The 57,671-nt window shown below is 41.5% G+C and carries 55 protein-coding genes, 1 tRNA gene and 8 pseudogenes (1 of these 64 running past the window's edge); 42 read left to right on the top strand and 22 right to left on the bottom strand.

The features are described 5' to 3' along the window. The 6 genes from PGRAN_RS12075 to PGRAN_RS12055 all read left to right on the top strand — a co-directional run. Positions 1-555, top strand: partial view of a LytR/AlgR family response regulator transcription factor gene (locus PGRAN_RS12075; protein WP_036067361.1) — the 3' portion only. The gene continues 186 nt to the left of window position 1, outside the view; the window shows 555 of its 741 coding nt (coding positions 187-741); its start codon lies off the left edge, out of view; it ends in the stop codon at positions 553-555. A 233-nt stretch (positions 556-788) separates the two neighbouring features. After that, complete coding sequence (locus PGRAN_RS12070; RefSeq protein ID WP_036067360.1) at positions 789-1,370, top strand: hypothetical protein; 582 nt, start codon at positions 789-791, stop codon at positions 1,368-1,370. Positions 1,371-1,384: 14 nt separating this feature from the next. Continuing rightward, positions 1,385-1,987: an accessory gene regulator B family protein gene (locus PGRAN_RS12065; protein ID WP_051998622.1), complete on the top strand. Its 603-nt coding sequence runs from the start codon at positions 1,385-1,387 to the stop codon at positions 1,985-1,987. Further along, on the top strand, positions 1,974-2,135 hold the full coding sequence (locus PGRAN_RS16385; protein WP_077914679.1) for a cyclic lactone autoinducer peptide: 162 nt from the start codon (positions 1,974-1,976) through the stop codon (positions 2,133-2,135). Before PGRAN_RS12065 ends, PGRAN_RS16385 begins: the two co-directional genes overlap by 14 nt. Positions 2,136-2,636: 501 nt before the next feature. Further along, a complete protein-coding gene (locus tag PGRAN_RS12060; protein WP_159101147.1) occupies positions 2,637-3,515 on the top strand; it encodes a sensor histidine kinase in 879 nt (292 codons plus the stop codon). Positions 3,516-3,530: 15 nt separating this feature from the next. Continuing rightward, positions 3,531-4,280, top strand: a complete 750-nt coding sequence (locus tag PGRAN_RS12055) for a LytR/AlgR family response regulator transcription factor (protein WP_036067357.1) — start codon at positions 3,531-3,533, stop codon at positions 4,278-4,280. A gap of 54 nt (positions 4,281-4,334) precedes the next feature. Here the strand turns inward: PGRAN_RS12055 and clpP are convergent, their stop codons facing one another. Next, the gene (clpP, locus tag PGRAN_RS12050) at positions 4,335-4,928 is read right to left on the bottom strand and encodes an ATP-dependent Clp endopeptidase proteolytic subunit ClpP (protein WP_036062063.1); all 594 of its coding nucleotides are present in this window, start codon (positions 4,926-4,928) and stop codon (positions 4,335-4,337) included. A 202-nt stretch (positions 4,929-5,130) separates the two neighbouring features. Here clpP and PGRAN_RS12045 point away from each other — a divergent pair. From PGRAN_RS12045 to PGRAN_RS11940, 22 genes and pseudogenes are all read left to right on the top strand, one after another. Further along, positions 5,131-5,202 (top strand) — tRNA-Arg (locus tag PGRAN_RS12045). A 174-nt stretch (positions 5,203-5,376) separates the two neighbouring features. After that, a complete protein-coding gene (locus PGRAN_RS12040) occupies positions 5,377-5,988 on the top strand; it encodes a hypothetical protein (RefSeq protein WP_036067356.1) in 612 nt (203 codons plus the stop codon). A gap of 277 nt (positions 5,989-6,265) precedes the next feature. Continuing rightward, positions 6,266-7,135 (top strand): UV DNA damage repair endonuclease UvsE, encoded by an 870-nt coding sequence (uvsE, locus tag PGRAN_RS12035; RefSeq protein ID WP_241433346.1) that lies wholly within the window; start codon positions 6,266-6,268, stop codon positions 7,133-7,135. A gap of 67 nt (positions 7,136-7,202) precedes the next feature. Continuing rightward, on the top strand, positions 7,203-7,805 hold the full coding sequence (locus PGRAN_RS12030; protein ID WP_036067354.1) for a TetR/AcrR family transcriptional regulator: 603 nt from the start codon (positions 7,203-7,205) through the stop codon (positions 7,803-7,805). 91 nt (positions 7,806-7,896) lie between these two features. Further along, positions 7,897-10,109: pseudogene (locus tag PGRAN_RS12025) on the top strand (MMPL family transporter). 182 nt (positions 10,110-10,291) lie between these two features. Further along, the gene (locus PGRAN_RS12020; protein WP_036067353.1) at positions 10,292-11,221 is read left to right on the top strand and encodes a dipeptidase; all 930 of its coding nucleotides are present in this window, start codon (positions 10,292-10,294) and stop codon (positions 11,219-11,221) included. A 112-nt stretch (positions 11,222-11,333) separates the two neighbouring features. Further along, positions 11,334-12,686 (top strand): RNA polymerase factor sigma-54, encoded by a 1,353-nt coding sequence (gene rpoN, locus PGRAN_RS12015; protein WP_036067352.1) that lies wholly within the window; start codon positions 11,334-11,336, stop codon positions 12,684-12,686. A 541-nt stretch (positions 12,687-13,227) separates the two neighbouring features. Continuing rightward, positions 13,228-14,274 (top strand): sugar-binding transcriptional regulator, encoded by a 1,047-nt coding sequence (locus PGRAN_RS12010; RefSeq protein ID WP_036067351.1) that lies wholly within the window; start codon positions 13,228-13,230, stop codon positions 14,272-14,274. A gap of 34 nt (positions 14,275-14,308) precedes the next feature. Continuing rightward, positions 14,309-15,320: pseudogene (gene gap / locus PGRAN_RS12005) on the top strand (type I glyceraldehyde-3-phosphate dehydrogenase). A gap of 93 nt (positions 15,321-15,413) precedes the next feature. Beyond that, positions 15,414-16,604, top strand: coding sequence for a phosphoglycerate kinase (locus PGRAN_RS12000; RefSeq protein ID WP_036067349.1), 1,191 nt, complete (start codon positions 15,414-15,416; stop codon positions 16,602-16,604). A gap of 175 nt (positions 16,605-16,779) precedes the next feature. Next, positions 16,780-17,535, top strand: coding sequence for a triose-phosphate isomerase (gene tpiA / locus PGRAN_RS11995; protein ID WP_036067409.1), 756 nt, complete (start codon positions 16,780-16,782; stop codon positions 17,533-17,535). After that, positions 17,536-19,068 carry a 2,3-bisphosphoglycerate-independent phosphoglycerate mutase gene (gene gpmI / locus PGRAN_RS11990; RefSeq protein ID WP_036067347.1) on the top strand — a complete coding sequence of 511 codons (1,533 nt, stop codon included), beginning with the start codon at positions 17,536-17,538 and terminating at the stop codon, positions 19,066-19,068. It abuts the gene before it with no gap. A 109-nt stretch (positions 19,069-19,177) separates the two neighbouring features. Next, positions 19,178-20,470 carry a phosphopyruvate hydratase gene (gene eno, locus PGRAN_RS11985; protein WP_036067346.1) on the top strand — a complete coding sequence of 431 codons (1,293 nt, stop codon included), beginning with the start codon at positions 19,178-19,180 and terminating at the stop codon, positions 20,468-20,470. Between the two features lie 316 nt (positions 20,471-20,786). Next, the gene (locus PGRAN_RS11980; protein ID WP_036067345.1) at positions 20,787-21,173 is read left to right on the top strand and encodes a hypothetical protein; all 387 of its coding nucleotides are present in this window, start codon (positions 20,787-20,789) and stop codon (positions 21,171-21,173) included. Positions 21,174-21,629: 456 nt separating this feature from the next. Continuing rightward, positions 21,630-21,869, top strand: coding sequence for a hypothetical protein (locus tag PGRAN_RS11975; protein WP_036067344.1), 240 nt, complete (start codon positions 21,630-21,632; stop codon positions 21,867-21,869). 298 nt (positions 21,870-22,167) lie between these two features. Further along, positions 22,168-22,881, top strand: coding sequence for an alpha/beta fold hydrolase (locus PGRAN_RS11970; RefSeq protein WP_036067343.1), 714 nt, complete (start codon positions 22,168-22,170; stop codon positions 22,879-22,881). A 240-nt stretch (positions 22,882-23,121) separates the two neighbouring features. Continuing rightward, complete coding sequence (locus PGRAN_RS11960; protein ID WP_036067341.1) at positions 23,122-23,868, top strand: alpha/beta hydrolase; 747 nt, start codon at positions 23,122-23,124, stop codon at positions 23,866-23,868. A gap of 153 nt (positions 23,869-24,021) precedes the next feature. Beyond that, a pseudogene (locus tag PGRAN_RS11955) lies at positions 24,022-26,261 on the top strand (ATP-binding cassette domain-containing protein). 188 nt (positions 26,262-26,449) lie between these two features. Then, positions 26,450-26,854 (top strand): DUF6157 family protein, encoded by a 405-nt coding sequence (locus PGRAN_RS11950; RefSeq protein WP_036067340.1) that lies wholly within the window; start codon positions 26,450-26,452, stop codon positions 26,852-26,854. A gap of 18 nt (positions 26,855-26,872) precedes the next feature. Beyond that, positions 26,873-27,717, top strand: a pseudogene (locus PGRAN_RS11945) (DUF72 domain-containing protein). A gap of 176 nt (positions 27,718-27,893) precedes the next feature. Next, positions 27,894-28,070, top strand: a complete 177-nt coding sequence (locus PGRAN_RS16850) for a hypothetical protein (RefSeq protein WP_159101146.1) — start codon at positions 27,894-27,896, stop codon at positions 28,068-28,070. Between the two features lie 16 nt (positions 28,071-28,086). Then, positions 28,087-28,425, top strand: a complete 339-nt coding sequence (locus PGRAN_RS11940) for a type II toxin-antitoxin system RelE/ParE family toxin (RefSeq protein WP_036067339.1) — start codon at positions 28,087-28,089, stop codon at positions 28,423-28,425. A gap of 47 nt (positions 28,426-28,472) precedes the next feature. Here the strand turns inward: PGRAN_RS11940 and PGRAN_RS11935 are convergent, their stop codons facing one another. Together PGRAN_RS11935 and PGRAN_RS11930 are read right to left on the bottom strand one after the other, a co-directional pair. Then, complete coding sequence (locus tag PGRAN_RS11935) at positions 28,473-28,847, bottom strand: DUF1634 domain-containing protein (protein ID WP_036067338.1); 375 nt, start codon at positions 28,845-28,847, stop codon at positions 28,473-28,475. After that, positions 28,848-29,687, bottom strand: coding sequence for a sulfite exporter TauE/SafE family protein (locus PGRAN_RS11930; protein ID WP_036067337.1), 840 nt, complete (start codon positions 29,685-29,687; stop codon positions 28,848-28,850). A 151-nt stretch (positions 29,688-29,838) separates the two neighbouring features. Between PGRAN_RS11930 and PGRAN_RS11925 the strand changes: the two genes are divergently transcribed. The 4 genes from PGRAN_RS11925 (at position 29,839) to PGRAN_RS11910 (ending at position 33,644) form a co-directional block, all read left to right on the top strand. Beyond that, positions 29,839-31,206, top strand: coding sequence for a bifunctional metallophosphatase/5'-nucleotidase (locus PGRAN_RS11925; RefSeq protein ID WP_036067408.1), 1,368 nt, complete (start codon positions 29,839-29,841; stop codon positions 31,204-31,206). 7 nt (positions 31,207-31,213) lie between these two features. Further along, entirely contained in the window at positions 31,214-31,489 is a 276-nt protein-coding gene (locus PGRAN_RS11920) for a YutD family protein (protein ID WP_036067336.1), read from the top strand. Positions 31,490-31,516: 27 nt separating this feature from the next. Beyond that, positions 31,517-32,281, top strand: coding sequence for a TIGR01457 family HAD-type hydrolase (locus PGRAN_RS11915; RefSeq protein ID WP_036067335.1), 765 nt, complete (start codon positions 31,517-31,519; stop codon positions 32,279-32,281). Positions 32,282-32,345: 64 nt separating this feature from the next. Further along, on the top strand, positions 32,346-33,644 hold the full coding sequence (locus PGRAN_RS11910; protein ID WP_036067334.1) for a hemolysin family protein: 1,299 nt from the start codon (positions 32,346-32,348) through the stop codon (positions 33,642-33,644). Between the two features lie 23 nt (positions 33,645-33,667). Here PGRAN_RS11910 and PGRAN_RS11905 read toward each other — a convergent pair whose 3' ends face one another. Further along, complete coding sequence (locus PGRAN_RS11905) at positions 33,668-34,168, bottom strand: phosphatidylglycerophosphatase A family protein (RefSeq protein WP_036067333.1); 501 nt, start codon at positions 34,166-34,168, stop codon at positions 33,668-33,670. Positions 34,169-34,218: 50 nt separating this feature from the next. Further along, positions 34,219-34,454, bottom strand: a pseudogene (locus tag PGRAN_RS11900) (NifU family protein). Between the two features lie 433 nt (positions 34,455-34,887). Here PGRAN_RS11900 and PGRAN_RS11895 point away from each other — a divergent pair. Next, positions 34,888-35,211: a YuzD family protein gene (locus PGRAN_RS11895; protein ID WP_036067332.1), complete on the top strand. Its 324-nt coding sequence runs from the start codon at positions 34,888-34,890 to the stop codon at positions 35,209-35,211. Between the two features lie 18 nt (positions 35,212-35,229). Beyond that, complete coding sequence (locus PGRAN_RS11890; RefSeq protein ID WP_036067331.1) at positions 35,230-35,463, top strand: YuzB family protein; 234 nt, start codon at positions 35,230-35,232, stop codon at positions 35,461-35,463. 57 nt (positions 35,464-35,520) lie between these two features. Here PGRAN_RS11890 and PGRAN_RS11885 read toward each other — a convergent pair whose 3' ends face one another. After that, positions 35,521-36,147 carry an SDR family oxidoreductase gene (locus PGRAN_RS11885; RefSeq protein ID WP_036067330.1) on the bottom strand — a complete coding sequence of 209 codons (627 nt, stop codon included), beginning with the start codon at positions 36,145-36,147 and terminating at the stop codon, positions 35,521-35,523. Between the two features lie 229 nt (positions 36,148-36,376). Then, positions 36,377-37,372: an NAD(P)/FAD-dependent oxidoreductase gene (locus tag PGRAN_RS11880; protein ID WP_036067329.1), complete on the bottom strand. Its 996-nt coding sequence runs from the start codon at positions 37,370-37,372 to the stop codon at positions 36,377-36,379. 284 nt (positions 37,373-37,656) lie between these two features. On the opposite strand from PGRAN_RS11880, the gene PGRAN_RS11875 reads away from it, so the two are divergent. Further along, positions 37,657-38,871 carry an NAD(P)/FAD-dependent oxidoreductase gene (locus tag PGRAN_RS11875; protein WP_036067328.1) on the top strand — a complete coding sequence of 405 codons (1,215 nt, stop codon included), beginning with the start codon at positions 37,657-37,659 and terminating at the stop codon, positions 38,869-38,871. 63 nt (positions 38,872-38,934) lie between these two features. On the opposite strand, the gene PGRAN_RS17515 is transcribed toward PGRAN_RS11875, so the two are convergent. The 4 genes and pseudogenes from PGRAN_RS17515 to PGRAN_RS11865 all read right to left on the bottom strand — a co-directional run bounded on the left by PGRAN_RS17515 (position 38,935) and on the right by PGRAN_RS11865 (position 41,210). Further along, a complete protein-coding gene (locus PGRAN_RS17515; protein ID WP_277619718.1) occupies positions 38,935-39,132 on the bottom strand; it encodes an LPXTG cell wall anchor domain-containing protein in 198 nt (65 codons plus the stop codon). A 12-nt stretch (positions 39,133-39,144) separates the two neighbouring features. Beyond that, a pseudogene (locus PGRAN_RS16380) lies at positions 39,145-39,933 on the bottom strand (MSCRAMM family protein); the annotation flags it as partial. After that, positions 39,918-40,619 carry a hypothetical protein gene (locus PGRAN_RS16375; protein ID WP_051998619.1) on the bottom strand — a complete coding sequence of 234 codons (702 nt, stop codon included), beginning with the start codon at positions 40,617-40,619 and terminating at the stop codon, positions 39,918-39,920. The gene PGRAN_RS16375 and the pseudogene PGRAN_RS16380, both read right to left, overlap by 16 nt. A gap of 114 nt (positions 40,620-40,733) precedes the next feature. After that, on the bottom strand, positions 40,734-41,210 hold the full coding sequence (locus PGRAN_RS11865) for a divergent PAP2 family protein (RefSeq protein ID WP_221638795.1): 477 nt from the start codon (positions 41,208-41,210) through the stop codon (positions 40,734-40,736). Positions 41,211-41,368: 158 nt separating this feature from the next. Between PGRAN_RS11865 and menI the strand changes: the two genes are divergently transcribed. Next, positions 41,369-41,743, top strand: coding sequence for a 1,4-dihydroxy-2-naphthoyl-CoA hydrolase MenI (menI, locus tag PGRAN_RS11860; RefSeq protein ID WP_036067326.1), 375 nt, complete (start codon positions 41,369-41,371; stop codon positions 41,741-41,743). 49 nt (positions 41,744-41,792) lie between these two features. Here menI and mnhG read toward each other — a convergent pair whose 3' ends face one another. The 8 genes and pseudogenes from mnhG to PGRAN_RS11820 all read right to left on the bottom strand — a co-directional run bounded on the left by mnhG (position 41,793) and on the right by PGRAN_RS11820 (position 49,311). After that, a complete protein-coding gene (gene mnhG / locus PGRAN_RS11855; protein WP_036067325.1) occupies positions 41,793-42,371 on the bottom strand; it encodes a monovalent cation/H(+) antiporter subunit G in 579 nt (192 codons plus the stop codon). Then, positions 42,355-42,642: a Na(+)/H(+) antiporter subunit F1 gene (locus PGRAN_RS11850; RefSeq protein ID WP_036067406.1), complete on the bottom strand. Its 288-nt coding sequence runs from the start codon at positions 42,640-42,642 to the stop codon at positions 42,355-42,357. The genes mnhG and PGRAN_RS11850 overlap by 17 nt, the downstream gene beginning before the upstream one ends. Next, positions 42,642-43,118: a Na+/H+ antiporter subunit E gene (locus tag PGRAN_RS11845; RefSeq protein WP_036067324.1), complete on the bottom strand. Its 477-nt coding sequence runs from the start codon at positions 43,116-43,118 to the stop codon at positions 42,642-42,644. The genes PGRAN_RS11850 and PGRAN_RS11845 overlap by 1 nt, the downstream gene beginning before the upstream one ends. Positions 43,119-43,125: 7 nt before the next feature. Continuing rightward, positions 43,126-44,610 carry a Na+/H+ antiporter subunit D gene (locus PGRAN_RS11840; protein ID WP_149024058.1) on the bottom strand — a complete coding sequence of 495 codons (1,485 nt, stop codon included), beginning with the start codon at positions 44,608-44,610 and terminating at the stop codon, positions 43,126-43,128. Then, a pseudogene (locus tag PGRAN_RS16635) lies at positions 44,603-44,949 on the bottom strand (Na(+)/H(+) antiporter subunit C). The gene PGRAN_RS11840 and the pseudogene PGRAN_RS16635 overlap by 8 nt, the downstream one beginning before the upstream one ends. Then, positions 44,950-45,372 (bottom strand): Na(+)/H(+) antiporter subunit B, encoded by a 423-nt coding sequence (locus PGRAN_RS11830; protein ID WP_036067322.1) that lies wholly within the window; start codon positions 45,370-45,372, stop codon positions 44,950-44,952. After that, complete coding sequence (locus tag PGRAN_RS11825; RefSeq protein WP_036067321.1) at positions 45,359-47,767, bottom strand: Na+/H+ antiporter subunit A; 2,409 nt, start codon at positions 47,765-47,767, stop codon at positions 45,359-45,361. Before PGRAN_RS11825 ends, PGRAN_RS11830 begins: the two co-directional genes overlap by 14 nt. Positions 47,768-48,101: 334 nt before the next feature. Then, positions 48,102-49,311 (bottom strand): annotated as a pseudogene (locus tag PGRAN_RS11820) (lmo2377 family MFS transporter). 235 nt (positions 49,312-49,546) lie between these two features. Here PGRAN_RS11820 and PGRAN_RS11815 point away from each other — a divergent pair. Together PGRAN_RS11815 and PGRAN_RS11810 are read left to right on the top strand one after the other, a co-directional pair. Continuing rightward, positions 49,547-50,134, top strand: a complete 588-nt coding sequence (locus tag PGRAN_RS11815; protein ID WP_036067320.1) for a peptidylprolyl isomerase — start codon at positions 49,547-49,549, stop codon at positions 50,132-50,134. Positions 50,135-50,375: 241 nt separating this feature from the next. Continuing rightward, complete coding sequence (locus tag PGRAN_RS11810; protein WP_036067319.1) at positions 50,376-50,684, top strand: PTS sugar transporter subunit IIB; 309 nt, start codon at positions 50,376-50,378, stop codon at positions 50,682-50,684. 161 nt (positions 50,685-50,845) lie between these two features. Here the strand turns inward: PGRAN_RS11810 and PGRAN_RS11805 are convergent, their stop codons facing one another. From PGRAN_RS11805 to PGRAN_RS11795, 3 genes are all read right to left on the bottom strand, one after another. After that, on the bottom strand, positions 50,846-51,526 hold the full coding sequence (locus tag PGRAN_RS11805; RefSeq protein ID WP_036067318.1) for an ABC transporter ATP-binding protein: 681 nt from the start codon (positions 51,524-51,526) through the stop codon (positions 50,846-50,848). Next, positions 51,526-52,626, bottom strand: coding sequence for an ABC transporter permease (locus PGRAN_RS11800; RefSeq protein WP_036067317.1), 1,101 nt, complete (start codon positions 52,624-52,626; stop codon positions 51,526-51,528). The genes PGRAN_RS11805 and PGRAN_RS11800 overlap by 1 nt, the downstream gene beginning before the upstream one ends. A gap of 73 nt (positions 52,627-52,699) precedes the next feature. Beyond that, positions 52,700-53,860, bottom strand: a complete 1,161-nt coding sequence (locus tag PGRAN_RS11795) for a MalY/PatB family protein (RefSeq protein WP_036067316.1) — start codon at positions 53,858-53,860, stop codon at positions 52,700-52,702. Between the two features lie 148 nt (positions 53,861-54,008). Here PGRAN_RS11795 and yugI point away from each other — a divergent pair, with 148 nt between their 5' ends. The 4 genes from yugI to PGRAN_RS11775 all read left to right on the top strand — a co-directional run bounded on the left by yugI (position 54,009) and on the right by PGRAN_RS11775 (position 57,244). Then, entirely contained in the window at positions 54,009-54,371 is a 363-nt protein-coding gene (gene yugI / locus PGRAN_RS11790) for a S1 domain-containing post-transcriptional regulator GSP13 (RefSeq protein WP_036067315.1), read from the top strand. A 163-nt stretch (positions 54,372-54,534) separates the two neighbouring features. Beyond that, positions 54,535-54,948, top strand: coding sequence for an NUDIX hydrolase (locus tag PGRAN_RS11785; RefSeq protein WP_036067314.1), 414 nt, complete (start codon positions 54,535-54,537; stop codon positions 54,946-54,948). Between the two features lie 82 nt (positions 54,949-55,030). Continuing rightward, positions 55,031-56,380, top strand: coding sequence for a glucose-6-phosphate isomerase (locus PGRAN_RS11780; protein ID WP_036067313.1), 1,350 nt, complete (start codon positions 55,031-55,033; stop codon positions 56,378-56,380). Between the two features lie 105 nt (positions 56,381-56,485). Beyond that, a complete protein-coding gene (locus tag PGRAN_RS11775; RefSeq protein ID WP_036067312.1) occupies positions 56,486-57,244 on the top strand; it encodes a DeoR/GlpR family DNA-binding transcription regulator in 759 nt (252 codons plus the stop codon). Positions 57,245-57,671: the final 427 nt, after the last annotated feature.

The following is a 57,671-nucleotide window of genomic DNA, read 5'->3' as shown; positions in this document are numbered from 1 at the left end:
TTAAAAACACAAACAATTAACGGTTTTGAACTAGCAAAGGAAATTAGAAAAACCGATCCGCGAGGGTTTATTGTATTTATTACTTCCCATTCGGAAATGAGTTATCTAACATTCACCTACAAAATCGAAGCTATGGATTACATCATCAAAGACGACTACGATAATATTCGGAAACGTGTCATCGAATGTATGGAAAGTGTTAGCAAACGAATTGATAACCACGGAAAGAAAGGTAAATACTTAACGATAAAAATAGATGATCGAATTATCCACGAGCCGCTAGAAAATGTCCTGTTCATTGAAACTTCTCCGCGTGCACATAAAGTAATATTACACAGTAGAAACCGCCAAATTGAGTTTTATGGAAAATTAAGAGAAATGGAATCCGAGCTAGACGATCGATTTTACCGAACACATCGCGCATTCTTGGTGAATCAAGATCACATCTTAGAAGTTGATACGAATAAAAATGTCATTCACATGGTTAATGGAGAAAAATGCATGGTGTCCACAAGAAAAATAAAAGGTTTAAAAAAAATAAAAAAAAAGGGATGAAACAGAAGTTTTGCAGCTCTTTTTCATCCTTTTTTGGGGGGTAAATCAATTAAAAGTTATATTAATTACTTAAAAAAGACCTCTTTTTTGCGTTTACGAACGAAATCGCGACGTTCACGACCAAATAGAAAAAATGATGAATTCTTGTCGTATAATAAGTTTATGGAAATAAGGCTTACCGAGATGAGCAGATTGAGTCCCATTATTCGACGCTGAAAGGAGTAGATCATGACATGATGAAACCGTTTGTTCAAGCAAAAATGGCTAGCACACAACCATGCTTATTTTTCCAAAAGGAAATCGTGCGTGATTTGCAATTTTTTAGCCCCGTTTTGGCTAAAATTAATTTAGTAGACCGTAATAGTGAGGATTCGAAGTGGGATTGTCTCATGTTAGCAGTATTTTCAAAGCTTGGATGTGAATATATAAATAGAAAAGACTACTTTTTGGACCAGTTTCCAGTATCAAGCCATCAGCCAAAATATAAAATGTTGATTACATATCGTGGATACATCTATTTTTTGGATAGCATCACGAGGCACGTTGGAATCAGTGATAACCGGTTTTTAGTAGGACTTAATCGCGACAAGCTGTACATGATTGTTTATCGGGATGAGGCGCTGTATAGTAAGCCGCTGCTGAGAGGGAAGAGCAATCTTCTCTCCCAGGACGGAATGGTAACACGAAACATAGAGAAAATATTGAATGAGAATGAAATACCGAATGATAGGGTAGAAATTGAAGAGTTCGTTAATTCGGATAGGGCCAGTGAAATTTCGCTGGTCTCTGTCTGGGAATTAGCACTCGATGAATAGGGAGGCGAATTGGCATGTTTAGTTTGACCGTCCCCAATATGGCAGCAAAGATTACCAGAACGATTTTCCGTGATAGGGAAGTCGATGAAGACAGATTTGCGATTGTAAAGTATGGTGTAGAAATATTTTTAGTGAACGTGACGAAGGGAATTACCGTATACCTTGCCGCCGCCTTGTTAGGGATGATTTGGCAGACGTTGGTTGTACATCTTTCTTACTTGATTGTTCGTAGGCATTCGTTTGGTTTGCATGCGAAGACTAGTTTGGGGTGCACAATAACGAGTGTTGTGATGTTTGTGGTGTTACCGTATTTTGTGAGGGGTGTGCAATTGTCTGGGTGGATGATTGTGATTATAAGCGCCTTAATTTTACTGAATATTGCGATATTTTCACCTTCGGATACTGAAAATATGCCGCTTTTTAACGCTCAAAAAAGACACGCTTTGAGACGAAAATCTATAATTAACACTTTTTTTATTATAGCTATAGTATTTATTGTTCCGATGCAAACCTACAAGGTACTAATATTGTTTGGTTGTTTGCTCCAAACAATAATGATTCATCCACTGTCCTACAAACTTTTAATGAGGAGATATAATAACTATGAAAATGTATAACGAAAAGAACAATAAAAATAGAATGAATTTTCGTGATGTAATTGAAGAAGCTGCAGTTAATTTGGCACGTAAGTCAGTGAATAAATGCTGTGTTGGCTTTGTATATGAACCTAAACTCCCAACTAGCTTATTAGCAAGGAAAAAATAAATTGGAGAAATACGTTTGAAATTTGTAAAATGCTGAATTATCCTCTATAATTTAATTAAAATTACTTTATTTTATAAGGCAGAGGGAGGAAATATGGCTACAATATTCAGTTGTGCAATGCAGATAATTTATTTTTTACTAGGTGTTCAAATTATTAGTAGGGTAAAATTTTCTTTAAAGCTATCATTGATAACTGCACTTCTTCTAATGATGACAGCAATACCTTTACTCTTTTATGTAAGCTACCTATCGGTTTTGTACATCATAATTGTATTGTTTTTTGTACTGTATTCTAAGTCGAAAAGTATCAAATTATCTCTCATTAGTGTGGTGGGTGCTGTTTTGTGTACTGTAGTTGCATACGCACTTTCTTATATAACAATGCTTTTGCTATCTATGATTACAAACTTTCCTGTTATGGAAGATTCTTTTATTGAACAAGTTTTAATGTTACTCTATATTTGCATTCTTTTCAAATCTATCGATAGGATTATAGGTAGATTGCGAAATGATGTTATTGTTCAAGGGAAATATTTGATGCTGATTATTATTATTAGCTCAGTAACGCTGTGTCTATTTTATGTTTACATTTGGCAAGGAAGCATGTCAGGATTTTCAGGAGAAACTTTAAGAACCAATGCAATAGTATTTTTAACATATACTATTATTATGATTATAATACTTTCATATGTAGTGAAAAATGCAGTCAAATCAGCGAAAGTCGAAGCGCAAGCCCTCCAAATGAAGCAACTCCGCGAATATGTCGGTGCACTCGAAGCGCTTCAAAAAGACATGCGGGTTTTCCGTCACGATTACGTGAACATCTTGTCTGGTATCAATGGTTTTATTTCGAATGAAGATATGGATGGGCTCAGCGTTTATTTCCGGACGAAGGTTATTCCGATGAACTCGGATATGGAGGTTAATATTTCCAAACTTTCGACACTTCGGAATCTGGAAGTCATTGAACTGAAAGGCTTGTTTGCAACTAAGATGATTCGTGCTCAGGAAATGGGCGTGGATGCGCAAGTGGAAGTTTATAAGGTGATCGATAATATCAATATGGACAGCATTGACTTGTGTCGTGTTACTGGGATTTTGTTGGATAATGCGATCGAGGCTGTTATTGGTACTGATGATCCGTCGATTCGTGTTGCAATTATTCAGAAAAAAGAAGCGATTGTACTCATTTTTGCTAATAGTTTACCGGAGGATTCGCCGCCTGTTCATCAGTTTTTCGAGGAAGGTTTCTCAACCAAGGGTGAAAATCGCGGAATCGGGCTATCCACTTTGAAAAAGACGTTAAAGAAATATCCGAATGTATCCCTAGACACGAAGGTAACGCAACATGGTTTTGTGCAGGAACTGGAAATAGGCTAACTGGAGGGTGAGGAGATGATTGAGGTTTTTATCTGTGAGGATGAAGATAATCAAAGAGATGAGATTATTAAGCATGTCGAAAATTATATTATGATTGAGAATTTTGATATGGAACTTGCTTTATCCACAGGTGATCCTGAAGAACTATTATCCTACGTGCAACTTAGCGGCGAGGGTATGGGGCTTTACTTTCTGGATGTAGACTTGAAACATGCGCGGCTTGATGGTTTGGAGTTGGCGCAGAAAATCAGGGAATATGATCCAAGAGGGTTTATCGTTTTTATTACCACACATGCAGAACTTAGTTACTTAACTTTTACATATAAAGTCGAAGCAATGGATTATATTATTAAGGACGATTTCGACAAAGTGCGCAATCGGATTTTTGATTGTATGAAAAGTGTAGAGGAACGGGTGAGCAGGGAACGCAAAGATGTTGGCAAGTTCTTTACGACAAAATCGGATGAAAAAGTGATTCATGAACCGTATGATGATATTCTGTTTTTAGGAATTTCAGGCAAGGCGCGGAGGCTTATTTTGCATGGGAAAGATCGGCAAATCGAATTTTACGGACGAATCAAGAACTTGGAAGATAGCTTTGATGAGCGCTTTTATAAGACACATCGAGCATTTATTGTCAACACGGACAAAATCGAATCGGTCAATTATGTGACTGGCGAAATTACGATGATAAATGGGGAGATATGTTTGTTGTCTTCGAGGGCTAGCAGGGATTTTCGTGACTTTATCGATGGTCGTAAATAGCAAGAAAAACTCCCGAAAGATCTCTGTGATAAGAGGTACTTCGGGAGTTTCTGCTTATTTTAGACCAGCTTTATTGACTACGATATCATCGATAAGGCCGTATTCTTTTGCTTCGCTTGCTGTCATGAAGTTGTCACGGTCTGTGTCGCGTGAGATAACTTCGATTGGTTGGCCTGTGCGTTCAGCCATAATGGTGTTCATGCGTTCTTTGATTTTTAGAATGTGGCGAGCTGCGATCTCGATTTCTGTCGCTTGACCTTGTGCGCCACCTAGTGGTTGGTGAATCATGATTTCAGCATTTGGAAGTGCAAAACGTTTGCCGTCCGCACCAGCTGTAAGTAGGAACGATCCCATCGATGCAGCCATACCCATCGCGATTGTTTGAACGTCCGCTTTTACGAAATTCATTGTGTCATAAATCGCCATCCCAGCAGAGATACTACCACCTGGTGAGTTGATATAAAGGAAAATATCTTTCTCAGGATCTTGTGCGTCTAGGAACAACAACTGCGAAACAATCGAGTTTGCCACATTATCGTCAATGGCGCTACCTAACATAATAATCCGATCTTTTAGTAAGCGGGAATAGATGTCATAAGCGCGTTCCCCACGGCTAGTTTGCTCGATTACTGTTGGAATTAAATTCATAATAAAAACCCTCCTGTTTAGGTATATTTCATTTAAAAAGCATGTCTTTCTTGCCTTTTATTTCTTACTTGATGCTTCTATATTACACGAATGGTCAAACTAGGTCAAACGAAAGGCTTGAATGAAATTTTGATGTAAGATAAAGCTTGTGTAATTGAGAGTTTTCCGCTATAATTATTGATTGTGAGTGCATTAATAATTCGTCCTCGTGGTGCAACGGATAGCACGTAAGCCTCCGAAGCTTAAAATACAGGTTCGATTCCTGTCGAGGACATAATTGAGTAAACAAAAGAAGTCGTTAAACTGCGTTAACTTGTTGGTATGACAAGTTTTATATACAGAATAACGACTTTTTTGTATGGAAATGATATTTGGCCTTTTTACGAAGTATCTAATATTGTAAATACAAACTAGGAGTGAGGATAATGAAAAAAGAGAGCTTAAATTAATGTCAGCAACACTTGTAGTGGCTATGGGGATGGCAAGTATAAGCCCAACAATTGCAGCGTCAGCAGAGGAAACCGAGATGGTTGGAGAAACTAATAAAGAGCAGGTTTTGACGGAGGGCCAAGTTTTGAAATTTGATCAATATGTAGTTTTGAATGTAAAAACAGGTGCATTCTCGATTAAAGATGATGCAAAGCGAGAGTTGAGTTCAACAGAATTTAATTTATTACACGCTAAAATCAATGATGCTAACCTTTTAACTGAAGAAATGATTAGCACTGAAAATGTTGATGTTACTATTGATAGCCAAGGTGTCACCATTACTGAAAAATCTGCCAATGGACCTCAGCTTTTAAAGAGAGCGAAATATATTGAAGGTAAAAATGCGGTTAAAGGTTACTGGTGGGGGCTAAGAGTATGGGTGAAAAAAGCAACTGTCCATAAGGTTGGCAATGGAGCAGCAATTGGAGGAATCTGGATTCCTGGACCTCTAATTGGAAAAGTTGTTTCTACTTTAGGAGTAGTTTTAAGCGCTTGTCCAGGCGGTATTGTCTTTAACTCAACGCCATCTCCTGTTCCAGCTAGTTTAGTTTGGGGGTCTGAATATCAATAATGCTTAAAAAAATATTTTTAACAGTGTTTGCTGTTATTATTTTCTTATTGTCAGTATACTGTAATATATCAGCGTATGTTATGGCTATACTAACTCTTATCTTTTTAATAGTTTTATGGTTTGTAAATCCTAAAAAGAATAATAAATAGTGGATTGCATTGATTCTTATGTTAAATTAATCAAGACTGTAATCAGATAGAAGAAAGAGTAACCATCAAAACCACTTTATCTGGTAGAATGGTTGCTTTTTATTATGATGGGGTGCGAATGGGGTGGAATGATGAAATTGGGTTATGCGTGTATTAATATGTCGATGCCTTCGAAGTTTCGGACGTGTCGGTTGCGGACGGTCGAGGAGCAGGGGCTGGAAAAGGTGAAGGAGATTGCGGTACATAATTTGGCGGAGGTTATTCGGGTTTTGAAGTGGAATATTGCGCATGAGATTTATTTTTTCCGGATGTCGAGTGATTTGATTCCTTTTGCATCGCATCCGGTTATGACGTGGGATTGGCAGCGGGATGCGGATATTATGGCTTTGACGGCTGAGATTAGTCGATTGCGGGAGCTTCACGGGATGCGGTTATCGATGCATCCTGGGCAGTATACGATTATTAATTCGCCGCGTGTGGATGTTGTGGAGAAGGCAATTGCGGACCTTTCGTATCACCAGCAGTTGTTGGATTTGGTCGGTGGCACAGACATGATTTTGCATATTGGTGGGGCTTACGGGGATAAGAAAACGGCAAGTGAGCGCTTTATTCGTGCATATAACGGCTTACCGAATGATATTAAGCGGCTTTTACGGCTTGAAAATGATGATAAGACGTATACGGCGACAGATGTTTTGGGGATTGCGAAGGCAACGGGGGCAACGGTTTGTTTTGATATTCATCATCATATTTGTAATCATGAGCCAGACGCAGATGTGGCGCAAATAGTGACGGATGTTTTTAAAACGTGGGAAACGACGCCAAAAATGCATATTAGTTCTGGAAAAACGGGTGCTACAGACCGGTCGCATCATGATTTGATTCATCTGGAGGATTTTCAGCGGTTAATGGGATTACTCGATGGGCGGGATGTGGACATTATGTTTGAGGCGAAGCGCAAGGAGCAGTCTGTTTTGGCGTTGCGGGAGAAGCTATGAATGGAGGTTTACGGATGCGCCAAGTCATGATAAAATGATGATTAGTGAGTGATGGAGGCGAAATACGATGAAGAAGCGGACACGTGCGGAGGAATTGATTTTTACGCGTAATAAAATTTTAACGACGGCTCGTGATCTGTTTATGGAGAAGGGCTATAGGTCGGTTTCTACTCGTGATATTGCGGCGCTGTGCCAGATGACGCAACCCGCGCTTTACCATCATTTTAAGGATAAGGAATCGCTTTATGTCGAGGTTGTTCGGCAGCTAACGGTTGAGATTCATACGGATATGATTCCGATTGAGCAGGCCAATCATTCGCCGCAAAAGCAATTAAAGGCTATGTTAATGATGCTGATTGAGAATCATCCGACGAATGTTTTGATGATGATTCATGATATTTTGAATGAGTTGAAGAAGGAAAATCAGTTTTTGATGTTCCAGTTGTGGCAGTCGACTTATTTGGATCCGTTCAAGCGGCTTTTTGAAAGAATATCTGATGACGGAATGCTCCGAACAGGAGTGACGAGTGAGGCAGCGGCGAGCTATTGCTTGTCAACGATTAGTCCGATTTTTGCTAGTGATAGCCAGTTTCGGCAAGGTTCGATGTCTGATCGGATCGATGAATTAATTGATTTTATGATGTTTGGAATTTGTGAAAAAGAGGTATAATCGGAATGTCTCTTTTTTTATAAATAAATATTTATCATTTGATAAACGAAAAAATTGATCGACTGATAAATGAAATAAGGGGGAAGTTGAGATGAGTCATAGTATTTTTAGTAAAATTGCAAATGCGGTTGGGGGTAAGCGTGGCAGGTGGATTACGCTTGCTGTTTGGGTCTTGATTGTGGTTGCATTGCAAGTGTTCTTGCCTAAAACGGCGGACTATAAAGATGATGCGGCGCCTGATTTAGCGGCATCGGAGCTTCTGTTGTTGCGCAAAAAATGATGGATGAGCAGTTTCCAACTGGGGAAGGTACGCCGGCATTGATTACATGGTATCGGAGTACGGGCCTGACCAATAAGGATTTAGCGCAGATTCAGGCGTTTTCGAAGGAATTACAGCAAAATCCAGTGGAGCATCAGAAAACGGTGGTTCCTTATGATAAAATGCCGCTTCCAGTTGTAAAGCAACAGGTTTCAAAGGACGGCACGACGTTTATTCAGACGGTTTTGATGGATTCGGAGGCGACTTCGGATGAACTGAAAACGAGTTTTGAGGAGTTAGAAAAAACAGCGAATGGGATTTTTGTAGATAAACCGTTCGATCAGAAAGTGGCTAGCAAGGATGCATTGACGGCGCGCACGACAGGACCGGCGGGGATTAGTGTAGATGCGACGGAGCTGTTTAGTGATGCGGATGTTTCGCTTCTAATTGGGACGGTATTACTTGTTTTGGTATTCTTACTTGTGATTTATCGATCGCCAATCTTGGCGTTTATTCCGCTCATTGCGGTTGGCTTTGCGTATTTGGCGGTAACGCCGATCATTGCGTTGCTCGGGAAAGAGGGCGTGATTACGTATGGTTCGCAAGGGTTGTCGATCATGACGGTGCTGTTGTTTGGGGCTGGGACGGACTACTGTTTGTTCTTGATAGCCAGATTCCGCAGTCAGCTTCATCATGATGAGAATCGCTATACGGCATTCAAAAAAGCTTTTAGTAACACGGCGGGAGCGATTGCGCTCAGCGGTTTCACAGTCATGGCGGCGCTACTTATTCTATTGGTCGCAAAATATGGCTCGATTCACAATTTTGCAGTGCCATTTAGCTTGTCGATTTTGATTATGATGATTTCTTCGTTGACGTTAGTACCAGCTTTACTTGGCATATTCGGACGGGTTTCATTCTGGCCATTCGTGCCACGTACAGAGGAAATGGCAAAAGCGCATGCTACGAAAAAAGGCAAAAAAGCCAAGCTACACCGTGAAAATCGTTTTTGGCATCGTGTTGGCGAAATTGCAGCGCATCATCCGATTAAAACGTTTGTGATTACGATTTTGATTTTGGGTGGGTGTGCGTTTTTTGCGACGCAGGTGAAATATACGTATGATACGCTTTCGACATTCCCAAAAGATATGCCATCACGTGAAGGCTTTACGCTGATTAGCGATCATTTCGGTGCTGGTCAGTTGGCGCCGGTGGACTTGATTGTCAATACGAATGGTGAAAAAACGGATCTTCGGGCTAATTTGCAAAAACTGGATGGGATAGCAAATGTTTCTGTGGAGGTTCCTAGTACGAAGAACCCGGATTATAGGATGTATACGATTGAGCTTTCTGATAATCCTTACAGTAACGAAGCGATGGACGTGATCCCAGATATCCGCAACACGGCGGAAGCCACGCTAAGTGACGCGGGGATTTCCCAAAAAAATGTCTGGATTGCGGGTCAAACGGCGACACAATACGATTCACGAGCAGTGACTAAACAAGATGAGGCGTTGATTATCCCACTTGTTATTGGCTTGATTGCGTTATTGCTACTCGCGTACTTGCGTTCGATAACGGCAATGGTGTACCTCGTGGCAACCGTTCTGCTCTCCTTTTTCAGTGCGCTTGGACTTGGCTGGCTTATTATCCATTATGTTATGGGTGTCGACGCGATCGCTGGGCTCATCCCGATTTATGCGTTTGTCTTTATCGTTGCGCTCGGTGAGGATTACAATATTTTCATGATTTCAAGCATCTGGAAAAAGAGTCGAGAGTTGCCACTACGTGAGGCTATAACGGAAGGTGTAGGACAAACAGGTGGTGTTATCACATCGGCAGGTCTCATTTTAGCAGGAACATTCGCTGTTTTAACCACGTTACCAATTCAATTGCTCGTCCAATTTGGCTTAATCACCGCGATTGGCGTTTTGCTAGATACGTTTATTGTCCGTCCTTTCCTAGTCCCAGCGATTACAATGCTATTCGGAAAATGGGCGTTCTGGCCAGCAAGCGCGCCGAGAAACGATCATCTGCGTCGTTAAAACTTCCGTTCCGGTGCTCATGTACAAGTCGTACATTCCGCTCCAGTACTCGCTTTTTCCTAGCATCTAATCATTTCTCGGCGCGCTTGAATTTAGTGGCGTTTTCTGGGTTATGAGAATAACGCTTGTTTCCCACTCCAAAAAGTATATAATAGAGATATTAAATGGGGGTGGGTGTATTGATGAACATCGTGGATATGCATTGTGACGCGCTTTATAAGTTACAGGCTGGAGCTGGGAAAGTAACGTTTCAAGATTCGGAGCAGCTTGATGTGAATTTTGAGAAAATGATTGCTGGTGGTGTCAAAATGCAGGCTTTCGCAATCTTTCTCGATCCTGCGACTCCTGTGGAACAAAAGTGGAAAAAAGCGATTGAACAGGTCAACATTTATAAGCAGCATGTTTTGCATCGGAATGGTGTCATCAAGCCGCTGAGACAGTGGTCGGATGTTGCGCGTGTTCCAGAAGAGAAGATCGCGGCTTTCTTAACGTTAGAAAGCGTGGAACCAATTGGTACAGATTTGCGAAAACTGGATCAAATGCTTGATTATGGTGTGCTTTCTGTCGGGCTAACTTGGAATAATGCGAACCTAGCCGCGGATGGCATTGAAGAAACGCGGGGCGCAGGCTTGACGGATTTTGGTAAAGCAATCGTCGCAAAACTGAATGACCGAAAAGTGTTCACCGATGTATCACATCTGAGCGAAAAAGCTTTTTGGGATGTGATGGAACTAGCGGATTATCCGATTGCTAGCCATTCTAATGCTAAAGCAGTTTGTGGCCATCATCGTAATTTATCTGATGAGCAAATCAAGGCGCTACTTGAACGAGATGCGATGATTCATCTTGTTTTCTATCCGCTTTTTGTTAAGGATACGGCGGATACGGTATATATGGACGACTTGATCGCGCATATGAAGCATATTTGTGAGCTTGGCGGTGTAAATAATATCGGTTTTGGTTCGGATTTTGATGGTATTCCTTATCATATCGAAGGCTTGGAGGATTGTTCGAAATATCCGGCGTTTATCGCAGCGCTTAGAAAGCATTTTACCGAGCAGGAAATTAAAGGTTTTTGCTATGATAATTTTATACGGCATTTACCGAAATAAGACTTTTGCACTTCCCAGCACAATTGGGAGGTGCTTTTAATTGGGGCTTATCGCGCGCGTTTTACCGTGTTATAATAGAAGAGACGAGTATGGAAAGAGGAGGAGTTATCTCATGAGACTCGAGTCTAATTATGTCCAAAAGCAGCAACAGAAACAATCGATGAAGTTAATGATGACGCAACAGTTATCGCAATCGATCGCGATGTTGCAGTTTAATATGGAAGATTTGACGGCTTTCTTAGAAGATAAGGCGCTTGAGAATCCTTTAATCGAAGTGATTCCAGGCAGAGATATGGCTCCTGATTATGCAATAACGACGCGCAAAAAAAATAACTTGGTTGGAGTGGATAATACGGATTGGCTAGAGCAGATCGCTGACACAACGATGACGCTCTCAGATGCGTTAAAAGAGCAGATGCAGTTTTTAGATATGACAAGCCAGCAAAAAATGGCGTTATTATTCTTGATTGATAGTTTGGATAAGAATGGTTACCTGCAGACAGATCCAGAAGTTGTTGCCGCCGCGCTGCTCATCTCTCTTGCTGATGTTTTGGAAAGCTTAGAAACATTGCAAAATTTTGAGCCGGCTGGTGTTGGTGCGCGTGATGCAAGAGAATGTATTTTGTTACAAATTAAACGACATCCAGATGCGCCGGATCAGGCCTATGCTGTTATTCATGATTATTTTGAAGACTTCGCGAATAAACGTTGGAAAAAAATAGCGGATGGCTTAGGCATGGAGATGGCGACAATTCAGTTGGTTTCCGATTTTATTATTACGTTGAATCCTAAGCCGGGAGCGGAGTTTGAGTCGGATCGGGTACAGTATGTGGTACCGGATTTGGTTTTGAAACAGGTTGGTGGGGAGTTACATGTATCCGTCGCGAAGCAATTTTTACCACGGATGAAATTTCAAGAAAGCTATTTCGAAATGATGCAGGCGACGCAAGAAAAAGATGTGGCGGCATTTTTGAAGGAGAAGGCTGGCGAATTCGATTGGTTGAAGAAGGGTTTGGAGCAGCGTGAGAGTACGATTGGTCGGGTTGGGGAAGCGATTGTGAGGCATCAACGCGAATTTTTCTTGCACGAAGGTACGCATTTAGAACCGCTGACGCTAAAAGAAATCGCCGAGGAGATTGAAGTCCATGAGTCTACGGTGAGTCGAGCTGTCAACGGCAAGTATATGGAAACCGTACATGGCGTCTACGAATTAAAGTACTTCTTCTCGTCGAGTCTCACCAAAAAAGCAAGCGAAGAATCGGATGCAGGCGATGTGTCGAGTCAGAGTATCAAGAATTTGATTCAGCAATTTGTGCGAGTTGAAGATAAGTTGAAACCACTTTCCGATCAGAGAATTGTAGAAATGCTAGATGAGCAAAGCATTCAAGTTTCAAGGCGAGCTATCGCGAAATATCGTGGTGAGCTGAATATTCCATCCTCCTCCAAGCGAAAAAGGTTTGTCTAGATCCTTGGCATAAACTGTAATGTTGGGACTGTTCGAATGAAATGAGTTACAGTCCCAACATACATGTTTGAATTATTGAAAGCCGGATCTACAGCATGACTATCATGGTGGTCTTCTGACTTGCTTGACCACACGCAAATTATTTCAGTTTGACTTGTTCATGTTTTAACATATTCATTATGTGGAATATGTACAACGTGCTCCTTTTTCATGGTAGGAACACAGTGTTAATAGATCGTGAATTTTACTTTAATTTAGGCTTTATGCTTGAATTTTGACCCAATCACTGGTAGAATGGTTGTCGTAGGGTAATGAAATAACTACTTGCGTTACGGCAAGCGATTTACGAAAGAGATGGGTTACGTTTAGAAACGATTAAGATGACTGGATTCGAAATACAGCTTTAAAACAGTGTTTCATATTAGATGATAGTCACAATAGTTTACTAGCAGAACTTGGATCTCTTGTTTTTTTAGTTTTATCGGGACATCTTATGACTAAGCGGGTCAAGAAGAGTCCAAGACGGTTAGGAGACTTTGAAATGTCAGATATCATTAACATTCAAAAGAAATTATTACCCGACATGCTTTTAGTAATGCAGAAGCGTTATCAAATCTTGCGTTCGATTTATTTTGCGGAACCTGTTGGTAGACGGACACTTGCTCAGATGTTGGGCATGAGTGAACGGGTGCTACGCGGTGAGGTAGAATTTTTGAAAGCACAAGGGTTGATTGGCATTGCTCCTGCTGGGATGACAGTGACGAAGGATGGTCTGGTCGTATTTCGCGAATTAGAATCCGTTATGAATCAGTTAACGGGAATACATACAATGGAAGATCGACTGCGCGAGAAATTAAAGATCAAAGCTTGTTTCGTTGTTCAAGGCGACAGTGATGTAACACCATGGGTCTTGGAAGAAATGGGACGTGTGGCACTCGAACAACTGGATTTATCGCTCACAGAGCAAAAAAATATTATCGCGGTCATGGGTGGTTCTACAATGGCGACGCTAGCTGAAATGATGACACCTGACTTTGCAAATGGACGCGAACTACTATTTGTCCCAGGACGTGGCGGACTCGGGGAAGAACTGAACAACCAAGCCAACACGATTTGCGACAGGATGGCAACGAAGACGAACGGCAAACACCGTATGTTTTACGTACCGGAACAGCTTGGCGAAGAAGCGTATCAATCGCTCCTGAAAGAGCCGGCCATTCAAGAAGGATTGCGACTCGTACAATCAGCCAATGCCATTTTGCACGGTATTGGAGATGCAATTACAATGGCTAAACGCAGACACACGGACGCCGAAGCTATGCAAAAGATTACAGATAGACAAGCCGTAGGAGAAGCATTTGGTTATTACTTCAACGAACAAGGCGAAGTCGTGTACAAAGTTCCAACATTTGGTTTACAATTTGAAGACCTACCTCGCATACCGAATATCATTGCGCTAGCAGGAGGCACTTCGAAGGCCAAAGCAATCAAGTCGTATATGAAAACCGCTCCGTCCAATACGATTTTAGTAACAGATGAAGGAGCCGCAACGATGCTTTTAAGAGGGGAAAACACCCTTTTGAAATAAAAAATTTCATTATTTTCAAGGAGGAAATTGACTTATGACAGTTAAAGTTGGTATTAATGGTTTTGGACGTATCGGACGTCTAGCATTCCGTCGTATTCAAAATGTGGAAGGTATTGAAGTTGTTGCAATCAATGACTTAACAGACGCTAAAATGTTAGCTCACCTGTTGAAATATGATACTACTCAAGGTCGTTTCGATGGCGATGTTGAAGTACATGATGGTTATTTCAACGTGAACGGCAAAGAAGTGAAAGTTTTAGCTAACCGTAACCCTGAGGAATTACCATGGGGCGAACTAGGTGTTGATATCGTTCTTGAGTGTACTGGTTTCTTCACTGCAAAAGAAAAAGCAGAACTACACATCAAAGCTGGTGCTAAAAAAAGTTGTAATCTCAGCTCCTGCATCAGGCGACATGAAAACAATCGTATACAACGTGAACCATGATACTTTAGATGGAACGGAAACAGTTATCTCTGGTGCTTCATGTACTACTAACTGTCTTGCTCCAATGGCTAACGTATTAGAAAAACAATTTGGTATCGAACAAGGTCTTATGACTACGATCCATGCTTATACAGGCGATCAAATGACACTTGATGGTCCTCACCCAGGTGGAGACTTCCGTCGTGCACGTGCTGCAGCAGAAAACATCACTCCTAACACGACTGGTGCTGCTAAAGCAATCGGTCTTGTATTACCATCACTTGTTGGTAAATTAGACGGTGCTGCTCAACGTGTTCCAGTTGCAACAGGTTCATTAACTGAGCTTGTAACAGTTCTTAAAAAAGAAGTTACTGTGGAAGAAGTGAACGCTGCAATGGAAGCTGCAAGTGATGCAGATACATTCGGTTACACTAACGACCCAATCGTTTCTTCTGATATCGCAGGAATCACTTTCGGCTCATTATTTGACGAAACGCAAACGAAAGTCCTTTCAGTTGGCGGCAAACAATTAGTGAAAACTGTTGCTTGGTATGACAACGAAATGTCTTACACTGCACAATTAGTTCGTACACTTGAATATTTCGCTAAAATTGCTAAATAAGATTGCTTAGAACTAAATAATAAACAAATAAGCGGGAACAGGTCTTTTGTTTCCGCTTTTTATTTGAAAGTTGAATAATGGAGGAATTTTATTATGGCTAAAAAAGTTGTGACTGATTTAGACTTAAACGACAAAAAAGTTCTAGTACGTGTTGATTTTAACGTTCCAATGAAAGACGGTAAAATTACCAATGATAATCGTATCGTAGCGGCACTTCCAACGATTCAATATATCCTTGAACAAAACGGGAAAGCAATTCTTTTCTCTCACTTAGGTAAAGTGAAGGCAGAAGAAGACAAAGCGGACAAATCACTTCGCCCAGTTGCTGAACGTTTGAGCGAATTATTAGGCAAAGAAGTAAAATTTGTGCCTGTAACTCGTGGACCAGAACTTGAAGGTGCGATTAACGAGATGAAAGATGGAGACGTTATTCTTTTCGAAAATACGCGTTTTGAAGATGTCGACGGTAAAAAAGAAAGCAAAAATGATCCAGAGCTAGGCAAGTATTGGGCTTCTCTAGGTGATGTTTTTGTGAACGACGCATTCGGAACAGCCCATCGCGCGCATGCTTCTAACGTTGGAATCGCTTCTAACTTGGACTCTGCAGCAGGCTTCCTAATGGAAAAAGAAATCAAATTCATCGGTGGCGTTGTGGATAACCCATCACGTCCACTTGTTGCCATCCTTGGTGGCGCGAAAGTTTCCGACAAAATCGGCGTTATTGAGAACTTAATCGAAAAAGCAGACAAATTACTTATCGGTGGCGGAATGGCATACACATTCTTCAAAGCACAAGGTAAAGAAGTCGGTATTTCCCTTTTAGAGAAAGATAAAATCGATCTTGCGAAGAGCTTACTTGAAAAAGCAGGCGACAAATTAGTACTTCCAATCGATAATGTTGTTTCTCACGAATTCAGCAATGACGCACCATTCCACACAGTTGACTCGAACCATATCCCAGCTGACGAAGAAGGTTTGGATATCGGTCCTGCGACAGTGGAGCTTTTCACAAAAGAATTACAAGGCGCGAAAACAGTTGTTTGGAACGGTCCTATGGGCGTATTCGAAATGAGCAACTTTGCTAAAGGAACAATCGGCGTTTGTGAAGCAATCGCGAACCTTGAAGGTGCAACGACAATCATCGGTGGCGGCGATAGTGCAGCTGCAGCGATGGACCTAGGTTACGCTGACAAATTCACACACATTTCAACTGGTGGCGGTGCTTCTCTAGAATACCTAGAAGGCAAAAAATTACCAGGCGTTGAATCAATTAGCGATAAATAAGGATTGAAACTGTTAACCTCTCGTATTTCGCAGGTCACGATAGTATCTGCGAACCTCAGCGGTCGACAAATGCTTAGATTTTATGGCATTGTCTGAGTACCGAAATATCGGAACGGAAGGTTTAACGACAAAGATGAGCGTTTGTCGGCGCGCTGAAGAGAAAGGAAGTTTTAGTATGCGTAAACCTATCATTGCAGGAAACTGGAAAATGAACAAAACGGCGGCGAAAGCTGGACAATTTGCTGAGGACGTGAAGCATAAAGTTCCAAGTAAAGATGTTGTGGATTCCGTAATTGCAGCACCAGCTCTATTTTTAAAAGAATTAGTTGGCCTAACGGAGGGAACGGATCTTAGAATCGCAGCGCAAAATACTTATTTCGAAGACGAAGGTGCTTTCACAGGCGAAATCAGCCCGTTTGCAGTCGCTGATTTAGGCGTTTCTTACGTTGTTATCGGACATTCTGAGCGTCGTGAGTATTTCCACGAAACAGACGAAGATATCAACAAAAAGGCACATGCAATCTTCAAACATGGCATGACTCCAATCATCTGCTGTGGTGAAACATTGGAACAACGCGAAGCTGGCCAAACGAACGAATGGGTTAGTGGACAAATCCGTGCAGCGCTTAAAGGCTTGACGGAAGCACAAGTTGCTAAATCCGTTATTGCTTATGAGCCAATCTGGGCAATCGGAACTGGTAAATCTTCTACAAGTAAAGACGCTAACGACACGTGTGCTGTTGTTCGTCAAACTGTTGCAGAAGCTGTTTCTAAAGAAGCGGCAGACGCTGTTCGTATTCAATACGGCGGTAGTGTAAAACCTGAAAATATTGCTGAATATATGGCCGAGTCTGACATTGATGGAGCTTTGGTTGGTGGCGCGAGTCTTGAGCCAGCGTCATTCCTTGCTTTATTGGAGGCAGTGAAATAGATGACTAAATCACCTGTAGCTATCATCATTCTTGATGGTTTCGGTTTACGTAACGAAACAGTTGGGAATGCTGTTGCCTTAGCTAATAAACCTAACTTTGACCGCTACTGGGAAACGTATCCGCATGGACAACTGAAAGCAGCCGGCCTTGATGTCGGTCTTCCAGAAGGTCAAATGGGTAACTCAGAAGTTGGCCATACAAATATCGGCGCTGGACGTATTGTTTACCAAAGTTTGACGCGTATTGACAAAGCTATTGAAGAAGAAGAATTCGCGAAAAATGAAGCGTTAAATAATGCTTTCACACACACCAAAACGAACAATTCTGATCTTCACTTGTTCGGCTTGCTATCAGATGGTGGCGTGCATAGCCACATCAACCATTTAGTAGCCTTGCTTGAAACAGCGAAAAAAGAAGGCGTGAAAAACGTCTATATCCATGCTTTCCTTGATGGACGCGACGTGGCACCACAATCTGCAGTAGGCTATTTAGAAACGTTACAAAAAGCCATTGCCGATCTTAACTATGGCGCGATTGCAACAGTTTCTGGGCGTTTCTACGCGATGGATCGTGATAAGCGCTGGGAACGTGTCGAAAAAGCCTATAACACAATTGTTAAAGGCGAAGGCGCGCAATTTGAAGATCCTGTGAAATTGGTCGAAGCTTCTTACGCGGACGGCAAAAATGACGAGTTCGTCGTTCCTGCTGTTGTAGCGAAAGATGGTAAACCAGTCGCAACGGTGAAAGATAACGACGCTGTTATTTTCTTCAACTTCCGTCCTGACCGTGCGATTCAACTTTCGAATGCGTTCACAGATACAGAATGGGAACATTTTGATCGTGGCGACAAACATCCGAAAAATATCAAATTCGTAACAATGACACTTTACAATCCTAGCATTGTGGCGGAGGTTGCTTTTGCTCCGATGCCAATGACGAATGTGATCGGGGAAGTTTTATCTAATGAAGGCTTATCGCAGTTGCGTATTGCTGAAACAGAGAAATATCCTCACGTTACTTTCTTCATGAACGGTGGACGTAACGAAGAGTTTCCTGGTGAAAGCCGGATTCTAATCGATTCACCGAAAGTGGAAACGTACGATTTGAAACCTGAAATGAGCGCCTATGAAGTAACGGATGCGTTAGTAGAAGATATCAAAAACGATAAACACGATGCGATTATCTTAAACTTTGCGAATCCTGATATGGTAGGTCACTCAGGGATGGTTGAACCAACGATTAAAGCGATTGAAGCAGTGGATGAGAACCTTGGACGCGTTGTCGAAGCTATTTTGGAAAAAGGCGGTTCTGCGATTATTTTCGCCGATCATGGTAATTCTGAAACGATGACAACACCAGAAGGCAAGCCACATACAGCGCATACGACAGTTCCGGTTCCAGTAATCGTAACCAAGCTTGGCGTAACACTGCGTGAAGGCGGTCGTTTAGCCGACGTAGCCCCAACGATGCTTGATCTTTTAGGCGTGAAAAAACCAGCAGAAATGACTGGCGAAAGTTTAATTCAAAAATAAACAGGTCTTGCTTTGCGTTTTTGACGAAACAAGGCTAAAATAAGAAGGTAAGCAACCGGTAATTCGGTCACTTCCTTACAAAATTCATTTTTAGAGGAGAGTATAAATTATGTCTATTATTACTGAAGTATACGCACGCGAAGTTCTTGATTCCCGTGGTAACCCAACTATCGAGGTAGAAGTTTACACAGAAACTGGCGCATTCGGTCGCGCATTAGTTCCAAGTGGCGCATCTACTGGTGAATATGAAGCAGTAGAATTACGCGACAACGATTCAAGCCGTTACATGGGTAAAGGTGTTTTGAAAGCAGTTGAGAACGTAAATGACATTATTGCAGACAAAATTATCGGTTTTGACGTAACAGACCAAATCGGTTTAGACCAAGCGATGATCGAGCTTGACGGTACTGAAAACAAAGGTAAATTAGGCGCTAACGCAATTCTAGGTGTTTCTTTAGCAGCAGCTCGTGCAGCAGCAGAAGAATTAGGCCTTGAGTTATACGAATACATTGGCGGAGTGAACGCTAAAGTATTACCAGTTCCAATGATGAACATCGTTAATGGTGGCGAACATGCTGACAATAACGTTGACATTCAAGAATTCATGGTTATGCCAGTTGGAGCTAAAACTTTCTCTGAAGCATTACGTATGGGTACTGAAATCTTACACAACCTGAAAACAGTTCTTAAAGGCAAAGGCCTTAACACTGGTGTTGGTGATGAAGGTGGATTCGCTCCTGACCTTAAATCCAATGAAGAAGCGTTAGAAACAATCATCGAAGCAATCAAAAAAGCTGGTTACACACCAGGCGAGCAAGTTAAATTGGCTATGGATGCAGCATCTTCTGAGTTCTATAACCGCGAAACTGGTAACTACGAACTTAAAGGTGAAGGCGTAACGCGTACTTCTGAAGAAATGGTTGCTTGGTACGAAGAGTTAGTTAACAAATACCCAATCATCTCTATTGAAGATGGTTTAGACGAAAACGACTGGAAAGGTCACAAACTATTGACTGAACGCCTTGGCGATCGCGTACAATTAGTTGGTGATGACTTGTTCGTTACAAACACGAAGAAACTAAAAGAAGGAATTGACAATGGCATCGCTAACTCAATCCTTATCAAAGTGAACCAAATCGGTACATTGACTGAAACATTAGATGCTATCGAAATGGCTAAACGCGCTGGTTACACAGCAGTTATTTCCCATCGTTCTGGTGAAACAGAAGACAGCACAATCGCTGACATCGCTGTTGCAACAAACGCTGGACAAATTAAAACAGGTGCTCCAACTCGTACAGACCGTGTTGCTAAATACAACCAATTGCTACGTATTGAAGACAACCTAGGTAATCTAGCACAATATCATGGCGAAGATACTTTCTATAACTTGAAAAAATAATCGCTTGTGAACTTAGGAAAGCCCCCGGAATTTTTTCTGGGGGCTTTCCTGTGTTTGTTAAGCGATATGTGTAAATAAACGTCAGGGAGGGAATTTTGATGAACTAACTATATTATTTATGATTTTTTATATGAGCAGATCTGTCAGTATTTTTAAATAGAGTGTTTACTAGTAAAAAGACTAATATCCAACTACCTGTACTAAAAATTAATGAAGATATACTACAGATACCATTTTGATAGCGCTTGCATTTTTTATGTGTTTATTGTAACATAAATAGTGGGTATAATATAACATAGGAAAGAGGAGATCGAAAATGAGTTTCAAAAAATTTATATCAGCGATTTCGATAGGGATAATTGGCGCAACACTATTTCAACCTATGATGGCAAATGCAGAAGGAATAGAATCAAATGTCTATAAAGATGATAATGATAAGATAGTTCAAGAGAATATGGATGGTAAGCTTGTAACTGAAATAAATGAAGGATACAATGTAGATAAAAAGGATGAATTTAGCGAAGAGGCCTATGAAATAATGGAGAATTTGCCTCTTGGCGTTGAGGTAAGGTTACCTGTGGCAGAAATAATAATGGATCGTCCTTTATTAAAAAGCACAAGTGGTTGGACGACAAGTACAAATACCTCATCAAAAAAAATAAAAGAGTCTGGTATTTCTAAACTATCATCCAGACTTCCCTGAGAAAAAAAAGTATGATGGATATTTTTTCTCAGCTACGAAAAAAAGATCAGGTAGCGCTAGTTTAACATTAGGATTCGGTCCACTCTCTTTTACTGTGGCTGGAGCGAGTTCATCTGGTAGTGGGGGTTTTCTTAAAGCTGATGTTAAAAGGTACAGTAGACCTGCTGTAAAGGGAGATGTGTATCAAAATAACTATACTCTTAAATATTATAGTGGCAGCGGGGTTCTATATCGTACTGAATATAAAACATATAAGAGTACGAGAAATTCTGAAATTTATATTAAATATCCCTGAATAGGAGGCGTGACACTTGAAAAAAAATCCTCATCATCATAGCATCAGTGATGCTCCTAGGTCTAATTGTATTTTTAGTTATAAATAAAAATAATTTTTCACCCAATAATTCTGAATTTAGACTTCACGATCAATTCTATCTAACTATAGGTGGAAAAGATTTGGAAACCCTTGAAAAACCAACGAAGCAAGATATTGACGAACAAATTGGAACTATTCAAGGGATTTGGAAATATGCGCCAATGATATCAGATTTTCAAAGCCCAACGATACCAGATAAATCTGTAGTCTACTCAGCTAAAGCATTTCCCGTAATAAAGGAAAAAGATCTAATATACTATGCTAGGTTAATTGTAGTGACTCCAGATAATGAATTTTTCTGGTTTTACTGCATTCCTTAAAAAGGACATTAATAGATTTAATTGTAAAATGAAGCACAAAAAACCACTACTAGTAAGAATAAAATATATATCCAGTTATCTGTGCTAAAAATATCGTAAATAAAATGATAGAAGCTATACTAATGAGTTTTTTTGAGGCTTACTTCACTCCATAAAAATAAGAATAATTTAGGAATGAGAAGTGTGTTTCTTGCTTATGAAAGCACCTTTTATATTATTCTCATCCCCCAGTGTAATATAAAAGCCAATATCGTTATTTTCTGCTATAATGACCTTACGAAAAGGTCTGGTGATAGCGATGAAAGCATATGTGAATGGAGTAGAACTATCTTATCGTGTGTATGGCAGTGGTGAACCGCTTGTTTTGTTGCACGGAAATGGGCAAAGTCATGGTGCATTGAAGCGACAAATTGACTTCTTTCGAAAAAATTATCAAGTGATCGCGGTGGACTCGCGTGGTCATGGGAAGTCTGAACTTGGTTTTTGCCCGCTTGATTTTCAAGTCATGGCACTGGATATTTTATGTTTATTAGATTTTTTGAAAATTAATATGTATCGTGTTATTGGATATAGTGATGGCGGAATTATTGCGCTTGAAATGGCGATGTATCAGCCGAAAAGGCAAAAGCAGATGGTTGTGATTGGGACGAATTATGACGCGAGCCAGATTAGATGGTGGGCTAATATTTTTTCTTTTGGCGCTTATTTGTTTTCGTTTCTTCTGGCACCGCTCAGTTTCTTTTTTAGGCGTGTGAAGGCGCAGATAGGATTGATGATTTTTCATCCACATATTAAAGAGGCGGATTTGGCTAGAATTTCAGCTCCAATGCTGGCGATTATTGGTGAATATGATGTCATTTCAAAAGCCGATACTAGGAAAATGGTGGATTTAGTTCAGCGTGGGGAAATGACCGTTATTCATAATGGCACGCATTTTTTGATTCGCCAGAAACCGCGGGAATTGCATACTATTATTGCCGCATTTTTTGACGAAGATGTGACGCAAATGTAGGGATAAAGTAGGGAAATGTTGTTTTTCGATTGATTATGTGAAATTAAGATTGACACATCTTCGGTTTGGCGTTATCATATGTCTATTGTATAAAATACTTACTCAGAAAACGGAGATTGTGAACGGTGATGAAACCTTTGATAGCAATGGTTTTCAGGCATCAAATCAAAAGTTGGCATTTTGCGCAAATATGGCGTACAATGAGGGCAAGTTAAGGAAGATGGAGGAGTGCAATTAATCATGAGTACGGATCGTAGCTTTCTTTTAAAAGCAGGCAATCGGGCTGTTCTATTACTGCATGGGTTTGCGGGAACGACAGAGGATGTTAGAGAATTAGGTGAATATCTAGCGGATAATGGTTATACAGTGTATGCACCAAATTATCGCGGTCATGGCGAGGAGCCAGCAATCTTCCTGAAGACCACACCAGATATGTGGTACGAAGACGCGAAAGCTGGTTACAAGCATTTATTGGACCAAGGATATCACGAAATAGCAATCGTCGGCGCTGCAATGGGTGGTGTTTTTGCTTTGAAAATGGCGGAAACATTTGATCCGAAGGCAATCGCTCCGCTATGCGCGAATGTGAATCGCAAAATGCGATATATTCCTGTGGAGAAGTATTTATTAAAGAGTATGAAGAAGGAAGGCATTGCAGAAGAGGAAGCACAAGTGATGCTTGCTAATTATGCGCCTGAAATAAAAACGATGACAGATGCACGTTCTGCGTTCTACAAGGCAGTGGCAAGCGATATCGAGCGTATCGCGGTACCAACGATGATTGGTCAAGGCTGTCAAGATGAAGAGATTTCGGCAGATGACGCCAACTATATTTTTAAAAATATTCACTCGGATGATAAACAACTATGTTTCTACGCTGGTTCGGGGCACGATATTACCACGGACTGTGAGAAGGATATTTTAGGTGAGGATTTAGTTTATTTCTTGGATGACCTGATGTGGTTAGAACAAGAGGCTGTATTGTAAGAAACGGGATACCTATAGAAAAGGCACTTCACAAAATGGAGGTACTTTTCTATAGGTGTTTTTTTGTTTGACTTTTTGATGGTGGATCGGTATAATCGAAATTCGGCTGATTTTTTGAGATCGGTCTGAACGTATCTAATGAGGAGGGGTTTCATGACACAAGAATACATCGAATTAATAGGTGCACGTGAAAATAACTTGAAAAATGTCTCCATCCAAGTCCCAAAACGGAAAATTACGATTTTTACTGGGGTATCGGGATCTGGCAAGTCATCGATTGTATTTGGTACGATTGCGACGGAATCACAGCGACAGTTGAATGAGACGTATAGCAATTACATTCGCAATTTTCTGCCAAAATATCGACAGCCGGATGCAGACAAAATTGAGAACTTATCGACATCGGTCATCATTGATCAGAAACGATTAGGCGGAAATTCGCGTTCTACTTTAGGAACGATTACGGATATTAATCCGATTATCCGTCTGCTTTTTTCGCGCGTTGGGGAGCCTCAAATTGGTGGTTCGAATTTATTTTCTTTTAATGACCCAGTGGGAATGTGTCCTGAATGCCATGGTGTTGGACGCAAAATCACATTAAATCTTGAAAAAATGCTCGACAAAACGAAGTCTCTGAATGATGGCGCGATTCTTTTTCCAACTTTTTCGGTGGGATCGTGGTATTGGAACTTGTATGCGTTTTCGGGATTTTTTGATAATGATAAGAAGCTTATGGACTATTCGGAAGAGGAATGGGATAAGTTGTTGTACGGTAAGGATATTAAATTTAAAATAGAGATGCCGACGGGGGATATGAACGCGAGCTATGAGGGCTTGGTGGAGAAATTCGATCGGTTGTATATTAATAAAGATGGCGAAATGAGTGAGTCTACAAAAAAGAGAGTGATGCAGTATACATCGGAAGTGCATTGTCCAGGCTGTGATGGGACTAGGCTTTCGAAGCGTACGTTATCTTGTAAAATCAATGGACATACGATAGCAGACTATACAGCGTTGCAAGTGGATGCGCTGATACCGATTTTGCGTGAGATTCAGGATCCTATAGCGCTTCCGATGACAGCGAGCATCATGGAACGGTTGCAGCATCTGGTTGATATCGGGCTTGATTATGTGAGTCTTGATCGCGAGACGACGACGCTCTCAGGCGGTGAATCGCAGCGAATCAAAATGGTGCGCCATCTCAATAGTAGTTTGACGGATTTGTTGTATATTTTTGATGAACCTAGTGTGGGCTTGCATCCTCGTGATGTTCACCGGCTGAATGAGCTGCTTCAAAAGTTGCGAGATAAAGGAAATACCGTCATTGTCGTGGAGCATGATCCTGATGTGATCCAAATCGCTGATCATATTATCGATGTCGGCCCGGGTGCTGGGAAACAAGGCGGGGAGATCATGTTTGAAGGTGATTTTGATGGACTTTTGAAATCCGATACACTCACAGGCAATCACCTGAAAAATAAAATTGAAATCAAAGCGAAGATACGAGAAGCCAGTGGAATGCTGCCGGAAGTTCGCAGTTCCCTTCATAATCTGCAAGACGTCCGAGTTTCTATTCCAAAAGGAGTTTTGACGGTAGTGACAGGCGTAGCTGGGTCTGGAAAAAGTACATTGATTCATCAAGTGTTTTTAAAAGAGAACGCCGATGCGATTGTGATTGACCAGTCTGCGGCGCATGCCAATGTCCGCTCTAATCCCGCAACTTATTCTGGAATAATGGATACGATACGCAAACTGTTTGGGGAAGCAAATGGGGTAAGTCCTTCGATGTTTAGCTATAATTCGAAAGGGGCTTGTCCAGATTGCAAAGGACTCGGCGTCATTTCGATGGACCTTGCGTTTATGGAAGCGATCAGGACGCCTTGTGAAGCGTGTGGCGGCAAGCGATTCCAAGAAGAAGTTTTGCAGTATAAGATAGAAAATAAATCGATCAGTGATTGTTTAGAATGAGTGTTGTGGAGGCGCTAGCATTTTTTGATAGCAAGAAGATCACGAAAAAATTACAAGCGATGGAAGATGTTGGATTGGGATATATTACGCTTGGGCAGGCACTAAATACGCTATCTGGCGGGGAATGTCAACGCCTGAAACTGGCGAATGAACTACACAAAAAGGGTAGTATTTACATTATGGATGAACCGACAACAGGGCTTCACATGTCCGATATTACACATATTATTGAAATTATGAATCGATTGGTGGATAAAGGAAATACGGTAATTGTCATAGAACATAATCTTGACATTATTCGCAACGCCGATTGGATTATTGATCTTGGTCCAGAAGGCGGTAGTAAAGGTGGTCAGATTCTTTTCGAGGGGACACCGATGGAGCTAAAAGAAAATAAAGCATCACTGACAGCACAATATATCTAAATGAAAACATGAGGGCTTGCTGAATGCTCTCATGTTTTTTGCATACATATATTTTAAATAATTCGTGTAAAGTGCTTCACTTCGGGGAAAGGGTTATAATAGTGATATAAAAGCTTTTCCGCTTGAGATAGGCGGCTGATTCACGAAATCCCCAAGTGATTCCCAACAAATGAAAAGTAGGTGTAAAGATGAATTTAAACTACTATAATACATTTATTTTAATAGCGGAGGACAGCTCGGCAGACCACGGCGAGATCCCGCAAACAAAGCGAGTGACAAAAACGATCGGTGAAATTCAATTTGAGCTTTTAAATGGGCATGATTATGAATATACGCAAGAACAAGTTCTTTTTGAAACACATATGCGGCATAAAGGTATTAGTGAAGCCAATCGAGCAGAGGAACGAAATGCCTTTTTTGCGAAAAATCAGGCCTGTATGCGAACCTCTCCGCTCGGAAAAAGATATGGTTGGGGACTACATTTTAATGAAGACGGGTATGTCAAACTGGTCGCTGTGGACAGTCCTGAATACCGAAATTTAGCAGGAAAAGAAGAGATTACAATAACACACGCAATGAAATCTAAGAGATAGAAAGGGGTCGTGTCTGCGATGATAACAATTGGTTTAACAGGTTGGAGTGATCATGATACATTGTATTCGAGTACAAGCAAGCATAAGTTAGAAGATTATGCTGGGAATTTTCCGATGGTGGAGGTGGACACGAGTTTTTATGCGATTCCATCACCGCTCACAACGGAAAAATGGGTAGAGCGGACACCAGAGGAGTTTACGTTTGTTGTAAAAGCGTTTCAAGCGATGACGAAACATAAGGAATGGCAACAATATTATGATTCTGAAACAGAGATGTATAGACGTTTTATGGATGCGATTGCGCCTATGAGCGAGTCGGGGAGACTAAAGGCGATTCTTTTTCAATTTCCGCCCTATTTTGGGTGCACGAAAGAAAATGTTACTTATTTGCGAGCCATCCGTGAAAAAATGGGTGATTTGCCACTAGCAATTGAGTTCCGAAACAAAACATGGTATACAGAGTCGACAACGGTAAAAACATTGGCGTTATTGAAAGAATTAGCATTTATTCATACGGTTGTTGATGAGCCACAAGTTGGCAATGGAAGCGTACCAATCGTTTTAAAAGCAACGAATGAGGCGATGACTTTGATTCGTCTACATGGTAGAAATAGTGCTGGTTGGATGAAAGCGAATAGTCCAGAATGGCGTGAAGTGAGGACATTGTACCGTTACAGTGAAGAGGAAATCAATTATTGGGCGGAGAATATTCGTTATCTACAGCAGCAGTCGAAGGAAGTTATTGTGATCTTTAATAATAACTCTGGTGGAGATGCAGCGGATAACGCAAAACAACTTCAAAAAGCATTAGATATTTCGTATGAAGCTTGGCTCCGATGCAAATGAATCTATTTGATATTTAGGATTATGGTGGAATATAGTATATTTTCTCCCCTTATTCATAATTATTTACGCTAAAATGAGCTGTTAAATTGATAGAAACACAAATGAAAAACGTTTTTCACTCATTTTTTAATAGTATTTTACAAATGATTCTGAATGTGTTAATATAGAAGAAACGATTAAAGGAGAGATAAATATGACTAGAAAGAAAACACCACACACAATTCCTCCAACACTAGATAGAATTACCGTTGTGAGTGAGGCGGATATATTGCAGAAGTTGCGTGAGTCACAAGCTGATGTTCAACAAGGCGCTACGATGTCGTCGGCAACCGGCTGGGCCCAATTTGACTTTAATAACGAGTTAAATTAGTCTTATGGGGAATACCATGACCATAGAATGGTCTGAGGCGTTTTCAGAAGATGTAGCAGAAATTATGCATTACCTAGACTATCAATATTGTAGTAGAAGCCAGAAAGAGAAATTCTATCGGCGCCTTGCGAAGGTAGAGATGAGGTTAGCTATTTTCCCGTTGATGGGTGTTGTTTTAGATGATCCTAAGTATCAGCGAGAATACCGAAAGGTCCGGATGGGCACAGCATATCTTATTTTTTATGAAGTATTTCTAGAGGAAGCAAAGGTTGTGCTACACCGTATTCTGACACAAGCACAAAGATACGACATATTAATTCGTGAAGAAGAAATGAACTATACCTATGATGAATAGTAGGTTTGCTCCCGATTTTGATGGATGAGCAGACCTACTATTTTTAATTATCCTGTCGTACCGATCAAGAAACTAATGGTTAGTATAATGAGAACAATGGCTGTGATGCCAACATACAAATAGTCTTTCTCCTTCAAGAAGGTGACGAACGAAACGACTACGCGAAGCACCGGTGTTAATATCAAGCAAAACAGCCCAAACATAATGATAGCATAGGGTTTCATGTGGGAAATCCCATCGAATATAGCGGTGAGCGACGTTGGGTAGATCGTGCCAGGATAGCCACTTGTACCAGTAAATATTAATAGAATTAAGCCGAGTAAGATGATACCAGCGCTAAGCATGACTCCGATTCGTAGTAAGGAACTGACAACGAGCTCGACGCGGTGCATTTCTTCATCAGTTGTAGATTTATCAGTCATTTAGATCCACCCCAATCCTTCTAGAATCATCTGTAAAGCGACGTAAATCAGAACGGGTATAAATACGAGACGGATAACTTTACTTTTCAGACGTTGCATAATTCGGGTCCCTATTGTAGCTCCTATTAGTACACCAATTGCGACTGGACCTGCAATCATTGGATCGATGTCACCTCGGAACAAGTAAACGGTAGCACTTGCTGCGGCTGTGACGCCCATCATGAGGTTACTTGTAGCGCTGGATACTTTTAATGGCATTTTCATAAAGACGTCAAGAGCCATTACTTTGAAGGCGCCACTGCCGATACCAAGAAGTCCACTCGCGATACCTGCGCCATACATCACACCAAAACCGGCTGGCACATTAGCGACTTGATAATGGACTTCTTTACGGAGTGCTTTATCATAATAGGAATCGTGGAGGCGTAATTTTGTAGCGATTGGATCGGGTTTTACGTTTGGTGGGAATTCGGAACCAACTTTTTTGATCATGGTGATGGCGGAATAGAGTAATAATAGGCCGAAGATCATGTAAAGCGCGGTCGCGGATAGTAGGCCTCCAACGAAGGCACCGGTTATTGCGCCTAGTGTTGTCGCGATTTCTAGAAACATGCCGACGCGCAGATTCGTGATGCGGTCTTTTATGTAGGCAATTGCTGAGCCGCTACTCGTGGCGATAACGGAGATGATACTTGCCCCAATGGCGTACTTAATATCGATGCCAAAAAGCAGTGTGAGCGCCGGAGTCACGATGATACCACCACCTAAACCTAGCACTGAGCCCAATATACCCGCAAAAATAGCGATGAGCAGAAGCGCTAAGATTTGATAAATATCCAAGAAATTTCCCTCCCTTGTTTTGTATACTCCTTATCATACGCCATTTTAAACAGATTGAAAAGGTAAACAATGCACAAACCTCAGTTTTGATACGTGTCAAAATGAACCATATAAGCTACAATAGAAGGAGATGAAAGAGGGAGATGAGATCATGAAACAATGGACGATTTGGCATACGAATGATATTCATAGTCATTTGGAGAAATGGCCGCGAATCTTCGCTTTTTTAAGAGAGAAACGCTTAGCTGCTACGGATGATTTATTTTTTGATATTGGTGATTTTATTGATCGGGTGCATCCTTTTACGGAAGGGTCGATGGGGCAAGGGAATGTAGATCTGTTAAATCAATTGCCCTATGATGCGGTGACGATTGGTAATAATGAAGGTGCGGCGCTTGGACACGCGGAGTTAGAGCACTTGTATGATCATGCGGCATTTCCAGTTGTTTGTTGTAATGTCTATGAAGACCAAGCGAAAACGACGTTAGCGAATTTTGCGAAACCTTCTGTATCTATCACAAAAAATGGTGAGAAAATAGCGGTTATTGGGGCAACGGCGTGCTTTACAGAGTATTATGAGGCGTTAGGATGGGGAATTGAGGAGCCAATCCAAGCGATTAAACGTGAGGTAGCACGCATCGAGGCAGATGTTATTATCTTGCTTAGTCATCTAGGTTTGCCATTGGATGAGAAAATCGCGATGGAAGTACCTGAAATCGATGTGATTCTGGGAGCTCATACACATCATTTACTAGAGAATGGCAAAATAGTGAATGGAACGCTCCTAGCTGCTGCTGGACGGTGGGGCGAGTATATTGGCGAAGTTACGATAACCTTTGATGAGACAACTAGCAAAATTGCGGCGAAACAAGCGCGAGTTCATATAACAAATGATTTACCGGCGCCATCAGATGAAGCAGAACAAGTGGACGCCTTCCTTACTAGAGGAAAGGATGAACTGCGTCAAAAAGTGGTTGCACTTCCGCATCAATTAGAGCATAATTGGTTTAAACGTTCGGAAATTTCGGATCTGTTTCATGAAGCGGCTTGTGAGTGGACGAAGGCAGATACATTTTTGACGAACGCTGGAATTTATATGACAGATTTACCAAAAGGTATTGTGACGGCATATGATATCCATCAGTTATTGCCGCATCCACTGAATTTTATCGCTTTATCGATGACGGGGATTGAACTAGATGTATTAATTCGAGAAATTGCTGAAAAAGAAGCAGAATTACGAGATATACCGTTGCGTGGATTTGGATTTCGTGGTGAGCTTTTCGGGGCTATTTTGACAGAGCGGATGACATTTGATGCGGATACAGATACAGCTTTGTGGGACGGGGCAGCGATTAATCCGGAGAAAATATATCGGATCGCGACACATGATACGTTTGTATACGCGCCATTTTTCCCGATTATTAAGCGAGTGAAGCATAAGGAAGTATATACACCAGAGTTATTGCGCGATGTGATGACTTGGAAATTGAAAGAAAAATACGGTGAGGGAGGCTGACCAAGGAATGATTACGATTCAGAATCAAACGTATGAGATTATAGAGGATAACCGCGATGCTTTTGATGAAGAGGCTTTGACAGAGCGCTATAGCGATATTTTAGCTCGCTATGATTATATTGTTGGCGACTGGGGCTATGACCAGCTACGTCTGAAAGGATTCTTTGATGATGATAATCGCAAAGCAACTTACGATACGAAAATTAGTACGCTAAAAGAATACTTGTATGAGTATTGCAATTTTGGATGTAAGTATTTTGTTATTAAAAAAGTTGTGAAATAAGCGTTTTTAGGAAAGAGGTTAGAAACAGTGAAATATGATGGGTATTTAATTGATTTGGACGGGACGATGTATCTTGGTAATGAGCCAATTCCTGAGGCACAGGGATTTATTGAGAAGCTAGACCAGGCCCATATTCCGTATTTGTATGTGACAAATAACTCATCGAAAACGCCGGAACAGGTGGCGGCGACATTACGTAAATTTGATATTCCCGCAACGACGAATCAGGTATTTACGACATCGCAAGCTACAGCCGAATTCATGTTGAAGCAAGAGGGACGTGGAAAAACGGTGTATCTAATCGGCGAAGAGGGTGTAAGGCATGAAATCGAGAAAGCTGGTTTTACGCTAACATCTGAGAATCCTGATTTTGTCGTGATGGGAATTGACCGTGAAATTAATTATGAGAAGTTGGCGACGGCTACGATGGCAGTTCGTGCGGGAGCTATGTTCATTTCAACGAATGGTGACGCGGCGATACCGACCGAACGTGGTTTGTTACCTGGAAACGGCTCGATTACTTCTGTTGTGGCTTTTGCGACGGGCGTGAAACCAACGTTTATCGGCAAACCAGAAGCGATTATTATGGAACAGGCCATTGCAAAACTCGGTGTGGAGAAATCACGGGTCATCATGGTTGGCGATAACTATGAGACTGATATTTTGGCGGGAATTAGGTTTGGCATCGATACGCTGATTGTGCACACAGGCTTTACTTCACCAGAGCAACTGGCGACAAAAGAAATACAACCGATTCATCGCGTTATGAATTTGGCAGAGTGGGAATTATAAAGAAACGTGAGGCGGAGACTGGAATAAGGTAACCGTCTTTTCTTGTCTGAAAGGGTGTTAGGATATGGCAGTTTTTAACGATATATTTGTTATGTTTTTAATCGTCATGACCGCGTTTTTTGTGGCAAGTGAATTTGCTATTGTGGCGATTCGCCGGCCAACTGTGTTGCAACTTGTTGAAAGTGGTCATTCGCGCGCGAAATATGTGGTGCAAGTGACTAGGAACATGAATGACTACCTTGCAGCTTGCCAATTAGGAAATACATTAGCAGCTCTTGCCATGGGGTGGGTCGGTGAGGCGACGATGCGCAGTTGGTTACAGCCCCTGTTTGATATGTTGCCAGTACCCGCATCTATCGAAGGACCGATCGCGATTTTTGTCTCCTTTATTCTGATTACCTTTTTGAATGTGGTCTTGGGTGAGTTAGCACCGAAAACATTTACGATTCATAGCACGGAAAAAGTAGCTTTACTCATTGCACGACCGCTTATTTGGTGGTATTACATAACTTTTCCGTTGAATTGGTTGCTCAATCATTCCGCCAATTTTATTACGCGCTTGTTTGGCGTGAAGCCAGATACGGATATGGATCGGATGACGCCAACCGAGCTAAAAGTGATTTTAGAAGATAGTTATCGGCAAGGATTGCTTAATCCACAAGAGTTTCGATACATGCAGAATATTTTTAAATTAGATGATGTACCGGCGCAAGAGGTCATGATTCCGCGTATGAAGATGATAACGATCAGCAGAACGGAGACGGTGCAGGATTTGCTGGCGCTAACAGCGAAAGAGACGTATCATATTTTTCCAGTAACAGCGGAACGAGATAAGGATCACATTGTGGGGATGCTACAGGTGAGCGCTGTGATGGCCGGACTCGGACGAGATCTAACTATTTTAGACCAATCCATCGAAAACTTTATGACGCCAATTATGCAGGTTTTTGAAGGGATGAACTTGCAGGAATTACTTTTCAAAATGCAACAGGAGGGGCAGACGTTTGTTGTTTTAACGGATGAGTATGGCGGAACCTCAGGGCTTGTAACATTGGAAGATGTGATGGAGATTATTGTTGGTGACATGGAGGAAGCTACAACGCCGCGAGGTATACGTAAAGTTGCGGAGAATCATTTTGTCATGGAAGGGAATGAGCCTCTTGTTTCGGTGGAAGAAGCGCTAGGCGTGGAGCTCTCTAGCCCAGGGGTTCATACGCTTTCTGGATGGCTTCTGTATCAGCAATTCGATATTGAAACCGGTGATTATATAGAAGAAGCAGGCTGGTGCTTTTATATTCAAAACATGAATAAAAATTCGATCCGTCTTGTCGAAGTCATAAAAAAAGAAGCATCGCAACTCTAAAAAGGGAGCGGTGCTTCTTGATATTATTTTAAAATATCATCATGATAACTATGTGCTAATCGGCTAGCTGCTGCGGCTGCAATAGCTCCAACGATATCGTCTAAAAATGTATGCACTTGTTTGCCATCGTGTTCATTCAATTTAGCTAAAATTCCTGGCTTCACTTTGTCAATATAGCCGTAGTTCGTAAAGCCAATCGAGCCATACACATTGACGATCGAAAGTGCTAGGATTTCATCGACGCCGTAAAGACCTTCATCGGCACCGATAATATTTTGGAGTGGTTGCACAAGCTTACCTTCTTCAGCCAGGACGTCCAATTGAATACCTGTTAAAATGGCATTTTGTACTTCCCGTTTGCGCAAAACACGCTCGACGTTATCGCGACAAATATCAATACCTAACTCGGAATGGTACTGTCTTTGTAAGAATAATACTAAATCCGCGATATCATCAATCGTCACACCGCGTTCAATCAGCCATTCCCGTGCTTTTCTTTCTAGTTCACTTTGTTTTTCAACCATTCCGTCTCCTCCTACTTTCGCGCCAAACTATCCTTCTCAGGTTTTATCTCTTAAAAAACTTGTACAACCTCTTTGAAGCCCATCACTTTTTCTGCTAATGTTAGTTCAATTCCCATTTTTAATGTCATATCTGAACTTGGGCACGTTTCGCAAGCCCCTAACAAACGAATTTTTACAATACCATCGGGGTTACTTCGACAAGCTCATAGTCGCCGCCATCCCGCACTAAAAAAGGTCTGAATTTCTTAAGAGCAGTATCCACTTCCGCATACATCTCGCTATTCATGGCATTCGACTCCTTCCTAACTGTGAATCATTCTCACTTATACTCACTATTATAACAGCATAGGCAAAAAAAGAAAGTGATAGTGTTCCATCAGTAAAGGAATCTACAGCGAAAGGGGGAATAAGACAAAACAAGGCCCCATTCCTAAGGCTCAAGAAGGAATGGGGCAAGTTATATAGCCAGATGGGTAAATCTGACTAAAAAAAGGGAGTGTTACTATTATGTTGACCGTGTGGATTAGGCACGGTAACAACCAAAGTCAAAGTTTCTCAATGCATTACTTAAACGCATTAAAGTAACTTAGATAAGTATAATATAGACAGAATAGAGTGTCAACAAATACATATCAAAATAGTTTCATAATTCTATTAAGAAACCGGTTTACTCGCTTTTAAAGCCTATTTTTTGTAGAATAAAGGAGAGGTGAGCAAAGATGGAAAAAGAAGCGAGAATTTTTGTTTATGGGTCATCGAATATTTGTGCGAGCTGTGTTGGCTCTCCATCTTCTAAGGAGACGGAGGAGTGGCTCAGGGCAGCGATTGGTCGTAAATTTCCAGATCAGTCTTTTCAAGTGGAATATGTCGATATTTTTGCGCCACAAGAGGAAGCTGACATGAAGCGAATAGCCACCATGATCGTGGAAGAGGATTATATGTATCCCGTTATTGTGATTGACGGAGAGGTCATCGCTGAGGGGAATCCGCGTTTGAAGGATATTTATGCCATGATGACAGAACGTGGCTATCAACCAGCGTAAATTGGATTGGAGGGAATCATGAATCCGATTGTAGAATTTTGTGTGAATAATTTAGCCTCAGGCGCGCAGGAGGCATTTGATTCATTGGATGCGGACGCGAACCTTGATGTGATTGAATATGATTGCCTGACGTATTGCGATTTATGCGCATCTTCCATGTTCGCATTGGTGGACGGAGAGGTAGTGCGTGGGGAGACGCCTGCAGAATTGGTTGCTAATATTTATCAATTTTTAGAGGACAATCCTTTTTAATGGAAAATGAGGCTAGTTCCAAAGAGTATGACCACTCTTCGGAACTAGCCTCATTTTTTATTTAATGAAGTTATCGATTGGTGTATCACCGTTTTGAAAGGTATAGGTTTGTTTATATGTCTTGGTATTATCGATAAGGGTGCTGAGGAAATGGGCAACATCGGCTCGAGTAATAGTCGTGCGACCTGTTGTGTATTCACTGATATGTGCAGTCGCCGGCTCGTTTGTGAGTAATACAGGACGCACGATTGTGTAATTCAGCTGGCTTTGTTGGAGCGCCTTATCAGCATTTCCTTTGGCGATTAGATAGTACTCAAGTGATTCAGGGCCATTTTTTGGTTGATCGGCCCAGACAGAACTAACCATGATAAAATGGGAAATGCCGTACTGTTCAGCGTACTGGACCGCTCTAATTGCTGCATCTTGATCGATGGCAATGGTTTTTTCGGGACCGGTATTCCCACCAGATCCGGCAGAGAAAATAACAGTATCGATGCCACTATAGGCTGAACTAAAGTCATCTTCTAAATCGGCAATGATTACTTTTGCGCCAAGTTGTTCAAGCGCCGCTCTTTGTTCTTCTTTGCGAATCATAGCTACGACTTTGAAATTTGCGTTTTTTGCCAGTATTGCAACGGTTTGTTTCCCGATTTGCCCGTTGGCTCCTATTATCAATATGTTCATATAAAAACTTCCTTTCCAGGATTAGATTTTTTTGATTAGTAGTAACACATGGTTGTCAGTCTCGCGTTGTTCAGCTGCCTTCCTATTTCAGGCTGTCTCAGCTTTTCAATCAAATCCGGCTTCAAGAGCCAGCTCCTCGAAATTTTCGTGGCCTCCATAAAAACCAAAAGCGGGTTTTCACTGCGCCCCCTAACAAATTTTTTCGGAGCTAACGGGCTCTTTCAGCACTTTAGTCAAACATTGAGCTGGAGTGCATTGGTTGTACTCTGGATTTTGGATCGATGTAGTTCATCGCGTTGTTTACTGCCGTGGGTGCTTCGCCGAACCCTGTTGCAATCAGTTTTACTTTGCCGTCATATGTGCACACATCGCCTGCGGAATAAATGCCGGGAATGTTCGTCTCCATTTTGGAGTTGACGACGATGGAATTACGCTCGATATCAAGTCCCCATTCTTTAATGGGTCCTAAGGAGGATACAAAGCCGTAGTTCACGATGAAATCATCAATTTCGAGTACTTCTTTGCGATCGCCTTTTACTTCTTCTAAAACTATCTGTGTCAGTTTCTCGGAATCACCAATAATATCGGTCGGAATAAATGGTGTTTTAATCATAATGGATGACTGTTCTAGCTTCTCGACGCTGTGTTCATGAGCGCGAAAGGCATTGCGACGATGGATAATAGAAACTTCTTTCGCAATTGGCTCAAGCATCAATGCCCAGTCTACCGCGGAATCGCCACCACCACAAACGGCTACGCGGCGCCCTGAAAAGCGGCTCAGATCATTAATGAAATAATGAAGATTCTTGCCTTCATATTGTAACGCGTCATCCAGTTCCAGACGGCGTGGTTGGAAAGCACCATTTCCAGCTGTAATGATAATCGCTTTACTGTAATGCGTATCTTGATTCGTGCTAATTTCAAACGTGCCATCTGCCTGTTTTTCAACACTTGCGACAGCTTCCTCCAAGCAAATCGTTGGTTCAAAAGGCTTCATCTGAGCGACCAAGTTATTGACTAACTCCTGGGCACGGACTTTTGGAAAACCTGGAATATCGTAAATATATTTTTCGGGGTAAAGTGTGGAAAGCTGTCCACCTAGTTGAGGCAAGCTCTCGATAATTTTCACGTTTGCTTTTCGCATACCCGCATAAAAAGCCGCGAATAGACCAGCAGGGCCACCACCGATAATCGTTATATCATAAATTTTTGTTTGATCGTCCACAAAAAAACCTCCTATAAATAAATGTTCTCTCGAATTTTCATAACAAAACCATTCTACCATAAAAACATCAGAAACAGTATGGCAATAGCTTTTCAGAATTTTATTACATTGTGAGCTTCTTCTCTTGAAAAAAAGGATTGAAAGAGCTAAGATATAGGGTGAGGGCTTTTTGCCTTCCTCCTGAGACGTAGATGTTTAAGCGCAATCTACATAATTGTCATTAGGCTTTGACCTGATGCAGTTTTTTGTGAGAAAAATACAATGGGAAAGTGGATGTGATACAGATGAGTAAGCCAAAAATCGTCATTCTGGGAGCTGGGTATGGCGGCTTGAAAACGTTGCGTAAGTTGCAACAATTGAATGTTGAAGCGGAATTAGTATTGGTGAACAAAAATGACTATCATCATGAAACAACATGGTTACATGAAGCTGCCGCAGGAACGTTAGACGCAGAAAAACTAATGTATCCTATTGCGAAAGTAGTCAACAGGGCAAAAACAACTTTCATTCAAGATACTGTGGAGAAAATCAACAAAGATGACAAAACAGTAACATTGACGAACAAAGGGGATATTTCGTACGACTTCTTGCTGATTGCACTTGGATCAGAAGCAGAAACTTTTGGTATCAGCGGTTTGAAAGAATACGCGTACACGATTACAAGCATTGATTCTGTTAAGAAAATTCGTGCTCAAATCGAAGGTAGTTTTGCTAAATGGAAAACCGAACAACGCGATGAGTTATTAACAATCGTTGTTGGTGGCGCTGGATTCACGGGGATTGAGTTCTTAGGGGAACTAACGAACCGCATTCCAGAACTTGTGAAGAAATATGACGTACCACGTGAAAAAGTCCGCATAGTTTGCATGGAAGCTTCACCAAAAGTGTTGCCGCAATTCGATGCAAAACTAGTAGACTATGGCGTAGGCGTTTTAGAAGACCGTGGTGTAGAATTCAATGTTGGAACGCCAGTGAAGGAAGCTACAGCAGACGGTATTAAATATGCGAAAAGTGAAACAGAAGATGTGGAAATCAAAGCAGCGACTGTTATCTGGGCTGCCGGTGTCCGCGGAAATAGCGTTATCGAAGCATCTGGATTTGAAGCCGGTCGTGGTCGTGTGAAAGTAAACGACGATTTGACAGTTCCAGGCAACGAAGAAATTTTGATCATTGGGGATTGCTCGTTAATGATTAACCCTGAGAATGATCGTCCGTACCCACCAACAGCGCAAATTGCAATGCAACAAGCAGATATCGCTGCGGTGAATCTTGCCAAATTGGTAAAAGGATATACGACAGAATTAGCCCCATTCGTATACCACGAAAAAGGTACGGTATGTTCTATCGGGGACAACGATGCTATCGGTGTTGTCATGGGCAGAAGCTTAAAAGGCTATCCAGCATCTGTTATGAAAAAAGTCATCGATGACCGTGCATTATACCAAATTGGTGGCACTGGCGTTATGATGAATAAAGGTAAATTTAAGTTCTATAAATAAGCACGCACAAAAATTAGAGCCAAAAGGAAAGCGCATCATGCGTTATCTCTTGGCTCTATTTTTTTATTTACGTGAAAGGAGGTAATAGCCACTTGCTAGTAGGAATATACCGATAACTAAGGGTGGCATATTGGATGACTCACCAGTTTGTGGGAGTTTATCAATGGGTGTAACGTGCTCCTCTATAGCAGATGAATTTGTTGTATTTGGCTTGGGAGTAGTATTCGTTGTTGGCCTGTCTGGGATGGGTGTATTTTTCACGGTTAGGTTTACGGCTACAGTCGGGTTAAATGGAATTGTAAACGGAAGCGCATTTTTATTAAGTTGGTAGCCCTTTGGTGCCGCTAATTCTGTCAGCAAATAATCACCAGGAACAAGATTGGATAGTGTCGCTAAGCCATTGCTGTTTGTTGTTAATTGACCAATTTCTTTGCCTGTTTTAGTTGTGACATTGAATGTAGCGTTTGCTAGTGACTGACCCTGATCCCCTATCTTGTGTACCGTTAGAGCTCCTGTTATCAAATGATTGACGACGCTGATCTCTACAGGTGTCGCCTGATCATACACGATCGTGAGTGGAGTTGCTGAGGGTTGTAATTGATAGCCTGTCGGAGCCACCGTCTCTTTCACAACATATTGATCCGGAATTAACCCGTTAACGACGGCGATCCCGTTTGCATCTGTCGTCACATTCGTCACGGTTAGTCCGTCGCTATCTATCACATCAAAATGAGCACCAGCCAAGTTTTTTGTACCATCTGTTTTTTGAATAATCGCAGATCCGAGCGTTGTTAATCCGGCATCAACAGCTAGCACATGTGATCGAATCGTCGGTATGTTGACTTTTGCAACGCCGTCTTTGTTAGGATCGGAGTTCGTATCCTTATTACCGATTCCTTGCTTCGTAAAAGTATAATGACTGGGATCAGGATTTACGAAAACGACCCGGTAATCACCAGGAAGGAGTCCCGTGAACAAATAACCGCCAAGATTATCCGTCGTTTGGATTCCAACCAATGCATCCAGCTTATCATATAACTGAACTTCTACACCAGGTGCAGCCGGCTCGCCATTATCTTGTACACCATTTCCGTTCTCATCGTGCCAAACGTAATCGCCAAAGCAATATCAATATATAAATTGATATCATCTAAGAAGTTACCAATCGTCAAATTACCACTAGACGTGGAAATCGGCGCAAAAGTAAGCCGAGTGTGTGTTTGACCTGCAGGCACAACATAAGATCCAGAATAATTTCCCCAAGATTCACCATCCGTTGCAGAAAAAATAGGCGTCAAATTCCCAGGAGCCCCTATCAATAGTTCCGCGGTATCAATGCCACCACGACCACGATGGGCAAAACTCCAAGTAAGCGTAGTGCCTGGAATCGTTTTAATATCTTGGTACACAGCCCCTGGCCCATCCGAGTTTAGCTCCACAAAATTTGTACCGGAATAAGCAGGAATCCCCTCGCTGTTCCCATTTTGCCATACTTCAATATTTTCAGAAGGGTTAGAAGTTCCCCAAGCCTCAACCCCTTTTTGATTCACATACCAAACATTGGTTGCACCAGCAGATCTTCCATAGTCCTCGATATCCACCGTTTCAAAATCTGCATTTTTGATCAACCACGATATTTGCCAATTATTAGCGTCAAAATTAGACGTTGCTTCCGCCTTTATCGTGCCGAATAAGCTCACTAAAAAAAGAATAGTAATCGCGAGCCAGCCAAGTTTCCCTTTTAGCATATGTCTCAACTCCCATAATAAATTGCTATCATGTCATATAACTACCCTCCAAAGTAACGATCAAAACGAGCGCAATAAAAAGACGATCCTAAAAACCAGACCGTCTTTCACATCCTATAACATTCCAAATAAGTAATCTACAAGAAAGCCAATGGCGATCCCTGTCAAAGCACCAAAGAAAACTTCCATTGGTTTATGGCCAAGCATTTCTTTTAGATGTTTCTGCTTTTCTTCTTGACCGGGTTCCGTTAGTCCTTTGGCATGCTGTACAAATTCATGAAAATCGCGAGCGAGTCGGTTGAGCGCCACAGCTTGTTCTCCCGCTTGGCGTCTAACCCCCGTTGCGTCAAACATGACAATGATTCCAAATACAACAGCGATTGCAAAGTAAGGAGAATCGATTCCATAAGTGATAGCAAGTGTCGTCATCAGCGCCGTTACTGCTGCGGAATGCGAGCTAGGCATACCTCCCGTTGAAAACATTAAGCCCCATTGTAGCTTGCGATAAACGAGCAAATGAATCGGAACTTTGACAAATTGCGCGAAAAAAATAGCAATAAGCGAAGCGATTAAAGGTACATTGATTAACATGGCGATCTCCTCTTCCCTAGTAAACAGTTATATATTAGTATTGTACCACAAGAGTAGGGAGGGGAAACCTTTTTTGTCAGAGGATTCATTAGAAATAAGTCGGTGTTTCCGATATAATAGAAAAATAACGAGCATGCGTGGAGAGGGAGCGAGAAAAGATGAGTTTAGGCGACTATTTGGAAATGGAATTGGTAGAACTAACGGAAGATTTCGCCACTGTGAGAATGCCGGTGAATGAGAAGACGCGGCAGCCATTCGGTTTTTTGCATGGCGGGGCATCTGTGGCTCTTGCGGAACAAACAGCTAGTATAGCCGCGACAAGGCATGTGAGTGCGGAGGAAATAGTATTTGGGTTAGAGATAAACGCCAATCACATTTCATCGGTACAAGATGGCTATGTGCTTGCTACAGCGACACCGATTCATATCGGTCGAACAACGCACGTCTGGCAAGTGGAGGTCCGCAGCGAAGAAGCGGAGGATAGACTTCTTTGCATTAGCCGGTGTACCTTAGCAGTTAAATTAAAACGTTGATAAAAAACGCCATGTCCGCAATGATTTTTCTTGGGACATGGCGTCTTAGCTATTCTTTTTTATCCTTTTCTTTTTCATCAAGTTCGATAATCTCTTGTTCGGAATCATCGGATTCGAGCTCGATCAACGTTTCTTCTTTCTCCCGAGCGATGTCCTCTAATTCTTCACGTTCCTCAATTTTCTCATCGCGTAATTCCCAATCAAGTTGTTCTTCAAGTTCTTCACGTTCTTGACGGGCACGTTCCAGTTGTTCTTGCTTGATAATAACATTTTTCCGTTTTTTGATATCGTCTTTTTTCACGGAACGGAGTTGGTCGCGAATACGGATCGCCAGTGGCACACCAGTATCGTAAGCCGCACGGTTGATCAAGTGAGAGGCAATCGGAGTTGTTAAATAGATAAATAGGATCGCTAGAAGCACACGTGCATTGAAACCTTCACCGGTATGAAAAAAATACCCAACGGTTGCAAAAAGAAGTAGACTCACGCCAAACGTATTGCTAATGCCTGCTGCATGTGTTCGCGTGTAGACATCGGGAAGGCGAATGACGCCGATCGCAGCTAAAATACTGAGCGAGGCACCGATTAAAATCATGATCGAAATAATAATCTCAATTATCACGTTCACGTTCAATCACCTTACCTTTCTCTATAAATTTAGCGAATGAGACGGTTCCAATGAAGGCTAAGAGGGCGATCAAGAGAATAACGTCTAAATACGCACTTGTATCAAGTAACATCGAGAGAAGTGCTACAATGGCTACTAAGTTCATTCCAATCGAATCTAGCGCCACAACTTTATCGGATGTTGTCGGTCCTTTTAAGATACGATATAGATATAGGAAAATTGAAATAGAATACATAAACAGAGCAATGGAGAGCACAGCCGTTATAATAATCAATGGAACACCTCCATAATCGCGCCTTCATAGGATTTACGAATGGTCGCGATTTCTTCTTCGATATTAGGAACATGAAGGGAATGCACATAAATCGCTTTGTAATCATCAGAGATATCGATGGATAGCGTCCCTGGTGTTAGCGTGATCAAGATCGCCAACATAGTAACCTCCCAATCGGTTTCCAGTGTTGTTTCATAACGGAAAATCCCCGGTCTGATTTTCATATCTTTTTTCAAAACAATGCGTGCTACCATCACGGTCGATATAATTAAATCCTTGAAAAAGTTAAAAATCAATTTCACAAGCGCCAAAATCCGCCAAATATAAAAGCGAGATCCAAGGAAGCGACGCATGAAGAAGAGGAGGAAAATCCCGATAATAAAACCGAGGATAAAAGTCCCTATCGTAAACGCTGACTGCAGGAACATCCACAAACAGGCAAGGATAATATTGATAATTAATTGAAACGCCATTTTTGCATCACTCCCCCAGTACCGCTTGAATATAAATCGATGGGTCAACTAATGGATCAACCGCTTTGTCAATAAGCGGGTACATACCTTCTGAAAAGATACCATAAGCGACGGAAATCGCGAGTAAAATCAAGACGGGTACCATCATTTTTCGGTATGGAATATCTAATGTAAACGTGCCTTTTTTCTCGCCCCAGAACCCTTTGGAGAAAATCTTAATCATCGAAAGGAGAACGAATAGGCTAGAAAGTAACACGATGATGCCACCAACGTAATGCTGTACAGCAAACGCGCCTTCGACAATTAGTAGTTTGCCGATAAAACCGCTGAGTGGCGGAATACCAGCTAAACCGAGCGCGCCAATAAAGAACGTCCAGCCAAGCGATGGTTTCACGCTCATCAAGCCACTGAATCTTTTGATACTCGAAAAGCCTGTGATGGCGATAATAACCCCGATGACAAGGAAAAGCGTTCCTTTAATCAGCATGTCATGAATGAGATAGAAGATGGCACCAGTCATGGCTTCGCGGGTCATGAGTGAGACGCTAAATAAAATCACACCGACCGCGATCAAAATATTATAAATCATGATTGTTTTCATATCGTAATAACTAATCGCTCCAATCACGCCGAGCACAATTGTGATTATAGCAAGTGTGGACAGGAGTGGAAGCGCAAAGCTAGTTTCGTTATAGAAGAACAGCGTGTAGACACGAATAATTGCATAGACGCCGACTTTTGTAAGCAGTCCACCAAACAATGCAAGTACAGGAATTGGTGGTGCAAAATAGGAACCTGGTAACCAGAAGTAAAGTGGAAAAATCCCTGCTTTTAGCCCGAATACAAACAAGAACAGCACAGCAACAACTGTTATCATTCCGGTATTTCCGCCATGAATGTTGGCGATCTTTTGCGAAATATCCGCCATATTAAGCGTACCGATCATCGAGTAGAGCAGAGCGATTGCCATAACAAGAAATGCCGAGCCAATCACGTTGATCAACAAATATTTCACGGTTGCCTTCAGCTGAACCTTTGTCCCACCTAAAACGAGCAAGACGTAAGAGGCCATCAACATCACTTCAAAGAATACAAACAAGTTAAAAATATCGCCGGTCAAAAAGGAACCGTTGACACCTACAATCATGAATAGCACCGATGGATAATATAAAAAGCGTTCGCGTGGTTTTCCGATAGAATAGAACGAATAAAGAAGTGTGCTGAACAGAATCAAACTCGTCGTTGTCACTAGCAAGATAGCTAGCATATCACCGACAATCGAAATACCGAACGGTGCGGGCCAATTACCAAGCGTCACAGCCACAATGCCATTTTGATAGACGTAATAAACGAGGTAAATATTAGCCAAAATAAGTACGACGCTTGTAATCAGGGCGATCGTCCGTTGCACCATCACTTTTCGTGGTAAGAGCATCAAGAAAATCGCTCCAAAAAACGGAATTAGGATTGGCATTAAAACAAGATTACTCATCATCAGCTTCATGCCCCCTTGTCTTAGAAACGCTTTCGCTATCGAGCTCTTGATAGGCCCGATAAGCAAGAACGAGGAAGAACGCCGTCACACCAAAACTGATAACAATCGCCGTTAGAATCAGGGCTTGAGGCAAAGGATCATTGTAAGCTGGGAGCCTGGTGTATCCAGCAGAGGGGCTTTCCCTTTTTTCAGGCCGCCCATCGTCAAGATGAGCAAGTTGACACCATGACTTAAGATCGCCGTCCCAAGAATAATACGCAACAAACTTTTTGAAAGAATGAGGTAGGTGGCGGCCATAAACATGAGTCCAATTAATATTGACATCAATAGTTCCATTTAGTCACTCTCCCCAATCGACTGAATTATCGTCAGCGTCACACCAACAACGACCAAGTAAACACCTAGGTCAAAAATCGTCGCCGTGTGAAGCGAAGTGTCTCCAATAATCGGCAAATCCACATGACCAAATTTATGCGTCAAAAATGGATCACCAGAAATAATACCAATCATGCCGGTGCCAACCGCAAATAATAAACCAACACCAGTCATCATGATTGTATTAATGTTTAACATACTTTTCACGGTTTGCGTATCGTAAGCAATCAGTGTCAGCGTGACTGCGCCTGCCGAAATGAGGCCAGCGACAAACCCACCGCCAGGATTATAATGCCCAGCTAGAAACAGATGCAGCGAGAACAGGAAAATAATAAAGACAACAACTTTAGTGACATTACGCAACAACACGTCATTTGTTTTCATTTTTTTCCCTCCTAGCTAACCGTAATTTTATCATTCCAAAAATACCAATAGATGCAATCGCAAGCACGGCCGTTTCAAACAACGTATCAAAGCCACGGAAATCGACGAGAATCACGTTGACGATATTTTTCCCAGCCGCTTTTGTATACGTGTTGTCAATGTAGTACTGCGAAATCGAGTCGTAAAATGTCGTGTCATAGGCTGAAAGTGAAATCAAGAAGACGACTAAACCGACACCGACACTAATAAACGTCTTGACAGAGAGCCATTTCGGCTTTTCCTCAATATTACTAAACTGTGGCAAGTGATAGAAGACTAACAGATATAGAACAACAGAAATCGTTTCAATCACGAGTTGAGTCAAAGCAAGGTCAGGCGCTCTGGCCACGATGAAGAAGATACTAATGGTGTAGCCCATCGCCCCAAGCAAAATAATCGAGGTAATACGTGATTTTGAAAATACAATACCAACTAGCGTTACCATCACGACAAACACTAAAACATAGTCCATCATCGTCACACGCGAAATCGTCGAAATATCGAAATTTAGCGCATCTGTCATAAATATTGTACCTAACATCAAAATAATGAAAGCCGTCAACATATAGTTCAAATACGTTCGTAGCCACCCCGTCATCACCCATAATGTAAAGCGATATGAGCCTTGTTCCATGTAGTACAGACTATTGTCATACGCCTTGCCCCAGCGGAAAAACGCCGGAACTTTCTCTGTGATAAACGGTTTCCACCAAGTTGCTGTTTTATAAAGTAAGATACCAAGAATAATTACACCAAATGTCATCCATAGCGCCATCGTCAAACCATGCCAGAAACTAATGTGAATCGAATAATCCGTTCCATAAAGTGATGGCATAATCGATTTTACCGCAGGCTCTAGTAGCGGTTTTGCGATGAGATTCGGGAAAATCCCTGTAATCACAACGAGTACCGCTAGAATCATCGGTGGTAGTAATAATCCAATAGGAGCTTCATGTGGTTTCTTAGGTAACAAATGCGGTTTGAATTTACCACCAAAGGTTTTGAAGAAAATAATCATGCTATAAACAAAGGTGAAGATGCTCCCAATCCATGCGATGACAGGAAGTATAACTCCCCACGTTTCGGCCTGGAACAGATTAAGCGACGTCACATCGACCATGCTTTGGAAAAACATTTCCTTACTCAAAAAGCCATTAAACGGTGGCAAACCAGCCATTGCAAACGTTCCAATAAAGGCAATCGTAGCTGTAATCGGCATAATTCGCATCAAACCACCAAGACGCTTAATATCACGCGTCCCTGTCTCATGATCGACAATACCGACCATCATGAACAAACTACCTTTAAACGTGGCGTGGTTAAACAGATGGAACACAGCAGCCACAAGCGCACCAATATAAATTTCATCACTCCAAGAATCGAAATGAAGTGCAGCCGCCCCAACTCCGAGTAGCGTCATAATTAACCCAAGTTGACTAATTGTCGAATACGCTAAAATTGCTTTCAAATCTTGTTTTTTCGTTGCTGTAATCGAACCCCAGAATAGCGTCACAATCCCAACAAGCGAGATCGTCCAAAACCAAGCCCCCGACACCGCAAAAAGAGGCGTAAACCGAGCGACTAAATAAATACCAGCCTTGACCATCGTCGCAGAATGCAAATACGCACTGACCGGCGTCGGAGCTTCCATTGCATCCGGCAACCAAATGTGAAATGGTACTTGCGCCGATTTTGTAAACGCTCCGAGCAGAATAAAGATCATGGCCGGAATAAAGAGCGAACTATTCTGAACAAGCGCCGCCTCCGAAATAATTTCCCGTAACGAGAACGAGCCAGTAATCACGTGCAATAATAGAATGCCACCGAGTAGCATCAAGCCCCCGAATACAGTAATAAGTAACGACTTTCGCGCGCCATAACGCGATCTTTCCCGATGATACCAGTATCCAATCAATAGGAATGAGCTAATCGAAGTCATCTCCCAGAATAAATACAATACAACTAAATTATCACTCAGCACAACGCCGAGCATCGCAGTCATAAAAATAAACAAAAATGCATAAAAATTGTTTAAACGCTCCTTCTTTTTACCTAAGTAGAAAATAGAGTAAAACGTGACGAGCGACCCAATCCCTGTAATCAGCAAAGCAAATAATAAGCTAAGTCCATCAACAACGACGGTAAAATTAATACCAAGTGATGGAATCCAAGGCATCGTTTGTGTAACGACCCCATCCATCGTCTGCGGAATAAACGTCAAAAAATATATAAATAAAATGACAGGAATCGGCAATACGATCCATCCAGTATGCAGTTGTTTGGTCCACCTATAAAAAATGGGAATTAACATAGCCATGAGAAATGGCAAGAAAATGGCGAGGTGTAGAAATGACAAACGTTCTCCCTCCTTGATGAAGATATAATTTTAAATATGACGAAACATCACGATTATGGATAAAAGCTTATGTAAAGCTTAAACATGAAAACCCGAAGATTAAAAATAGGGTGTGATTCTGTGTTCGTGGAGATGTCTAGATTTGTAAATGAAGACATGGAACACGCGTTGTTTGCCACAATTTTTATTATAGCATACTTATTTGCATGAAAAAAAGGGGAGAAACTTGATTAGCGTGTGAAACAGATGATATTTTTCGAATTCTATAAATATGAAGAAAGCTGAAAAATAAAATAATAAAAAAAAGATTACTGATCTGTAAAAAAAGAATAAATTAATCCACATTCACATGACGTTTTCGGTCAGACTTCAAACTAAACCACAGCAATACAAACGCGACGACAAACATGAAGCTCGTAAAAACAAACACATTACTCATCCCTATAAAACCTGCCATCGTACCGCCGAGAATTGGACCGATGACGTTCCCGAGAAAGCGTGCACTTTGGTTATATCCAAGCATCTCGCCTTGCATCTGACCAGGTGCAGCCAATCGAATATACGCCGTTGCACAAGGAACCATTCCGCCGATTGCAATCCCGAATAAAAAGCGGAATAGGATAAACAACCATAAGTTGGGCACAAAAGCTTGTGGCAAAACAAATAAGGCCGCTAAAATGAGCAAGATGTTCAAAATTTTCTCATAGCCATACTTATCGCCGAGCTGACCCCATTTTCGCGTCATCACCAAGTTCCCGAAGCCAGCCGCAGAAAAAGCAAGTCCTGAAAGTAATGCCACATTATCTGTATGCGTCAACTCCCCAACATAAAGTGCTAGAAGCGGTTGCACACTAAAATTTGCCACCTGAATGAGCAATGAAATAATCATGACCATCGTCAAAACCCGCAATTGGAAGATATGCTTCAAGACTTCTCGGCGTGAATAAGTTACTTTTTTTGCATCTGCTAAATCTGGCCGAACTTCTTTTAAGCCAAACGTGACAAGCAGTGCGGCAATAAAGATCGCGATCCCCGTAATAATAAACGTACTGGAAAATCCGAAAAAGTCGGCCAGAGCCCCACCGAGTAGCGGACCAAATAGCATCCCCGTCACACCACCGAGCTGCAATGTCCCAAGCACTTTTCCAGCCTCATTTCGATCCGTTTGTCGCGCAATAAAGGCATTCGAAATCCCAATAAATCCAGTCACAATCCCCATGAAAATCCGCAAAATCATCATGTATGTAACAGAATGAGCATAACCCATGAGGAAAATACTAAGACTCATCCCAAAAGCCGTAAACATCAAAATTTTCTTAAAGCCGTACTTATCTCCAATTCGTCCCCAGATCGGTGAAAAAATAAAAGCAACTAAAAAAAGTCACCCCAAAAATATACCCAGCCCAGCGTTGCACATAGGCCTCACTATAATCTCCAAATGTTTCAATGTACAGCGACAAGAAAGGCATAATCATCGTCGTACTGGCCGAAATCAACAAATTTGCTACCATTAAAATGTATAAATTCCGTTTTTTTACTGACATAAAAACCATCTCTATTCCTTATTAGTTTCCAAAAAGCTAATTACATTATAGAATAAAGAAGTGTAGAAATAAAAATAAACGCTCTAAGAAAGAGGAGGCACCATGGTCAAAAAAATTGTTATTTGGGGCGCGGCTAGTTTATTATGTATATATGTACTCGCTGTATTTGTGAACCTACTCATAATCTGGTTTAAATAAGAGCAGTCAACTAAAAGTAAAAAAGGAGATTTAAAAAATGACATACTATCCACAATTAACAAAAGAAGTAGCAGCGAACGAAAAATTAATCGCGATGGAAACAAACCGTGGGACAATCAAAATCAAGCTATTCCCAGAAATCGCACCCAAAGCAGTAGAAAACTTCCTAACACACGCAGAAAACGGCTACTATGAAGGTATCATTTTCCACCGTGTTATTGCTGATTTCATGATTCAAGGTGGCGATCCAGAAGGTGCAGGCTACGGCGGCGAAAGCATTTGGGGAGAACCATTCGAAGACGAATTCTCACCAAACGCATTCAATATGCGCGGAGCCCTATCCATGGCAAACGCAGGCCCAGGAACAAATGGTAGCCAATTTTTCATCGTTACAAATAAGAATTTGCACCCACAGATGGCAAAACAAATGGAAGGCGCAGGATTCCCAGATGAAGTAATCGAAGCGTACAAAGCAGGCGGAACCCCTCATTTAGACGGACGCCACACAGTATTCGGCCAGGTAGTAGAAGGCATGGGCGTAGTAGACGAAATACAGTCCGTAAGCGTAGGTGCCCAAGATAAACCAGTCCACGACGTAACCATCGACAAAATCACCATCCTATAAAAAGCACCCAGACTTGTTCAACCAAACCCACGCGTGCCGAGAAATGCTTAGTTCCTAGGCAAAAGCGAGTACCGAAGCGGAGCGTATTTGTGTACGAGAGCATCGGAACAGAGCTTTTAACGACGCAAATGAGCGTTTCTCGGCGCGCGTGCAGAGTTCAATCTTGTGTAAACGCTGTATAGTGGTATAATATACGTATAGCAAAAGTAAGCCACCCTAAAATCGAAAGGAAAGATTTTTGATGAAAAATATCGTATTAGTATGTGCGGCAGGAATGTCTACAAGTTTATTAGTAACAAAAATGCAAAAAGCAGCAGAAGCAAAGGGATTAGAAGCGACAATTGCTGCGTATTCTATCTCTGAAATCAATGGACTTATTGATACAGCGGACGTTGTATTGCTTGGCCCTCAAGTTCGTTACCAAAAATCAACGGTTGATAAATTGGCTGAACCAAAAGGTGTTCCAGTGGATGTTATCGACATGACAGCTTACGGTACAATGAACGGTGAGAAAGTGCTTGATCACGCTCTAAAATTGATGGGCGAATAATAAATGAATCGAAGCTGGAGTTGAGAAAGGCATTCGCCAATCTTGATTCCAGCTTTTTTTTGCGCTTTTAAAATAAAGATGGACGAATTCAGTCAGATTACTTCATAAACAAAAAAGCGATACATCTCATTTGGTAGTGAGGCGTATCGCTTTGTTGCGATCTATATATCTTTTGTTAAAATACCATCAAGCATCCGATAAACGTGATGGCACATATCAAGCATCCGCTCATCGTGTGTTACCATAATGACCGCACGTTGTTGATCCTTCACTTCAGCCCGAAGCAACTCCACCACTTCACGACCACGAGTAGAATCAAGACTCGCTGTAGGCTCATCCGCTAAAATCACAGCTGGTTCATTAATCAGCGAGCGCGCAATCGCCACCCGTTGTTTTTCCCCACCAGATAAATCTTTCGGATAAAAATGCAAGCGATCACCGAGTCCAAGCTGTGTAAGCAAGGCTTCACTTTTCTTTGCTACATCCTGTTTTTCTTGCCCAGCTAATTTGCCGATAAACTCAAGTTGTTGCTGTGCTTTCAAATAGGGAACAAGATGCGCTGCCTGGAAAATGAATCCGACTTCCGATAGACGTAATTCCGTCTGCGCTTTTTTTGAAAGATCACTAATGACTTTACCGTTGATGGCAATTTTTCCAGATGTTGGCGTGAGTAGCGCCCCGGCTAACGATAAAAAGGTACTTTTACCAGAGCCAGAAGGTCCAACAATTGCAATCAATTCCCCAGCATTAGCTTCGAAGTTGGTTTCGCGCAATGCGTGAATCGTCGTTGGCCCGGATGGATACGTTTTTGTTACATTTTCAAATTTTAAAAGAGCTGTCATTATTGATCGCCTCCCCGAATCGCGTCCAGCGCGTCTACTTTAGCAATTTTGATGAGTGATAAAAGCGAACCGATAACTGCTACGGCGAAAAATAGGAGACTGTAAAGCGTCATCGTCCAGCCAGTTAAGCGAAACGGCATCGCGTCAGGCATGATGGTTGAAAGGCCAGCCGTCGCAGCGATACTAATCCCGATACTGATAACCGAAATCAATATGACCTGCGAGACAACACTCATCACAAGGTAACTCGTTTTCGTTCCAAGCGCCTTCAAAATACCGAATTGGCCTGTTTTCTGTAATGTCATAATATAGAAGAAAGCTGTCAAAATGAAGCCACCGATCACGATCAAGAAGAAGATCATCATGTTTAGCGTCATTTGCTCCGCGGAATAACCAGGTATCTGATCTAGGAAGTCTTTATGCGAAATGACCGTCAAATCTTTATTGCCGATAGAAACATCTTTATCCGCGTCCTTAGCAAGGATAGCGACAGTACTCGTTTGCGGGATTTTTTGGTGGTAAAGGCTTGGATTTATGGACTGCCAAACCGCCATATTCATATAAACAACTGGAGCATGGCTATATTTCTGATCTTTCGCAAAACCAATCACCGTCATTTGTTTATTTAAAATATCGTCTTCTAGCACATCGCCGACTTTTAAATCACCTTTTAGCGAGGCGTCTAAAATAACGCCATCCGGTTTTGTCACGCTCATCTGTGAACCAGACGTCACTTTTGGCTCCAAAAAACTACCTGGCGTAATCGCGAAGACTGCCATACTGAATTTCTTACCATCATCCGCGCGTTTTAGCGTCTGCATCGATTGACCAAGAACCGCAGCATCTTTCACATTTTTACCATCTTTAATCCCAGCTAAATCTGATTCAGGGAAAAGCGAACGTTCCACTTTACCTTGCGCATCTTTAGCTAAAACATAATACGGCACATCCTTGTTTGCGATCGAAGAAGCATTATCATACGCCAAACCATTCGCGAGCCCCGATAAAAATAAGGATAATAAGACAATCAAAATCATAATCCCCGTTACTAAAAAATAACGTAACTTCGAATAAAGCAATTCACGAAGTCCTAAAAACATATATTCCCCAACTCCTTGTCTTTTAAATTTCTATACTAAGTATAACAAATAAATCGTGAAAAACCGACCATCATCATTTCTGCAAGCCGTTTATCAAGCAAGCAACACCTTTTTGCAGTGTTTCTTTCGGACAAGCAATATTTAAACGAACAAAACCGGAACCTGCGACACCAAAATCAGAACCCATTTGAACACCGACACCGGCATCAATTAAATTTTGATAGAGTGTTTTGTCATCTAGGTCTAATGCTCGGCAATCCAACCACATTAAATATGTAGCCTCAAGCTTTGTTACGCCGACTAGCGGACAATGCGTCTCGATCTCGGCCTTTGTATATTGATAGTTCGCGAAAATATAATCGCGCAATTCGTCCACCCATGAAGCGCCATCTCGGTAAGCCGCCTCCATTCCAACTGCTCCAAAAGAGTTAAGCTCTGGGCGCGACGTATATTTCGCCTCATAATCAAATTTTTTCTGGAATTCAGGATTTGTCGTAATAAAGAAAGAGGCCTTCATTCCAGCCAAGTTGAAAGTCTTTGTTGGTGCCATCAATGTAACGATTTGTGCCTCATAATCAGGAGCAGCGATAGCAAGCGGCGTATGCGTCACATCAGGCATCGTCAAGTCCGAATGAATCTCATCCGAAATAATCGGCACACCATAACGCTCACAAAGCGCCACCATTTTTGCAAGCTCCACAGGGGTCCAACTACGACAACCAGGATTATGCGGATTACAAAGAATAAACAACTCCACATGTTGAATCTTTTCCTCAAAATCCGCCCAGTCCACTTGATACATACCATCTTCATAAACGAGTGGCGTCAAAGTAACAACTCGCTCTGTTTGCGCAGTCACCAAGAAAAACGGGTGATACACAGGCGAATGCATCAAAACCGCATCCCCCTTTTGCGTCAAGGAACGGATCGCCATAGATATAGAAGGAACAACCGCAGCATTTAGAAAAATATCCGATTCATCGACCTGATAATGATGCCGCGTAGCCAACCAATTTATAATACTAGGCTTTAGTCCAGGAGGCGTCATCGAATAGCCTAAAATCCCATGATCCAGCAACTTTTGAAAAGCTTGATGAACAGCATAAGGCGGGCTGAAATCCATGTCCGCAACCCACATCGGAATCACATTTTCCGTTCCAAATAAATTTTTTACATCGTCCCATTTCTCGCTGTTTGTCCCAATACGCGGGATTACTTCATCAAAATGACTCATCACAAAATCCTCCTTGAAAATACACATTTCAGTCCCATTGTATCATAATCTCATGCGAAACGATGAACGAATCAAATCTAATAATTGTGTATTTAAAGGCGTAGTGATATAATTTGTAATTATTGAAAGTGAGAAAGTAGGGTATGTGATGAGTGAATTTAAAGTTGGCGATATTATTACAGGGAAGGTGGCTGGCATTCAAGGCTACGGCGCATTTGTTGCATTGGATGACAAGACACAAGGATTGGTACACATTTCAGAAATCCATCACGGATTTGTAAAGGATGTACATGAATTTCTAGAAGTAGGTCAAGAGGTAAAAGTCAAAATTTTAGAAATCAATAGTGAAACAAATAAAATCGGCCTATCTATCCGCGCAACAGAAGAAGCGCCAGCTAAAACAAAACAAGAACCAAAGCGCGCACCACAACAAATGTCATCAGGTCCAGACGAAGGCTTCAACACATTGCGTGACAAGCTACAGGAATGGGTAGACAAAGCAGATAAGTAATAATCATGAGAGCCTATGGAGACTTCGCTTCACTGGGAGTTTCCTAATCATAAGGCTTTCTAATTTTAATTAACAAACATTTTAGACAACATAGTTAATGATTGTTCTGCGGGTTTGAATTTTTAGATAATTTTAAATATAAGATCTTAAGGGAGGTTTGTTCATGAAAAGGGTTTTGTTAGTAAAGGGGTTTATTTATAATGAAAAAAAGGATGATATTCTACTCGTGAAAAATCGCGATTTAAAATGGGCGTTCCCAGGTGGCAGAGTAGAAACGGATCAAACACTAGAACAAGCACTGATTTCAAAAGTAAAACAACAAACCGATGTCGATTGCCAAATTGACAGTTTGCTTTACGTGAAGGAACGCAGAACTGCATGGGAGCATGTTTGCCTATTTGTCTACAAAGCAACAGCGACTGGTGATTTTTTAACCGTTGAAAAAGATGACAGCGTTTTTCATGCGCGGTGGACCTCGATTCCACAAGCAGATGACCTGCTACAAGAACAAGACGTCGCGCTAAATAAACTTGTGTTAGAAAGCGGAGTTCCGTATATATTGCCACAAGAGAACTAAGACGGCACTATTCTTGCTAAATGAGGACAGTTGATATAAAGTAGGTACTATAAATATGCACTAATAATTTGGAGGGAAAATGATGACACATATTCAATTTGATTATTCAAACGCATTGAAATTTTTCGAGCAACACGAAATCGACTATTTACAACCAGCTGTCACAGCGGCGCATGAGGCACTACATAATGGCACTGGCGCAGGTAACGAATATTTAGGATGGATCAACTTACCTCGTGATTACGATAAAGAAGAATTTACTCGCATTCAAAAAGCGGCAGCCAAAATCAAAGCAGATTCTGAAGTTCTGATTGTCATCGGTATTGGCGGATCATATCTTGGTGCCCGTGCGGCGATTGAGACGCTAAACCATGCATTCTACAACGTATTAGACAAAGAAAAACGCCAAGCGCCGCAAGTCTTTTTTGCAGGAAACAGCATCAGTTCTAGCTATTTGCATGACCTCATTGACGTGATTGATGGCAAAGATTTCTCTGTTAACGTTATCTCAAAATCAGGAACAACAACGGAACCAGCGATCGCATTCCGTGTTTTCAAAGAACTTTTAGAGAAGAAATATGGCAAAGAAGAAGCGAAGTCGCGTATTTATGCAACAACGGACAAAGCCAAAGGTGCCTTAAAAGAGTTATCGAACTCAGAAGGATACGAAACATTTGTTGTACCGGATGATGTCGGTGGTCGTTTCTCTGTCTTAACTGCAGTCGGCTTACTACCAATCGCAGCAAGTGACGTAGATATTGAAGCAATGATGAAAGGTGCTGACGCAGCACGTGCTGACTTCAGTAGTCCTGAGCTATCTAAAAACATTGCCTATCAATACGCAGCAGCCCGCAATGTACTATATCGTAAAGGCAAAGTCACAGAATTACTTATCAACTATGAGCCAGGTCTACAATATTTCAACGAGTGGTGGAAACAATTGTTTGGCGAAAGCGAAGGGAAAGACCAAAAAGGAATCTACCCGTCCAGCGCTAACTTCTCCACGGATTTACACTCACTTGGTCAATACATTCAAGAAGGGCGCCGTAACATTTTTGAAACGGTAGTTAAAGTGAGCAAAGCCCGTCATGAAATCACAATCAATAAAGAAGATAACGATCTGGATGGTCTGAACTACCTTGCTGGCGAAACGGTAGACTACGTAAATGATAAAGCTTTCCAAGGGACCTTATTAGCACATACAGACGGCGATGTCCCGAATTTCGTTGTAGAAGTGCCGACACTTGATGCCTATTCATTCGGCTATCTAGTATACTTCTTTGAAATCGCAGTTGGCGTAAGTGGTTACTTAAATGGGGTTAATCCATTTGACCAACCTGGTGTAGAAGCTTATAAAGCCAACATGTTTGCCTTGTTAGGTAAACCTGGCTATGAAGAAATGAAGGCAGAACTCGAAAAACGTTTGAAATAATACGACAGATCTGCGTGAAACCTCCAATAATCCGGAAGTGCCACGCAGATTTTTTATTTTGGAAATAGAGGTTTAGCAAATTTTACAGCGAGAAGGGAGAAAAAGATGCTTTCCATTGAGCGCAAACAAGCGATCTTAAATTACGTGAAAAACAAAAGAATTGTAAGTGTAAGCGAATTGGCTCGCCACTTTCAAGTTCATGAAGTCACCATTCGTAGAGACCTAAATACGCTAGAAAACGAGCAAAAACTAAAACGAACACACGGCGGTGTCATGATCGAAGAAAAGATTATCTCTGAACCTGACTTTCAAAAAAGAGAAGAAGTACAGTATGAAGAGAAACAACGCGTTGCCTCCTATGCTTCATCACTTATCGAAGAAGGAGACACGATCATACTTGATTCAGGCACAACGACAGGGCACATCGCAAGAGCTATCAAGGATCGCACCAAATTGACCGTAATTACGAATGACATCAATGTAGCGGCAATTTTGCGGCACTCCTCTATCAAAGTCATTATCACGGGTGGCGTTCTATATCCCGCAACTTATATGTTAAACGGTATGATCACAGAAGAAACACTGCGCAATCTTCACGTCCATAAAGCATTTGTCACGACACCAGCAATCGATCTAGAAAAAGGCCTCATGCATTACGATGAGTACCTAGTACCAGCAAAAGTCCAAATGTTACACTCTGCAACAGAAGTATTCCTAGTAACAGACCACACTAAGTTTGGAAGAATCTCGTTGTATAAATACGCCGATTTTGGTGATATCACGAGCATAATAACAGGAAATGAATTAGATTCTTCATTAAAGGCTCGCTTTTTAGAGCAGGGCGTTATTATCCATACAACCTAAAGAATATGCAAGTAAATAAATATTTATAAATAAATTTGCAAAATACTATTGCGTTTGTGTAATATACATGGTATTCTAATTATCGTGCCTCTTATATGAGATCAAAAAAACCGCTAATAGTAAAGGATTATCAAGCACTTTATAGTAAATGTGATCCGAAATTAACATTTAAACTTTTATTCAAAAAGAAGATGAAAAGTGTTGACAAAGATTAGCCCTAGTGATACTATAAGAAGGTCGCTGCTAGATGAAAGCGAACGAGAGATTGCTCTTTGAAAACTGAACAGAAACAAAGATAAAACCAAGAAGACAGCAATGTTTTCGGGTAAGAATCACAGGACGGAAATAGAGAGCTATTTCCACAAGTAATACTAGTAAAATTATTTGCTAGCGAAGTCAATTTGACGCAAGGATCTTATTCACGGTA

It is taken from the genome of Listeria grandensis FSL F6-0971, assembly GCF_000525835.1.
Classification (GTDB): Bacteria; Bacillota; Bacilli; order Lactobacillales; family Listeriaceae; genus Listeria_A; species Listeria_A grandensis.
Note: the sequence above shows the minus strand (reverse complement) of the source record. Positions and strands in the feature narration are given on the sequence as shown.

Bases quoted from the DNA above. Each gene is read 5' to 3' on its own strand.
- PGRAN_RS11920 (WP_036067336.1), top strand. From the start codon at position 31,214: ATGATTACGATTCAGAATCAAACGTATGAGATTATAGAGGATAACCGC.
- PGRAN_RS11925 (WP_036067408.1), top strand. From the start codon at position 29,839: ATGAAACAATGGACGATTTGGCATACGAATGATATTCATAGTCATTTG.
- PGRAN_RS12020 (WP_036067353.1), top strand. From the start codon at position 10,292: ATGAACATCGTGGATATGCATTGTGACGCGCTTTATAAGTTACAGGCT.
- clpP (WP_036062063.1), bottom strand. From the start codon at position 4,928: ATGAATTTAATTCCAACAGTAATCGAGCAAACTAGCCGTGGGGAACGC.
- PGRAN_RS16385 (WP_077914679.1), top strand. From the start codon at position 1,974: ATGAAAATGTATAACGAAAAGAACAATAAAAATAGAATGAATTTTCGT.
- PGRAN_RS11780 (WP_036067313.1), top strand. From the start codon at position 55,031: ATGACACATATTCAATTTGATTATTCAAACGCATTGAAATTTTTCGAG.
- PGRAN_RS11960 (WP_036067341.1), top strand. From the start codon at position 23,122: ATGAGTACGGATCGTAGCTTTCTTTTAAAAGCAGGCAATCGGGCTGTT.
- PGRAN_RS11935 (WP_036067338.1), bottom strand. From the start codon at position 28,847: ATGACTGATAAATCTACAACTGATGAAGAAATGCACCGCGTCGAGCTC.
- PGRAN_RS11895 (WP_036067332.1), top strand. From the start codon at position 34,888: ATGGAAAAAGAAGCGAGAATTTTTGTTTATGGGTCATCGAATATTTGT.
- PGRAN_RS11885 (WP_036067330.1), bottom strand. From the start codon at position 36,147: ATGAACATATTGATAATAGGAGCCAACGGGCAAATCGGGAAACAAACC.
- PGRAN_RS12055 (WP_036067357.1), top strand. From the start codon at position 3,531: ATGATTGAGGTTTTTATCTGTGAGGATGAAGATAATCAAAGAGATGAG.
- PGRAN_RS11845 (WP_036067324.1), bottom strand. From the start codon at position 43,118: ATGGCGTTTCAATTAATTATCAATATTATCCTTGCCTGTTTGTGGATG.
- uvsE (WP_241433346.1), top strand. From the start codon at position 6,266: ATGATGAAATTGGGTTATGCGTGTATTAATATGTCGATGCCTTCGAAG.
- PGRAN_RS11795 (WP_036067316.1), bottom strand. From the start codon at position 53,860: ATGAGTCATTTTGATGAAGTAATCCCGCGTATTGGGACAAACAGCGAG.
- PGRAN_RS12070 (WP_036067360.1), top strand. From the start codon at position 789: ATGATGAAACCGTTTGTTCAAGCAAAAATGGCTAGCACACAACCATGC.
- PGRAN_RS11970 (WP_036067343.1), top strand. From the start codon at position 22,168: ATGAAAGCATATGTGAATGGAGTAGAACTATCTTATCGTGTGTATGGC.
- PGRAN_RS12000 (WP_036067349.1), top strand. From the start codon at position 15,414: ATGGCTAAAAAAGTTGTGACTGATTTAGACTTAAACGACAAAAAAGTT.
- PGRAN_RS12030 (WP_036067354.1), top strand. From the start codon at position 7,203: ATGAAGAAGCGGACACGTGCGGAGGAATTGATTTTTACGCGTAATAAA.
- PGRAN_RS11950 (WP_036067340.1), top strand. From the start codon at position 26,450: ATGAATTTAAACTACTATAATACATTTATTTTAATAGCGGAGGACAGC.
- PGRAN_RS11910 (WP_036067334.1), top strand. From the start codon at position 32,346: ATGGCAGTTTTTAACGATATATTTGTTATGTTTTTAATCGTCATGACC.
- PGRAN_RS11775 (WP_036067312.1), top strand. From the start codon at position 56,486: ATGCTTTCCATTGAGCGCAAACAAGCGATCTTAAATTACGTGAAAAAC.
- gpmI (WP_036067347.1), top strand. From the start codon at position 17,536: ATGACTAAATCACCTGTAGCTATCATCATTCTTGATGGTTTCGGTTTA.
- tpiA (WP_036067409.1), top strand. From the start codon at position 16,780: ATGCGTAAACCTATCATTGCAGGAAACTGGAAAATGAACAAAACGGCG.
- PGRAN_RS11940 (WP_036067339.1), top strand. From the start codon at position 28,087: ATGACCATAGAATGGTCTGAGGCGTTTTCAGAAGATGTAGCAGAAATT.
- menI (WP_036067326.1), top strand. From the start codon at position 41,369: ATGAGTTTAGGCGACTATTTGGAAATGGAATTGGTAGAACTAACGGAA.
- PGRAN_RS16850 (WP_159101146.1), top strand. From the start codon at position 27,894: ATGACTAGAAAGAAAACACCACACACAATTCCTCCAACACTAGATAGA.
- yugI (WP_036067315.1), top strand. From the start codon at position 54,009: ATGAGTGAATTTAAAGTTGGCGATATTATTACAGGGAAGGTGGCTGGC.
- PGRAN_RS11785 (WP_036067314.1), top strand. From the start codon at position 54,535: ATGAAAAGGGTTTTGTTAGTAAAGGGGTTTATTTATAATGAAAAAAAG.
- PGRAN_RS11805 (WP_036067318.1), bottom strand. From the start codon at position 51,526: ATGACAGCTCTTTTAAAATTTGAAAATGTAACAAAAACGTATCCATCC.
- PGRAN_RS11830 (WP_036067322.1), bottom strand. From the start codon at position 45,372: ATGAAAACAAATGACGTGTTGTTGCGTAATGTCACTAAAGTTGTTGTC.
- PGRAN_RS12065 (WP_051998622.1), top strand. From the start codon at position 1,385: ATGTTTAGTTTGACCGTCCCCAATATGGCAGCAAAGATTACCAGAACG.
- PGRAN_RS11865 (WP_221638795.1), bottom strand. From the start codon at position 41,210: ATGTTAATCAATGTACCTTTAATCGCTTCGCTTATTGCTATTTTTTTC.
- PGRAN_RS11840 (WP_149024058.1), bottom strand. From the start codon at position 44,610: ATGAGTAATCTTGTTTTAATGCCAATCCTAATTCCGTTTTTTGGAGCG.
- PGRAN_RS11980 (WP_036067345.1), top strand. From the start codon at position 20,787: ATGAGTTTCAAAAAATTTATATCAGCGATTTCGATAGGGATAATTGGC.
- PGRAN_RS11905 (WP_036067333.1), bottom strand. From the start codon at position 34,168: ATGGTTGAAAAACAAAGTGAACTAGAAAGAAAAGCACGGGAATGGCTG.
- PGRAN_RS12010 (WP_036067351.1), top strand. From the start codon at position 13,228: ATGTCAGATATCATTAACATTCAAAAGAAATTATTACCCGACATGCTT.
- PGRAN_RS16375 (WP_051998619.1), bottom strand. From the start codon at position 40,619: ATGCTAAAAGGGAAACTTGGCTGGCTCGCGATTACTATTCTTTTTTTA.
- PGRAN_RS11810 (WP_036067319.1), top strand. From the start codon at position 50,376: ATGAAAAATATCGTATTAGTATGTGCGGCAGGAATGTCTACAAGTTTA.
- PGRAN_RS12040 (WP_036067356.1), top strand. From the start codon at position 5,377: ATGTCAGCAACACTTGTAGTGGCTATGGGGATGGCAAGTATAAGCCCA.
- PGRAN_RS11800 (WP_036067317.1), bottom strand. From the start codon at position 52,626: ATGTTTTTAGGACTTCGTGAATTGCTTTATTCGAAGTTACGTTATTTT.
- eno (WP_036067346.1), top strand. From the start codon at position 19,178: ATGTCTATTATTACTGAAGTATACGCACGCGAAGTTCTTGATTCCCGT.
- PGRAN_RS11890 (WP_036067331.1), top strand. From the start codon at position 35,230: ATGAATCCGATTGTAGAATTTTGTGTGAATAATTTAGCCTCAGGCGCG.
- PGRAN_RS11815 (WP_036067320.1), top strand. From the start codon at position 49,547: ATGACATACTATCCACAATTAACAAAAGAAGTAGCAGCGAACGAAAAA.
- PGRAN_RS11875 (WP_036067328.1), top strand. From the start codon at position 37,657: ATGAGTAAGCCAAAAATCGTCATTCTGGGAGCTGGGTATGGCGGCTTG.
- rpoN (WP_036067352.1), top strand. From the start codon at position 11,334: ATGAGACTCGAGTCTAATTATGTCCAAAAGCAGCAACAGAAACAATCG.